The organism is Brevibacterium sp. CCUG 69071 (genome assembly GCF_021023135.1).
In the GTDB taxonomy this organism is placed as follows: Bacteria; Actinomycetota; Actinomycetes; order Actinomycetales; family Brevibacteriaceae; genus Brevibacterium.
Window position 1 is genome coordinate 401750 of sequence record NZ_PGFV01000002.1, and the last position, 57671, is coordinate 459420.

Genomic DNA, 57671 nt, shown 5'->3' on the forward strand with positions numbered 1-57671 from the left:
TCAAGGACATCGTCGGCGACCAGATCAAGGCCGAGGACATCTGCTCCGGCGACGTGCAGAAGCTCTGCGAAGAAGCAGGCGTGAAGTAAGAGCACGCAGCGTGTGTGCCGGAGTCCGATCGGGCTCCGGCACACATATCGACATCGACAAGTAGGAACAGATGACACCTGAGACATCCGAAACGGCCTCCGCCTCACCACGGTCGCCGAGAGGCGGTAGCGAGCCCGTGCTCGAGCTGCGCGGAATCAACAAACGGTTCGGCGCCGTGCAGGCGCTGACCGACATCAACCTGAGCATCGGCCGCGGCGAGGTCGTCGGACTCGTCGGCGACAACGGCGCCGGCAAATCGACGCTGATCAAGGTCATCGCCGGAGTCCACGGTGCCGATGAGGGCGAACTCATCATCGACGGGACCCAGCAGAAGTTCTCCTCCCCGAAGGACGCGCAGAAGGCCGGAGTCGCCACCGTCTTCCAGGACCTCTCGCTGTGCGAGAACCTCGACGTCGTGGCCAATCTGTTCCTCGGGCATGAGAACACCCGGGGAGGAGTCCTCGACGAGGTGTCCATGGAAGCGAAGTCCTGGGAGCTCCTGCGGTCACTGTCGGCGAAGATCCCGAGTGTGCGGGTGCCGATCGCGGCTCTGTCCGGCGGTCAGCGGCAGACGGTCGCGATCGCCCGCTCCCTACTCGGCAATCCCTCCATCGTCATGCTCGACGAACCGACCGCGGCCCTGGGCGTGGCCCAGACCGCCGAGGTGCTCAACCTCATCGAACGGCTCAAGGAACGTGACCTCGGGGTGCTGCTGGTCAGCCACAATATGGCCGATGTCCAAGCCGTCTGCGATCGGATCCACGTCCTGCGTCTGGGCAAGGATGCCGGCGACTTCGACGGGGATGAGCGCACCGACGTGCTCGTCGCCGCGATCACCGGTGCCAGCGACAACGTCGTCACGCAGCGGGCGACCCGGAGGGGTGAGCGCCGATGACCCGCAACGCATTCATCACCGACGAGCGGATCTCCCATGAGGGGTTCTTCGCGACCTTCGTCCGCCGCGTCAAGGAGGGCCAGCTCGGTTCGCTGCCGGTCATCCTCGCCCTCGTCGTCATCGTCATCGTCTTCCAATCGGCGAACAGCAGCTTCCTGTCACCGGCCAATCTCGTCAATCTGTCCTCGACGGTCGCCTATATTGCGATCCTCGCACTCGGCATCAACCTCATCCTGCTCCTCGGTGAGATCGACCTCTCGCTCGCCCAACTCGGTGGTCTGGCGGCCTCGCTGCTCGGCGTGCTCGTGGTCAGGCAGGGCGTTCCGCCGATCTTGGCGCTGATCATCATGCTGCTGCTCGGCCTGGTCGTCGGCGCCATCCAAGGCTGGTTCTTCGCCGTCATCGGCATTCCGGCCTTCGTCGTCACCCTGGCCGGTCTGCTCGCCTTCACCGGGCTGACGCTGACCACCCTGGGAACGCAGAAGAACCTGTCGATGTCGGACACCTTCGCCTTCGACTTCGCGAACTTCTACTTCCCCGCAGTCTGGGCCTATGTCTTCGGTGCGGTGGCGATCATCGGCTTCGGCGCCGGGATCATCTACTCGAAGCTGCGACGGCACAGTGAGGGCCTCGAAGCCCCGAGCTGGACCTCGGTGACGGTGCGGATCGTCCTGCTGTTCGCGATCGTCTTCGGCTTCCTCGTCCTCATAAATCAGGACTTCGGTCTGGCGATGCCGTTCCTGCTCATGATCGTCATCGCCATCGTCATCGATCTGGTGCTGCGCAAGACCCGCTACGGTCGGTCGATCTATGCCGTGGGCGGCAAGGTCGAGGCCGCCAGGCGTGCCGGCATCCGGGTGACCTGGGTGCGGATCAGCGTGTTCATGGCGGCCGGAACTCTTGCCGCGCTCTTCGGCTTCATCAAGGCCGGGGTGACGACGAACGCCGGATCGACGCTCGTGCCGACCCAGGACCTGCTCAATGCGATCGCCTCGGCGGTCATCGGCGGCACCTCGCTCTTCGGCGGTCGCGGAACGGCGTGGGCGGCCGTGCTCGGTGCCTTGGTCGTCGGGTCGATCAACAACGGTCTCTATCTCATCGGCTTCAACTCCGATGCGCAGCAGATCATCACCGCACTCGTGCTGTTGGCCGCCGTGGTCATCGACGCGCTCAGCCGTCGCGGCCAACGCTACGTGGGCAGGGGGTAGCCGAACGAGCGCGCACCTGAGCGTCGAGGGCAGACTTTCTGAAGTCTGCCCTCGACGCTCAGCTCTGCTTTCGACGAGTTCACTGCGAGAGGAATCGCCACGCTGGGAGCGACTGATAGAGTCGAGGGCAATGACATGGGGTGCCTCATGAGGATCCGCAGCCGCGGATTTCGATGAGGCTGAGAGAACACCCATCGAACCTGATCTGGGCCATACTAGCGAAGGAATCGTCATGGTTGACTTCGACCTGCGTTCTGAATTCGGGAGCCTCGGCGACCTGCCGGGAAGTCTCCGTTCCGCACACGAGCGACTGCGTGCCGGCAACCCGCTCATCCAATGCATCACGAACACCGTGGTGCAGCAGTTCAGTGCCAATGTGCTCCTGGCGATCGGCGCCTCCCCGGCGATGCTCGACCACGACGCCGATGCCGCACAGTTCACCCGCGTCTCCAGCGGACTCCTCGTCAACTTCGGCACGGCCACGAACCAGCAGTTCCTCGCCGCCGACGCCGCCACCGAAGCGGCTCTCGACGACGGCACACCGTGGGTGCTCGATCCCGTGAGCATCGGGGCCGTGGACTTCCGCACCACTCGCATCCACCGGGCTGCGAAGTCGGGCCCCACCGCGATCCGCGGCAACGCCTCGGAGATCGCGGCTCTGGCCGGCGCCGGAGCGGGCGGCCGGGGAGTCGAATCCACCGACGAGGTGGATGCGGTGGTCCCGGCCGCCGCGGAATTCGCGCGCTCGACCGGAGCCGTGGTCGCGGTCTCCGGGCCCAGGGATGCGGTCGTCGCCCATATCGACGGTGTCGACCATGTCGCCCGGATCGCCGGCGGACACGACTTCATGCCGCTGGTCATCGGCACCGGGTGTTCGCTCGGGGCGGTCACCGCGGCCTACCTCGCCGGTGTCGAGAAGGCCGGTGCCGGCCAGGCCGATGCCGCAGCGAAGTTCACTGCCGTGATCGCCGCCCATGCCCATTTCAAGGTCGCCGGGCAGGCCGCGGCGGTCGGGGCGAACGGGCCCGGCAGCTACTCGGTGAACTTCCTCGACGCTCTCTATGCGACGACGGCTGAGCAGATCGCCGAGGCTGCTGTCGAGATCGGGACCGTGGCCCCAGATTCCGCCGGAACCGCAGCCGAGTCCGAGGCCGCAGACGCTGCCGGAACCGCAGCCGACCGAGGACCGCAGTCATGAGCGTGACCTCGAGCAAGTCCGCGGCCACCGACCGTCTGACGGGCATCGACACCCGTCTCTACCTCGTCACCGACTCCGCCCAGTGCCGCGAGGCCGGTCGCAGCGTCGCCGAGACCGTGCGCGCCGCCGTCGCCGGGGGAGTCGGCATCGTCCAGGTCCGTGATAAGGACATCGACGACACCGCGTTCGAGTCCCTGACCCGGGAGGTCATCGGTGCCGTCGCCGAGGCGGTGGCCGGGACCGACCGGCAGGTACCCGTCTTCCTCAACGACCGAGTGGCCGTGGCCGAGCGTCTCATCGCCGAGGGCGAGGACGTCCACATCCACGTCGGCCAGTCCGACACTTCCGTGACCGAGGTCCGCAGACGACTCGGCCCCGCACCGCTCATCGGACTGTCCGCGGCGAACGCGGCCGAATTCGCCGCGGCCCGGGAGACGGGCGTCGTCGACCTCGTCGGCATCGGCCCGGTCTACGATACGACGACGAAATCCGACGCACCGGATGGGATCGGGCCCGACCGCCTCGGCGAATTGGCCGGACTGGCGGGTCTGCCGGCGGTCGCCATCGGCGGCATCAGCACCGAGCGTGCGGGTGAGCTGCGGGGACGGGGGCTGATCGGGATCTGCGTGGTCTCGGCGATCTGCCGGGCTGCGGATCCGGAGGCGGCGGCTGCGGCACTGCTGGGGGAATTCGGCGACGGTTCCGGCGCGCAGGAGGATCCGGTATGAGCACCCGGCCGCCCATCGCCCTGTCGATTGCGGGCACCGATCCCAGCGGGGGAGCGGGCATCCATGCAGACCTCAAGACCTTCACCGCGCGTGGGGTGCTCGGGACCACCGCGATCACCGCGCTCGTCGCGCAGAACACGCACGGGGTCTCCCGGGTCTATCCGATCGACGACGATTTCGTCTCCGATCAGCTCGACAGCGTGCTGGGTGATATGCCCGTCGACGCCACGAAATCCGGGATGCTCAGCACCCGTTCGCTCGTCGAGCTCGTCGCCGAACGCGCCGACCGCGGGGAGCTCGGCTTCTTCACCGTCGACCCGGTGATGGTCGCGACCTCCGGTCATCGGCTGCTCGACCTCGATGCCGTCGATGCCGTGCGCCATCGTCTTCTGCCCGTCGCCGATCTCATCACCCCGAACCTCCCCGAGGCGGCCCTGCTCCTCGGCGATGATGTGCCCGTGGCCGAGTCGCCGGCTCAGATGCTGAAGCAGGCCGAACAGCTCCTGGCTCGCGGCCCTCGGGCCGTGCTCCTCAAGGGCGGGCACGCCAGTGACGGGGACGTCGCCGATGTCCTCGTAAGTTCCGAGGGCGTGATCGCCGAGTTCTCCCACCCGCGGGTCGCGACGGCGAACACGCACGGCACCGGGTGCACGCTGTCCGCCGCGATCACCGCCGAGGTGGCCGTGCTCAGACGCGAACGCGCGGCCGACGAAGTCGGCGCCGAACTCCTGCGCGAGGCCGTGGAGAACGGGTTGGAGTACTTGGCCCGCGCCCTGCGTTCCGCCGCGGACTGGCAGGTCAGCCTCGACCCCGAGGGTGCGCATGGCCCCGTCGACCATCAGGTCGACATCGTCCGCAGATAGTTCGCCGACCCCGCCGGGCAGTTCACGCAGCCGGCGCGGCAAAACAGACTCGCCGACCCCAGACCGATCCATTTGAGGAGAGACATATGACCACGGATTTCGCCGCAGGCCCGCTGACGACTCAGCTCTGGAACCATGTCAGGCCCATCGTCGAGCAGATCGAAGCGCTGCCCTTCCTCGAGCAGCTCGCCGCCGGCAGCCTCGACCCGGTGGCATTCACGAACTACATCAATCAGGACTCCCTCTACTTGGGCGGCTACGCGAAGGCGATGTCCTTCCTGGCCGCGAAGACCACGGATCGGGACGAATCCCGGTTCTGGGCCACCTCGGCGGCGGAGGCGATCACCGTCGAAGAGCAGATGCACGAGGAGCTCCTCGCCGATTCGCGCCTGGCCGCCGCACATGAGGACCTCACTCAGCGTGGCAGCAGGTTCAAGGCCTCACCGACCACACTGGGGTATGTGTCCTACCTCGTGGCCACCTCGGCGAGCCGATCCTACGGTGAGGGCGTGGCCGCGGTGCTCCCATGTTTCTGGGTGTACGCGCACATGGGAAAGGTGCTGGTTGCGCGGGCCGGGCAGATGAGCGAGGACCACCCGTACCGCACCTGGGTGCAGACCTACGACTCACCGGAATTCGACGAATCGACGAGGCAGGCCGTCGGCGTCCTCGAACAGGAACTCGACCGTGCTCCCGCCGAGGAGGCGGCCCGGATGCGGGCGGCCTTCGAGCAGGCCTGCGTCTACGAACTCCACTTCTGGGCCTCGGCACATGCCATGCAGGATTGGGACCCGGCGGTGTTCACACCGCAGGGCTGAGCACCGGCAGACACTCAGGGCTGAGCACCTGCAGACAATTGAAGGTCGGCCGCGTCCTTCGGTCGCTCGTGGGGATCACGGCCCCGGGACAACGAGGGATATTAGGCCCTTGTCGTGCCCGACGGGTCCTCGGGATGTTGCGGAAGCGGGCCGAACGACCCCATCGCATGCCAGCCGCGACGCAGAGTGGTCCACAGCAGGACGTGATCGACTTCGCTGAGGGGCACCCGATCATGTCGTGGGCAGGCGAAACGCCCGATGAAGAACACAACCGTCGTGAAACACACTCCGATGATGAACAGAATCAGCAGATCCATGTCGGCCCCCTCACACCCGGCTCGAATGCTTGCTTCCAGTTTCTCCCGAATCGGCGGAGAAAGATAGAGGCAGATCCGCATTGCGAGCGATGCCCCGCGCTTACGCGTAGTGGAGGGCCAGACTGGTTGCCGCGTCGATGACCGCACGAGCGGCTGCGCGGCCCTCCGCCTCGGTGATGGATGCGGGGAAGGTGAAGCGCACACTCGTCGTCGCGACTTCGTCCTCGATGCCCAGCGCTGTGAGCACATGCGAGGGTTCGTCGGAGCCGACGGCGCAGGCGGATCCGCTCGAGGCGGTCACACCGCGCTCTTCGAGCTCGAGCAGCACGGCCTCCCCGGAGGTGTGGGAGAAGCAGAACGAGGCATGATTGGCCGTCCGCGACTCGGTGCTGCCGGTGAGCAGGACGCCGGGAACCGCACCGAGTACCTCGGCGATGAACTCATCCCTGATCCGCCTGACCCGGTCGGCTGCCTCGAGCCGCTCCGCCTCAGCGAGTTCGAGAGCGGTGGCGAACGCCACCGCCAAGGCCACGTTCTCCGTTCCCGAGCGGCGACCCGACTCCTGCCCGCCGCCGTGGATGAGCGGTTCGACGGGGATCCTGGCGCGGATCGCGGCCACACCGATGCCCTTCGGTGCCCCGACCTTGTGCCCGGCCAGGCTGAGCGCATCGACGCCGAGCCCGCTCAGAGGCAGCCAGCCGGCCGCCTGCACGGCATCCGTATGGAACAGTGCCCCGGCCGCATGGGCGACATCGGCCAGGGGCGGGATGTCGGCGACCGTGCCGATCTCGTTGTTCGCATAGTCGAGGCTGACGACCGCGGTGTCGTCCCGGATCGCCGCGGACAGGGCTTCCGGAGTGACCGTGCCCGCGCTGTCGACGTCAAGTTCTGTGACCTCGAAGTCATGGACCCGGTGCAGGAAATCCGCCGAGGCGAGCACCGCCTCATGCTCGATCGGTGACGTCACGAGGTGTCGCCGAGGCGGTCGCGAGGTGCTCTCGGTGGCCAGTCGGTCGGCCCGGGCGCCGAGTGCCATGCCGATGATCGCGAGGTTGGCTGCCTCGGTGCCGCCGCTGGTGAAAGTCACGTCCGTGGCGCGCATTCCGAGGACCGCAGCGACCCGCTGCCGGGCATCGTGGAGTGCCTCGGCGGAGATCCGGCCGATCTCGTGGTGGCTCGAAGGATTGCCGAATGCCCCGGCCAGGAACGGCCACGCGGCCTCGAGGGCCTCGCGGCGAACCGGTGCCGCCGAGGCGGTGTCGAGATACAGTGCGGCTCCGGACTTCTCAGGCCCTTCAGAACTCTCGGGCATCTCAGGACTCCAAGTCGAGGTCGAGGCCCAGGTCGATCGCGCGCACGCTGTGGGTCAGCGCCCCTGAGGAGATGACATCGACCCCAGTGGCGGCGATCTGCGCGAGGGTCTCTAGGGTGACATTGCCGCTGGCCTCGACGATCGCGCGTCCGGCGATGAGCTCGACCCCGGTGCGGAGATCGGCGAGCGAGAAGTTGTCGAGCATGATGATGTCCGCCCCGCCTTCGAGGACCGCGGGAATCTGCTCGAGGCGGTCGACTTCAACCTCGATCATTGTGGTGTGCGGCAACCGTTGCCGGGCCGAACGGAGCGCTGCGGCGATGTCGTGTCCCTGACCGGCCAAGACGGCCAGATGGTTGTCCTTGACCATGACGGCGTCGGAGAGGCCGAAGCGATGGTTGCTCCCGCCCCCGCAGACCACCGCATGCTTCTCGAAGGCCCGCAGGCCCGGGGTTGTTTTGCGGGTGTCGACGATCCGGACGCGGCGTTTCGTGGGGGAGTCGTCGGCGGAGGCGGTGTCGGAATCTGCGCCTCGGGCGGCATCGACGTACGCTCTCGTCTGGGTCGCGATGCCGCTCATCCGCTGGCAGAAGTTCAGGGCGATCCGCTCGGCTCGCAGCACCGCCCGCGCCGGACCGCTGACCTCGGCGAGTGTGTCACCGGAGGTGAAGGAAGCGCCGTCGGCGGCGAGCAGTCTCACCTCGACGTCAGGGTCGACGAGGGTGAAGGCGCGGGCGAAGACCTCGGCACCCGCGAGCACACCGTCCTCCCTGGCCCGGAGCTCGGCCCGCGCCGAGGCGGTGGCCGGGATGAAGGTCTCACCCGTGAGATCGCCCCAGGGAGCATCCTCATCGAGGGCGAGGCGCAGGGCGGAATCGATGGTCTGCGAAGTGAGCATCAGGAAGCCTCCTGGAGAAGGTCGGCAGGGAAGTCGGTACGGGTGTGCGCCCCGCGGCTCTCGCGACGGGCCAGGGCGTGCCGGGCGATTTCGGCGGCGATGAGCGCGAGATTCGCGGTTTCGATGCCTTCGGCGAGAGCGGTGTGCGGGGTGCGCTCGCCTCCGACTGCGGTAGCGAGTTTCGCAGCGCCGCCGGCTGCCGTACTGACTTCTCCGGCGCCGAGGCGGTCGAGCAGAGTCCGCAGGCCCGCTTCGCTGCGTTCCACGCCGAGGTGGGTCCACGCGAGGTCCTGCAGCTCGGTGCGGGGGAGCGTGGTCGCGGGCAGATCCCCGTCCACACCGTCGCGCAGGCGCTCGCCCACTGCAGAGTCGCTCAGCCCTGTGCCGATCGCCGCGGCGGCTCGGATCCCGAACACCGCCCCTTCGAGCAGCGAGTTCGAAGCCAGCCGGTTGGCACCGTGGACCCCGGTGCAGGCGACCTCGCCGATCGCGTACAGACCGTCGATGCTCGTCCGCCCGTCGAGGTCGGTCGCGATGCCGCCCATGAAATAGTGGGCGGCCGGAGTGACGGGAATGAGGTCGACCGCCGGGTCGAGACCGTGCTCGGCCAAGCCCTTCGTGATGGAGGGGAAGCGTTCGGCCACCTCGGGCACGGCTCGGACGTCGAGCAGGCAGGGCCGTCCGCCCTGGGCGGCCATCCTGCGGTGGACGCCCAAGGCCACGACATCGCGCGGCGCGAGCTCGGCCCTGGAATCGACCTCCGGCATGAACCGGTGGCCGGCGGCATCGAGGAGCTGGGCTCCGGCTCCGCGGACGGCCTCGGAGACGAGGAATCCGGCACCGGCCAGCGCGGTGGGATGGAACTGGAAGAACTCGAGATCACGCACTGCCGCCCCCGCCCGGATCGCGGCGGCCAGGCCGTCCCCGGTCGCCGAGGCGGGATTCGTCGTATGCGCGAAGAGTCGGCCGGCCCCGCCGGTGGCGAGCACGATCGCCTCGGCAGGCAGGTGCGTGACGGCACCCCGGTGCAGGAGGCTGACCCCGGTGGCAGCGCGGACGCCGTGTCCGCCGTGTCGGCCATCCGTGAGGACGTCGACGAGCATCGTCTCCTCGTGCAGGTTCACCCTCCCCGCAGCCACCTCGGCGAGCAGGGCCCGCGACAGGGCGTCGATGATCGCCCTCCCGGTCGCGTCCCCGCCGGAGTGGAAGATGCGCGCGGTCGAGTGCGCTCCCTCCATGCCGCGAGCCCAGGCACCGGAGGCATCCCGGTCGAAGGCGACCCCGGCGGCCGCGAGTTCGCGGATCCGGTCCGGTCCCTCCTCGCAGAGCACCCGGACGGCGTCCTCATCGCAGAGCCCGGCTCCGGCCGCCAGGGTGTCGGCGATGTGGGAAGCCACGGAATCCTCCGCGCTCGCAGGCGAGCCATCTTCCGCGCTCGCAACCGAACCTCCGGCCTCGGCGGCGCCGACGACCCCGGCGATCCCGCCCTGGGCGAAGGCGGTGTTCGACTCGCCGAGGCAGTCCTTCGTCACGAGGGTCACTTCGTGCCCAGCGGCCAGGCGGAGTGCGGCGCTCAGGCCCGCGATTCCGGACCCGATGATGACGATGCGGCTCATGACCGATCAGATCCGGGGCTTCGAGGCGAGCATCCGTGTCAGGGACACGCGAGCGGGCTCGGCCACCTCGGCGTCGACGCTGATCTGATTGATGACCTGGCCCTCCAACAGAGACTCGAGCACCCAGGCGATATAGCCGGGGTGGATGCGATACATCGTCGAGCACGGGCACACGACGGGATCGAGACAGAAGATCGTGTGTTCGGGGTGTTCGGCGGCGAGGCGCTGGACGAGGTTGATCTCGGTGCCGATCGCGAACGTGGTCGGCTTAACCGCCTCGGCGATGACCTTCGTGATGTAGGCGGTGGATCCGGACTCATTGGCCGCGGCCACGGTCTCGGCCGGGCATTCGGGGTGGACGATGACGCGGACATCCGGGTGTTCGGCCCGGGCCTTGTCGATCTGTGCGGGGGTGAAGCGCTTGTGCACGGAGCAGAAGCCCTGCCACAGGATGACCTTGGCCTCGCTCAGCTCCTCGGCCGAGTTGTTGCCCAGCGGACGGTGCGGGTTCCACAGCGGCATCTCTTCGAGGTCGATGCCCATGGTCAGCGCGGTGTTGCGGCCGAGGTGCTGATCGGGGAAGAACAGCACTCGGTGGCCGCGCTCGAATGCCCACTCGAGGACCACCTCGGCGTTGGATGAGGTGCACACGATGCCTCCGTTGCGACCGCAGAAGCCCTTGATCGCGGCCGAGGAATTCATGTACGTGACCGGGATGACGGGCACCTTGCCCTCGGCATCGGGCTCGGTGCCGAGCACCTCCGCCAGCTGTTCCCAGCAGTCCTCGACCTGGTCGATGTTGGCCATATCGGCCATCGAGCAGCCGGCGGCGAGGTTGGGCAGGATCACGGATTGTTCGGGTGTGGAGAGCAGGTCGGCGGTCTCGGCCATGAAGTGGACGCCGCAGAAGACGATCGCCTCGGCCTCCGGGTGGTTCTGCGCGGCCTTGGCCAGCATGAACGAGTCGCCGATGTAGTCGGCATGTTCGATGACCTCGACCCGCTGATAGTGGTGGCCGAGCATGACCACGCGATCGCCGAGAGCGGCCTTGGCCGCGACGATGCGCTCCCGCAGCTCCTCCGCCGAGGCGTCCCTGTACTCCCGCGGGATCTCTCCCTGGCGCGGGGAGCGGGCGGGGATCGGATCGGAGAGGGATGCGCCGGGGCCGTACCCGGGGTGCGCGTCGACGTCCCACGGGGCATCGAGGAGTTCGGTCGAGCACATGGAGTCCTTCGATCCCTTCGCCGAGATGTCCTTGAGGGTGAGTTCGATCGACGCTGTTGTGGTCATCATCGTCCTTCGCGGGTCGGTGCGACATCGCCTGACATCGCGGGTTGCACGCGGGTCGCCGTGGATCCGTCTGCTCGGTGCGAGCGGAGACGGCAACTCCGCGTATAATTTAACGCAAATTTGAGCTTAATGGTCTTCCGGGGCAATGTAAAACACGTACGCACCGGCATGACCTAGGGTGGAGTCAGGCTCGCGACCCGAGTCGACCCGAACGCGACCCGGCCCGATGCTGCGGAGATCACCACTCACCGCCGTCGATCGCCCGGGTGCCATGAAGCGCAGAATCGTCGGTTCCGACGGCGAGCAGCGCGCTGCGAATCGACGATGGCCGACCGAACAGGATGTCTGATGCCCCACCACGAAAACGCCCGGCCCGAAAGCTCTGCCGAGCCGGTGAATTCCGCCGAGCCGCTGAGTTCTGCCGAGCCTATGAGTTCCGCCCGCCACGAGAATCCTGCCGGGCAGGAATCGATCCCGCCCTACGGGGGAGGGGCGGGCAGTGCCGGCGGAACCGGCGGCGCAGTATCCGGAGGGGAGCGCGCACCCGCGGCCCCGCCTCGGCGAGTCCGCACGCTCGACCTCATCAAGGCGAAGTCCGAAGGCAGACGCTGGGCGATGCTGACCAGCTACGACCAGTACACGGCCGCCCTGTTCGAGCAGGCCGGGGTCGAGGCGCTGCTCATCGGCGACTCGGCGGCGAACAACGTCTACGGCCACGAGACGACCCTGCCGGTCACCGTCGACGAACTCATTCCCCTGGCCAGGGCCGTGACGAAGGCGACCTCGCGGGCGCTCATCGTCGCCGATCTGCCCTTCGGCAGCTACGAGATCTCCGATGAGCAGGCCGTCGCGACCGCCGTGCGGTTCATGAAGGAAGCCGAAGTCCACGCCGTCAAACTCGAAGGCGGGGCGCGGATGGCCTCACGGATCCGTGCGATCACGAACGCCGGCATCCCGGTCATGGCGCACATCGGCTTCACCCCGCAGGCCGAGCACAACCTCGGCGGGTACAAGGTCCAGGGCCGCGGTGATGCGGGAGATGCGCTGCTCACCGATGCCAGGGCCGTCACCGAGGCGGGGGCATTCTCCGTGGTCATGGAAATGGTCCCGACCGGGTTGGCCGGGCAGGTCACGGCCGAGCTGTCGATCCCGACCGTGGGCATCGGCGCCGGAGCCGAGACCGATGCGCAGGTGCTCGTGTGGCAGGACATGGCGGGCCTGCGCACCGGGCGGGCGCCACGCTTCGTCAAACGTTATGCCGATCTGCACTCGGTCCTCACCGAGGCGGTCGGCCGCTATGTCGATGAGGTCAGGAGCGGGGCGTTCCCCGAACCCGAGAGGAGCTTCGAGTGACCGAGGTCGGCGGCATCCAGGCGCTGCGGTGGTGGCGGGCGAAGCAGACCGGACACGTGTCTCTGGTCCCGACGATGGGGGCACTGCACCCCGGGCACCGGGCCCTGATGGATCGGGCGCGCGAGGCCGGGGACGCGGTGGTGACGAGCATCTTCGTCAACCCCCTGCAGTTCGGCGCCGATGAGGACTTCACGAAGTATCCGCGCCCCTTCGCCGCCGACATCGAGGTGTGCGAATCGGCCGGAGCCGACTTCGTCTTCGCCCCTGCGCTGGGGGAGATGTATCCGAGCGCGCCGGAGGTCACGGTGTCCTCCGGTCGGATGGGGTCGGTCTTCGAGGGCGCGGCCAGGCCGGGCCACTTCGACGGCGTGCTCACCGTCGTCGCGAAGCTCTTCACGCTGACGAAGCCGGATTCGGCGGTCTTCGGGCTCAAGGACATCCAACAGTTCTGCCTGGTCAAGCGCATGATCGCCGATCTCAACTTCGACATCGACCTGATCGGACTGCCCGTGGTCCGCGATGCCGACGGTCTCGCGATGTCGAGTCGGAACGAGTACCTGGCACCGGCGGACCGGCGGGCGGCGCTCGCCATTCCGAGAGCGCTGGAGGCCGCGGCTCGAGTCGCGCAGCCGGAGGCGGCGATCGACGCCGCCCACGAGATCCTCCTGCCTGCGGCGGAGCGGGGCGAGCTCGTGCTCGACTATCTCAGCCTCGTCGACGCCACCACTCTGCAGCCGTGTGAGCAGGGATTTCGGGGATCCGCGCTGCTGCTCGTGTCCGCGACCGTGGGCGGCACGCGGCTCATCGACAATGTGCCCTTGGAGTTCTGAGAGGAGCTCCCATCTCGAGCCCGTGAGGCGAGCTCGAGCGCTCAGACCGGGATGGCGATGACGGCGATGCCCATGATGACGAGGATGCCCGCCGAGCCGGCCTCGATGAAGAAGTCCGTGCTCCTCCGCTGGAGCGCCGCGGCGGCCAGGCCCGCGATGAGTGCAAGAACCACCTGGTAGGCGAGCATCACGCCGACGACGAGTGCGACGAGGAGAACGTAGTCGACCCCCGCGGCGGAGGCCGGCACAAGGGTCGGCATGACGGCGAGGAAGAACAGACCCGCCTTCGGATTGCTCAGCGAGGACAGCAGTCCGCGACGATACGAGATCAGGGACCGCAGATGACCCCAGTCGCGTTTTCCTGCGTTGCCCGCCCCCACCTCGGCGCGGGCGAGATCATCGGCGGCGGCGGCGATCTCGCTCACCGGCCCCTCGACGAACTCATCGGCCGGCGCCGCTGGGCCCTGTGCTGCGTTCGCACTTTCGGCCCGCTCAGGGGTTCCCAGTCCGCGCAGCTCCCGACGGATCCGCAGCGCCTGGCGGGCCGCGAGGATGCCGAGGAGACAGAGGTAGATGCCGCCGCAGATCTTGAGCAGCAGCAGCGCCGAGGGGTAGGCCTTGAGAAGTGCGGAGACTCCGGTCAGTGCCGCGACCATCCATACGGTCATGCCGGTGGCGGACCCGAGCGAATAGATCAGTCCGGCCTTCCTCCGCAGCGCCGAGAGGCGGACGGTCAGGATGGTCTCGGGGCCGGGGGTGACGGCGAGGACGGCGGCGGCGCCGGTGATGGCGACGAGTTCGGGTCCGGTCATCGGGATCCTCCAGTCGGAAGCGTGGGGTCGGCGCGCGGCCGGACGTGCAGAGCGAACCCCGTTGAAACGACACGTATCCAACGGGGCACAGATCAATGATGACGGAGAGAAAAGATCATGAAAAGCAATTGATCTCGAATGACCATCAGGTGGCGCCTAATGGTTTCCGGGTAGTCTGGACTCATGTGGGATCTCAATCGCCTTCGCGTCTGGCGAGCAGTCGTGGCCACCGGTTCTGTGGTCGCCGCGGCCCGCAGCCTCAACTACACGCCGGCCACCGTCAGCCAGCACATCACGACCCTGCAGAAGAGCGTCGGCGTGCCCCTCTATCGTCGTTCGGGCCGTGGCATCGAGATCACCGATCTCGGCCGACGCCTAGCCGAGGAATCCGCCGAGGTCTTCACCGGGCTGGCCAAGCTCGACAATCTCGTCGAGAGCTTCCGGACCATTTCCCGTCCGCGGATGCGAATCGCCGCCTTCACCTCATTCAACGCCCGGCTGCTGCCAGACATCATCGAACCGGTGGCGCGGGCTCATCCCGATCTGCGCTTCGACATCCAGCTCAACGAGCCTGCGAAGATCCGCCGCAGCCATTGCACGATCGAGATCCGAAGCGAAGTTCCGCAGGATGAGGAGGTCCACCTGCCCGAGATGAGTCGGACCGTGCTCTTCGACGACGACTATCAGGTCGTCGTCTCCGAGCGCCACGTATTCGCCGAGCGTGAGTCCGTGCCCTTCAAAGACCTCGCCGAACAGCGCTGGGTCGACTACGACCTGTGGTCCGGCCCGACGAGCAGAGTCGTCGATCTCGCCTGCGCGGCCGCCGGCTTCGAACCGCGGAACTTCGCGGCCTCGGAGGACGACTATGCGGCACTGGCGCTGGTGGCCGCGAACCTCGCCATCACCGTGCTGCCTCGCCTCTCGACCATGCAGCTGCCCGGCGGGCTCGTCGCCGTCGACCTCACCGACCCGGTGCCCAGCCGTCGGGTGGTCATGCACGTGCGTGAGCGCGAAGCTCATCTTCCGCACGTACGGGCCTTCGCCACCGCCGCCGAGGCGGTCGCTGCCGAACGCTTCGAACACCCCTGATCTCTCCCACTGCTACCTGGCGGGGGCCTAGCAACCTGGCGCGAGGTGTCTGGGACCCCGCCAGGTAGCAGTGGGAGGAGGGGAGGGGAGACTAGGAGAGACTGCCCGTTCCTCATAGTGGGCTGAGACCTCGGTGTCAGGGCGGTGGGATAGGCTGTCCGGGTGAGTTCTGAAATCGAAATCGGCATCGGCAAGCGCGGGCGTCGCGCCTATTCGCTCGACGACATCGCCATCATCCCCGACCGGCGCACCCGGGACCCCGAAGACGTGTCCCTGAACTGGCAGATCGACGCTTACCGGTTCGATCTGCCCTTCATCGGCGCCCCGATGGACTCGGCCATGTCACCCGAGACTGTCATCGCCCTCGGCCGCTTCGGCGGACTCGGCGTCCTCGATCTCGAAGGCCTGTGGACGCGCTACGAGGATCCCGCCCCGCTGCTGGCAGAGATCGCGCAGCTGCCCGACGAGATGGCCACAGCACGGATGCAGGAACTCTACTCCGCTCCGATCCAGGCCGAACTCATCACCGCCCGCCTCGAACAGATCCGCGAAGCCGGAGTCACCGTGGCCGGTGCCCTGACCCCGCAGCGGACCCAGCAGTTCTACAAGACCGTCGTCGACGCCGGGGTCGACATCTTCGTCATCCGCGGCACCACGGTCTCGGCCGAACACGTCTCCTCCCAGACCGAACCGCTCAACCTCAAGCAGTTCATCTACGAACTCGACGTCCCCGTCATCGTCGGCGGTGCCGCCACCTACACCGCGGCCCTGCACCTCATGCGCACCGGTGCCGCCGGAGTCCTCGTCGGCTTCGGCGGGGGAGCGGCCGCAACGACCCGTCGCACACTGGGCATCCACGCCCCCATGGCCACCGCGATCGCCGACATCCATGCGGCCCGCCGGGACTACATGGACGAATCCGGCGGACGCTACGTCCACGTCATCGCCGACGGCGGCCTCGGCTCCAGCGGTGAGATCATCAAGGCCTTCGGCGTCGGCGCCGACGCCGTCATGCTCGGCACCGCCCTGGCTCGCGCGACCGAAGCCCCCGGCCGCGGCATGCACTGGGGCGCCGAGGCGCACCACCCCGAACTGCCGCGCGGGCATCGCGTGGAGCTGGGCACCGTCGGCAGCCTCGAGCAGGTGCTCTTCGGTCCCGGGCGCACCGCGATCGGCGAACTCAACCTCGCCGGTGCCCTGCGCAGGGCGCTCGCGACGACCGGCTACCTCGACCTCAAGGAATTCCAGCGCGTCGACGTCACCGTCTCGCCCTATCGGCCTGGATCGGTGGTCTGATCTGTTCCGTCTGGCCCTGACCCCCAAGTGGCTGGGGTCTCTGCTCCTCGTGCTCGTGCTCGTCACCTGCTTCGTCGGTCTCTCGGCGTGGCAGGTCAACCGGGCCCAGCACAAGAATGATGCCGTCGAATCGGCCGACGTCAACGACGTCAAGGACTTCAACGATGTGATGGGCGCCCAGGCCCCGATGCCGGGCATCCTCGCCGATCAGCGGGTCAGCCTCTCCGGCCACTGGATCCCCGACGCCCAGGTCGTCGTCCCCGATCGGGTGCTCGACGGGGACAAGGGCTATTGGGTGGTGACGATGTTCGCCCCCGATGACGCCCACCTCGGCGACGGCGTCGAAGCCGCGGATGCGAACGAGAAGACGATCGCCATCCCCGTCCTCCGCGGATTCACCACCGACGAGGCCACCGCAATGTCCTCCCGCGCCGGCGAGGGCGAGGTCGAGCTGACCGCACGCATCGGACCCGTCGAAGGACCGATGCCCGGCAACGACCTGCCCGAGGGGCAGGTCCGCAGCGTCTCGACCTCGCAGATCATCAACCTCTACCCTGATCTGCTGACCTATTCGGGCTTCCTCATTCCCGAATCCACAGACGGGTCGGCCGCCTCGGTGGGCACCGACGGCCTGACCATCGTGCCGCCGACGACGACGCGCGACGAAGGCGGATTCGATCTCCAGTCCGCGGTCTACGCGATCGAATGGCTGATCTTCGCCGCCATGGCCCTCTACATGTGGTGGCAGCTGCTGCGCGACGACTTCATGCGCCGCCGCCTCGGCGACGACGGCTCCCAGGATCCTGGGAACGACGTCGAGTATGTTGTCGTCAAGGCCGCCGGCACATCACGGATCGACCCCGAGGTGATGTCGGGGCTGACCGGACTTCCCGCCCACCGGCACGGTGCGAAGAAACCGCGCCGGCACCGAGGCGGGACCACCTCGGCGAGCACCGCGACCTCGTCGAACACCGAGCACACAGATACCGACACCCCGAACACCGGAGGAAACCGAGCGTGAGCGAAGAACCCGAATCCCTGGATTCCCGCCCCGACGTCGACGAGTCGAATGTGTGGAGCGTCAAACGCTTCACCTCCGCGCGCAACGCCTTGAAGTTCTACCGGGTGATGGCGATCATCACCGGCACGATGCTGCTCATCCTGACCGTGGAGATGATCTACAAGTACCTCATCGCCGCGGACTCGGAGACGGCGCTGAACTTCGGCGGCTTCAACCTCGCCGCCGCCATCGCGATCTGCCACGGCTGGTGCTACGTCGTCTACCTCATCGGCTGCTTCTGGCTCAATCAGCAGATGCGCTGGACCCTGGGCCGCTACATCGTCCTCGCCCTGGCCGGCGTCGTCCCCGTGATGTCCTTCATCCTCGAACGTCGGATCCACCGTCAGGTCGAGGCCGAACTCGAAGCCGCGGTCGTCGTCGCACCCAAGAGCTGAGGCGAATTGGGCGCGGGGTGGCCGATGCTTAGAATTGGACCATGACGCAATCCCAGAGCACGCAGGTGCCTCCCGTCCTCGTAGTCGACTTCGGCGCCCAGTACGCCCAACTCATCGCCCGACGCATCCGCGAGGCCGGGCTGTACTCGGAGATCATCGCCCACGACGCCCCCGCCGCGGAGTTCGCAGCGAAGAACCCCGTCGCCATCGTGCTCTCCGGCGGACCCTCGAGCGTCAATGACGAAGGCGCCCCCGGCTTCGACACCGCGGTCTTCGACCTCGGAGTCCCGACCATGGGCATTTGCTACGGATTCCAGCTCATGTCGACCACCCTCGGCGGGCGGGTCGCAAAGACCGAGAAGCGCGAATACGGCTCGACCCCGGTCACCGTCTCGAGCACCGGCGCCCTGCTGGCCGGGACCCCGAACGATTACAAGGTGTGGATGTCCCACGGGGACTCCGTCGCCGAGGCGCCCGCGGACTTCGATGTCCTCGCCTCCACCCCCGACACCCCCGTCGCGGCCTTCGAATGCCCGGCGAAGAGATTCGCCGGCGTGCAGTGGCACCCCGAGGTCCTCCATTCCGAGCACGGCCAGCAGATCCTCGAGAACTTCCTGTTCAAGGTCGCCGGCCTCACCGCCGACTGGACGAACGCCTCGGTCATCGACGAACAGGTCGAACTCATCCGCGCCCGGGCCGGGCAGAAGAAGGTCATCTGCGCCCTCTCCGGCGGGGTCGACTCCTCGGTCGCCGCGGCATTGGTCCACAAGGCCATCGGCGACCAGCTCACCTGCGTCTTCGTCGACCACGGTCTGCTACGCCAGGACGAACGCGAACAGGTCGAGAACGACTACGTCAACTCGATCGGGGTCCGGCTCGTCACCGTCGACGCCCGCGAACAGTTCCTGTCCCAGCTCGCCGGGGTCACCGACCCGGAGGAGAAGCGCAAGATCATCGGGCGCGAATTCATCCGCACCTTCGAGAAGGCCGCCGCCGACCTCGTGCTCGAGGCCAAGGACGAAGGCGAGGAGATCGGCTTCCTCGTCCAGGGCACCCTCTACCCCGACGTCGTCGAATCCGGCGGCGGATCGGGGACCGCGAACATCAAGAGCCACCACAATGTCGGCGGCCTGCCCGATGACATCCAGTTCCAGCTCATCGAACCCCTGCGCGCCCTGTTCAAGGACGAGGTCCGGGCGATCGGTCGCGAACTCGGCGTCCCCGAGGCCATCGTGTCCCGCCAGCCCTTCCCCGGTCCGGGACTGGGCATCCGCATCATCGGTGAGGTCACCGAGGAGCGCCTGGCGATCCTGCGTCGGGCCGACGCCATCGCCCGCGAGGAGCTGACGAAGGCCGGACTCGACGGAGAGATCTGGCAGTGCCCGGTCGTCCTCCTCGCCGACGTCCGCTCCGTCGGAGTCCAAGGCGACGGACGCACCTACGGTCACCCGGTCGTGCTCCGCCCGGTCTCGAGTGAGGATGCGATGACGGCGGATTGGACCAGAGTTCCCTACGACGTGCTGTCCGTGATCTCGAACCGCATCACCAACGAGGTCGACGACATCAATCGCGTCGTCCTCGACGTCACCTCCAAGCCCCCGGGCACCATCGAATGGGAGTGAGCGGGAGCCTCCGGACGGTCTGAGACGGACCCCGGCATTCACTCCTGAACACCGTTCAGTTATGGTGGGATATGCTCGAGCCAGCCTCGGGGACGCCCGGGCCCGGCTCGGGCGCATCCTAACCAACGGAGAACTTATGACTCACGCGCACACCGACGGCCCCACCTCGGCGAGCATCGTCCGACCCCGATCGGCCAGCCGGGCCGGCGACGTCGCCCTCATCGCGGTCTTCGCCGCCCTGCTCGCGGCGTTCGCGATGCTGCCGCCGGTCCCGGTCGGCCCGGCCGGGGTGCCGATCACCCTGCAGACCTTCGCGATCGCCCTGTGCGGTCTCGTCCTCGGTCCCTGGCGCGGTGCCGCGGCGACGGGGCTCTACGTCGCACTTGGCCTCCTCGGCCTGCCGATCTTCTCCGGAATGAACGGCGGAATCGGGGTCCTCGCCGGGCCGAGCGCCGGCTACCTCGTCTCCTTCACCCTCTACTCCCTGGTCACCGGGCTCGTCGCCCGCTGGGCCCTGCGCCGGTTCCGCGGCGGCAAGCTGTGGGCGGCGCTGTTCGCCGGTGCGCTCGGCTCGAGCCTGCTGCTCAACCACCCCCTGGGCATCCTCGGAATGTCGATCAACGCCGACCTGCCCCTGCCCGTGGCCGCCGTCGCCGACCTCGCCTACTGGCCCGGCGACATCATCAAGAACGTGCTCGCGGTGTCCGTGGCGCTGCTCATCCACCGGGCGTTTCCCGATGTTCTCCGCCGCCGAGGCGGTGCCCCGGTGCGTGCGGACGCTGGCACCGTCGCGGACGCCGGAACCGCTGCGGACGCCGACCGGTGACCGAGCCAGCCTCGACCGCACGGTCGATCCGATTGCGCGACGTCGGCGTCGGGGTGCTCGACGAGACTCCGGACGGCGACGTCTGGAGACCCGTGCTCAACGAGGTCTCCGTCACCCTCACGGAGTCCGTGGTCGCGCTCATCGGCGCGAACGGATCCGGAAAGTCGACGCTGCTGCAGCTGCTCAACGGACTCGTCACCGCCAGCTCCGGTCGCGTCCTCATCGACGGGCTCGACCCGGCCGTCGACGGTGGGAAGGTGCGGTCCCGGGTGGGATTCGTCTTCACCGATCCTGCCGCGCAGCTCGTGATGCCGACTCCGCTCGAGGACATCGAACTGTCCCTGCGCCGACGCGTGCCGAAGAGGCAGCGACGGGCCGCGGCCTTCGAGGTCCTCGAGGAGCTCGGCATCGCCGATCTCGCCGATCGCAGCGTCTATGAGCTCTCCGGCGGCCAGCGGCAGCTCGTCGCCCTGGCCGCGGTGCTCGCCGTCGACCCGCAGATCCTCGTCCTCGACGAGCCCACCACCCTGCTCGACCTGCGCAATCGGGAGCGGCTGCGCCGAGTGCTCGCCGATCTCGTCGCTCGCCGCGGGGTGCGCATCATCCTCTCCACCCACGACCTCGAGTTCGCGAGCATCGCCGACCGCGCCCTCGTCGTCGAGGCCGGACGCATCGTCGAAGACGGTCCACCCGCCGAGGCGGTCGCCGCCTACCGGAAGCTCATCACGAGCGATACGCCGTGAGCCGCCGAGAGACCACCGGGATCCGCCGTCGAACGCAGCTCTTCGGCCGAGTCGCCCGCCCTGCGGGCTGGCTGCATCGCACGCCCACCGGCTGGAAGCTCGGGGTCATCGCGATCATCGGCCTGGTCGCCCTGATCTTCCGTGACCCCATCATCAACTGGTCGATGTTCGCCGTCCTCGTGGTCCTCGGCTTCACCGCACGGCTGCGGTGGCGACACATGTGGAAGACCTGGCTCTACGCCGGAGTGCTCGTGGGGATCATCATTGCGGTCCAGTTCTTCATCGGGACCCTCGCAGCCGGACTCACGGTCGGCGGCACCGTCTTCGCCTGTGTGCAGGCCGCGCTGCTGCTGACCCTGACGACGAGTGTGGCGCAGCTGCTCGAGGCCTTCGCGGTCATCGTCTCGCCGCTGCGCGTGTTCGGAATCGACACCGAGGTGATCGCACTGACCGCGAGCCTGATGATCCGAGCGATCTCGCATCTCTCCGGCCTCCTCGGCGAGTCCGATCGGGCCGCCCGGGCTCGTGGACTTGATACGAACCTGCGCGCCCGGGTGATCCCGGCGATCCTCCGCTCGGTCAAGTACGCTCAGGACACCGGCCGGGCGCTCGACGCCCGCGGCATCGTGGACTGAACGTCTCCCGCCCAGTTATGCCGGCTCATAGCCGCGCTCGGCCCGCACCCGTCCAGCTTTCCCTCCGTTCGTCTTCAGCCGGTCGTGAGATCGCGGGAGTATCGTCGGCAGCGAAGGCCACAGACCGCCTGCCGAACGACCTCTCGAAGGAGACGCCATGTCAGCACACGACCGTCCCGTTCTGCTCGCAATGGACTTCCAGAACGGCATCGCCGGGGACGAAGCATTCACGAAGACCGGCGTGCTGGAGCGAGCGCGCGACGCCGTCGCCGCCGCCCGGGACAGCGGCATTCCCGTGGTCTGGGTGCGCGTGGCCCTGCGTGAGGGCCAGCCCGAACTCGCCGAGACTGCCTCGTTCGCGCAGATCGCCGCCCACGGTGACCTCGATGAGGCCCACGCCTCGACGAGCATCCACGAGACGCTCGACCGTCACGAAGGCGAACCGATCGTGACGAAGCGTCGCATCAGCGCCTTCACCGGCAGCGACCTCGAGGTGCTGCTGCGCGGGTACGGAACGAGATCGCTCATCCTCACCGGCGTCGCCACCAGCGGGGTCGTGCTTTCGACGATCCGGCAGGCTGCCGATCTCGACTTCGAGCTGACCGTGCTCGCCGACGCCTGCGCCGATCGCGACGAGGAGGTCCACCGGGTCCTGACCGAGAAGGTCTTCCCCAAGCAGGCCACCGTGCTCACCGTCGCCGACTGGGCGAAGGGGCTGTGACCAGGCAGCCGTGACAGGTCAGCCGTGACCCGTCAGACGTGACAGGTCAGTCGTGACCCGCCACCTGTGACCCGGCAGCCGTGATTCAGCGGGCCGAGATGCCCTGGGCCTCGGTGCGGTAGATGCTCGCGAATCCGCGCCCCATGACCTGCGGAGCCGGGCTCTCGATCGCCCGCGAGTAATGGCCGACGAGCTGGGAGCACACGCTCTTCCAACTCCGCGAGAGCACCTGCTCGCGACCGGCGATCCCGAAGGCGCGGCGTTTGGCCTCATCGCCGAGGAGGTCGGCGACATGGGCGCGCATCGCACCCAGATCCTTCGGAGTGTAGAGCCACCCGGTCCGGGAGGAGTCGACGAGATCGAGGGGACCGCCGCGGGCCGGGGCGACGACGGGAACCTCGGAGGCCATGGCCTCCTGAATCGTCTGACAGAAGGTCTCGAGTTCGCCGGGGGCGACCATGATGTCGAAGCTGGCCACGGCCTGGGCCAGAGCGTCCCCGCCCAGGAAACCCGTGAAATGGGCACCGGCCAGGGCTCGTTCGAGCTTCGTCCGCCACGGTCCGTCACCGACGATGACGAGCTTCGAATCGGGCACATCGGAGAGCACGGCGAGATCGTCGACCTGCTTCTCCGCGGCGAGGCGGCCGACGAAGCCGATGATCTTCTCCCCGTTCGGGGCAACGGTTCGACGCCACACCTGTGATCGGTGACTCGGGTCGAAGCGGGTGGAATCGACCCCACGGGCCCACAGATCCACCTCGGCGACCCCGAGCCCACGCAGCTGATCGATCGTGTACGACGACGGCGCCAGCGTCAGCGAGGCGTGCTGGTGGATATTGCGCACATGCGACCACAGCATCGCCTCGATCCCGTGCATTCCGTACCGGGCGGCATAGGCGGGGACCTCGGTCTGATAGATCGCGACCGTCGGCAGGTCGAGGGCCTGCGCGGCCAGAACCCCGCGCCAGCCGAGGACGAAGGGACTGGCGAGGTGGACGACATCGGGGGCGAAGCGCTCGAGCAGGCGGCGGATCCGGGCGACCCCGCCGGGGGCGACGCGGATGCGCCGATACTTCGGCAGAGCGATGGAGGGCACACGCACGATGCGCGCTCCGGCGACCTCTTTGGGACCGTCCCGGCGAGTGCCGGGGGCGATGATGAGAACCTCATCGCCGCGATCGGCCAGATGGTCGAGGACTCTCAGGAGTGAGTGGGTGACCCCATTCATGTTGGGGAGGAAGGATTCTGCAATGATCGCTACTCTCACACCACCCAGTTGAGTCTCCGCGGGTGAAGACCCTGCGACGGTGAGGAGTCCAGTCGGCGACGAATGCCCGAAATCACCCACCCCATCTGGACATTCGGTGACCGGCACATGGCGCGTTCGCCAGCAGTCTGAACCCTGCGTAAACTGAAGTGTCGGAAACGCGGGGACAGTGTCGGTATCACGGCACCATGACACGGACGGAGGGGTGGCCATGCTCTGGCTCATCGTCGTCGCCTGTGTGCTTGTCGCTCTCGTGGTCATCGCGCTCGTCCTGACGATTCTGCGCTTCAACCAGCTGTCGATGGCCAGGTCCCTGTGCGATGAGGCCAAACGGCAGCTCATCGTCGAACTCCGGGCCCGGCACGCCCTCGTCCCCGCGTTCATCGGCACCCTGGGGCAGATCACCGGCAGCGATCTCAGTCGGGTCGAACTCGCCCTCGCCTCCGCCGAGCGGGCCCCTTTCGACCGTCGCGGGGCTGCGGCGGAGAACGCCCTGACCGAGGCGATCAACGCGGCCGCGCGCATCCCGGGCACCCGCGCGGACAAGACCCTGCCTCCCGAATCGACTCTGGCCCTGGGCGGTGACCTGCGCGAAGAGCTCGACACCACCGTCGCGCTGCTCCACGGTCAGCTGACCGTGCTCACCGAACGCATCCTCGCCGGCAGCCGCCTCTACAACACGAACGTCGAACGCTATCACCGGCAGCGTCGCCGCTTCCTGTCCCGACTGTTCCAAGGCGTATTCCGGGCCCGCGAACTCTTCACCGAAGCCCGCGAACCCGGCACCGAAGCTCGCGAACCCGGCACCGAGGCGGGCGAACCCCGCAGCGAGGCAGGCGAATCCCGCAGTGAGGCGGGAGAGGCGTGACCCGCTTCCGCATCGATCTCGGCTACCAGGGCACACACTTCCACGGGTGGGCCAAGCAGCCCGGCCTGCGCACCGTCCAGGCCGGACTCGAATCGGGCCTGGCCCGCATCACCGGCACCGAGGTGAGCACGGTCGTCGCCGGCCGCACCGATGCGGGTGTCCACGCCCGACGTCAGGTCGTCCACATCGACCTCGCCGAGGCGGCACTTGAGAAGCTCATCGGCAGATCTTCAAGGTCCGCCGAGGCGGCTCTGGTGTCGCGTCTGCGTGGGGCCCTGAGCGCGGACGGGCACGAGGACATCATCATCCACGCGGTCACCGAGGTGCCCGAGGACTTCGATGCCCGCTTCTCCGCACTGTGGCGGGCCTACCGGTACCGGCTGGCCGACCACCGCTCCTTCATCGACCCGCTGCTGGTCGCCGTCACACCCCGACATAAGGGAGAGCTCGACGCCGAGGCGATGGCGGAGGCCGCCGCAGAGGTCAAAGGCCTCCACGACTTCCTTCCCTTCTGCAAACCCCGCGAAGGGGCGACGACCATCCGCACCATGCACGAACTCCTCGTCACCCGGGACGAGGATGCGGTGATCACCATCGACCTGCGCGCCGATGCCTTCTGCCACCACATGGTCCGGGCGCTGGTGGGCGGTCTGATCAAGGTCGGCTCCGGCACCTGGCCGGTGACCCGGCCGGCCGAACTCATCGCCGAGGCGGAGGCCGGGCTGAGCCCGTCCGCGCCCATGTTCGTGTCCCCGGCCCACGGTCTCGTTCTCACCGAGGTGGGCTACCCGGAGCCGGGCGAGTATGCCCTCCGTGCGGCCCAGACCATGGCCCGCCGCGACCTCGAATAGAGCCTCGCCGGCTGGCGGTCTGCCGCGCTTCCGCAAAGCTTCACGCCGTCTTGATGGGAAAAGTCCCCTTCCCAGATGTGAGAATCCTGTGTACATTCACTAACAGGTAACTCTTCGTTCGCCTTGGCCCGGCAGGATGGCCGTGCATGACAATCCCCTCGATCCACGGCGGCAGTGCGGCGGATGACACGATCAAAGGAACCGAATACATGTCGAAACTTGTGACCAAGCTGATCGCGACGGGGGCTGTGGCGTCAATGCTGACGCTGCCGGGCCTCGCCCCGGTCGTCGCAGCACCCTCCTTGGGAAGCGGAAACTCAGCCGAAGACAGTGCCACGGCGCCAAGCGAATCCGCTCCCGCCGACCCCGACGAGTCGTCGAACGCCTCATCTGCCGACGGCGGGTCCGCGACATCGGGCGATGCCGCCTCCGACTCCCAGGACGACTCCGGCGACGAGACCTCCACGCAGTTCGCACCGGAGGGCACGTCGGTTCAGCTGCTCAATATCACCGACTTCCACGGACGCATCTCCGAAGCGGGCACTCAGGTCGCCTCGGTGGTCGAGGAGGAGCGGGCGAAGTTCGGCACCGGCGGCGACAACGCCGGAACCGCGCTGCTCTCGACCGGTGACAACATCGGTGCCTCGACCTACGTCTCTTCGTCCCAAAACGATTCGCCGACGATCGATGTCCTCAACGCCATGGGCGTGCAGGCCTCTGCCGTGGGCAACCACGAATTCGACAAAGGCATCGATGACCTCACGGGCCGAGTCACCTCGGAGGCGGACTTCCCCTACCTCGCGGCCAACGTCTACGACAAAGGCACCGAGAACGTCGTCGACGGACTCGACGAATATTCTGTCGTCGACGTCGCGGGAGTGAAGATCGCCGTCATCGGCGTGGTCACCAAGGACACCACCTCGCTGGTCTCGCCCGACGGCATCTCCGGACTCGACTTCGGCGACCCGACGGACGCCGTCAACCGCGTCGCAGGAGAGCTCGAAGAGCTGCCCGAGGACGAACAGCCGGACATGACCGTCGTCGAGGCCCACCTCGGCGCGTCCACGACCGAAAGCCTCGAAGACGCGAAAGCCTCGAACGCGGAGTTCAAGAAGCTCGTCACCGAGGCCGACGCCTCCGTCGACGTTCTGTTCACCGGTCACACGCACCTGCCGTACAAGTTCGAGGCTCCGGTTCCCGGTGAGCCCGACCGTACCCGCCCTGTCCTCGAGGCGGCCAATTACGGCGACATCGTCGGTCAGGTCGAGCTCAGGGCCGATGGTGACGGCAACTGGGACGCCGGAGCGGTCAATCTCCTCGAAACCGCGGACAAGAGCTACGACTCACCGGTCGTCGACGAGGTCGCCGACATCGTCTCCGCCGCCGATGAGAAGGCCAAGGAGCTCGGCTCCGAAGTCTCGGGAACGATCAGTGAGGACATAACCCGAGCGAAGAAGGACGGCGAAGAGGACCGCGGTGCCGAATCGACGCTGGGCAACCTCGTCGCCGATGCGCTCAAGGAAGGCGTCAAGGAGACGCAGCTCGACGAGGCCGACTTCGGCATCACGAACCCGGGCGGACTGCGCACCGATCTGCTCTGCGACGACATCTACAACGATGAGGAGAAGTGCGAGGTCACGGTCGCCGAACTCAACGGCGTGCTGCCGTTCGCCAATGACCACGGCGTGGTGACGATGAAGGGCTCGGACGTCATCGGACTCTTCGAAGAGCAGTGGCAGCCCGACGGGTCCTCCCGGCCCTTCCTTCACCTCGGCATCTCCGATGACCTCGATGTCGTCTACGATTCGAAGGCCGATCGCGGCGAGCACGTGAAGTCGGTCATGGTCGATGGCGAGAAGATCGACGAGAACAAGGAGTACCGGGTTGCCACACTGAGCTTCCTCGCTGCCGGTGGTGACAACTTCACCTCCTTTGCCAACGGCGACTTCGAGCAGTCGGGTCTCACCGACTTCGAGACCTGGGAGAACTACTTCAACAAGAAGCAGGACGCCAAGGAGCCGGTGGCCCCGGACAAGACGGAACGCCAGGCCGATTCGGCCCAGGACGTCATCGAGAACGGCGACCTCAAGGTCGAATTCGACGGCCCCGAGGGCCTCAAGCCAGGTGAGAGCAAGGACTTCGTGCTCAAGACCGATGCGAAGAACGAGGTCGCAGGACCCGTGGGTGTGACCGTCGATCTGCCCGAGGGCTACACCGCCGAGGCGGCCGCCGGCGCCCAGCAGAAGTCAGCGACGGCCGAAGCCCCCGAGGTCAAGGCCGATGCTGCGGCGAAGACGATCACCCTCGAGTCGATCCCGGCCGGGCAGAGTGAGACTCCGATCTCCGTCACCGCTCCTGCGGATGCCTCCGGCGACGTCACCGTCACGGTCAGCCTCCAGGCCGGCGAGGCCGAGTGGTGGGATGACAACCCGCTGCCGCTCAGCCACGAGTTCGAAGCCACGGCCACGGTCGGCGACGATGCGAGCGCCGATGGCGGAGACAACGGCTCGGCCGACGGTGCGGACTCGAACGGCACGGCCGACGGCTCCGACGCCGATGCCTCCGGTGCGCATGCGAACGCCGACGGCGGGGACTCGGATTCCTCCGGCTCCGCCTCGGTGAGTGCCGACGGCGGATCGAACGCCGGCGGATCCGATGGCAGCGATGCGAACGCGAACGGGTCGACGGACGGCGGGGATCTGCCCCGGACCGGATTCGAAGCACTGAACATCGTGGCCGCGGCACTGGCACTCATCGTCGGAGGCGGCGCGGCCATCACGGTGGTCCGCCGCAGGAAGATCAACAGCTGAGTCCGTCACACGACGGAACGACGGCAGGGCCGGAACGATCGGAATGATCGTTCCGGCCCTGCCGTATTCACAGGCGCCGTGTCCTCACTAGTCGCTGCCGCCGTCGATCGATTCTGCCGTCGCGTTCTGCTCCCGCTCGGTGCCGTCGTCCCGGCGGCCGAAGCCGAGCCGCGAATGTCTGGTCTCGAAGGTCTCGAGATGGACGAAGACGGGGACGAGGAAGAGGATGCCGACGGCGGGCACGACGATGCCGGAGTCGTTGATGATCGTGCCGACTCCCAACAGGATCGCAAGACTGATGACGGTGGCCCGGAGCAGGGGGATCTTCGCGTAGGCCTCGCGCAGGCCTTGGAGAGAGAATCGCTGCGGTGCCAGGGCCAGCCAGAACACGCCGACGATGATGAGCGGCAGGATCAGGGTCATCCACGACTGGGTGAGGATGTCGATGTTCATGCCGATCTTGCGGGCGAGGACGCCTAGGGCCTCCCCGCTGATGATGGAGTCGAAGAATCGCCCGAAGTGCGTGCGCTGATCCGCCGGACGCAGCCAGTCGAGGAACAGCACGGTGAGCATGACGAACCCGGCGATGCCCACGGTCAACCCGAGCCGTTTGAACGAGAAGCGGATGCCGGCTGCGGCAAGGGCGATATAGGCGACGCCGATGATGAGCGTCGGCACGGACCCGAACTTCGTCCCCAGGCCGGGGGCGGCAAGGATCACGCAGGAGATGAACACCGGCACGAGGACGATGAGCAGGCGAGTCAGCGGCTTCTTCGCCAGTGATGCGAACCCGGCGACCGAGAGGAGCAGTGCGCAGCAGTAGAGCGCAAGCGCCGAGTTGCCGATGCCGTAGAAGCGCGAGCCGATGAGCAGAGGCTCGCCGAGCAGGGTCGACATCTGCAGCTGGGAGCCCGTGACGACGTCGTAGGCGAGCACGCACACGGTGACCACGGAGACGAAGAGCACAGGCCCCAGAGTGTGTCTGCGCCAAGGACCGAGGAGCGCGACCGACCCGAGCACCAGCGACCAGCCGGCCACGGCGCCGAGCATCGCGATGTCCGGGTTCGTCGCCCGCTCCCAGGGCAGAGTGTTGACCAGATAGGTCGACACCGGCATCGCCGCGAAGACGATGCCCAGCCGGTAGGCCCCGGAGTGCACGAGATCCCGATGGTTCTTCCGCAGGAACCAGGCAAGGACGAGCAGACCCACCATCAGGGTGGCGACGACCGGGAAGAACCAGGTGGACAGGTCGTTCTGAGTCTTCACGGCCACCTGCCGGTCGAGCACCGCCTGGTACCGCGACTCCCAGTTCGAGCCGCCGGAATCGGAGGTCATCGGCGCCCCGGCGACATTGTCCATGGTCTCGCCGCCGGAGAGCTGCACGAGTGTCGGTGCGATGTCGGGGACCTGAATCAGACCCGGCTGCCGGGTCGACGAGGACGTCAGCAGTCCCGGTTCCTGGCCGGGCCGCAGCATCATCGTCGCCTGCATCGAGGAGCCGTCGTCGGCGCCGTCGGCGATTGAGGTGAAGAGGATCGGGGACCGGCCGGTTTCGATGGTGGTCCCGTCCGCACTCAGCCAGCCGCTCGAACGCAGAATCGTGCCCACCCGGCGGTCGAGGTCCTTGAGGGAATAACCGTCCGAGGCGGTGTTGCCGAGGTCGACGAGAGTGAGCTTGCCTGCGGCCGAGTCCGCTGCCGCCTCCTCGCCGAGGTCCCGGCCCACCGGGGACCAGTTCTCGACGTGGCCCGCCGGGTCGGCCGCGGCGATCGCGGCCCCAGAGCCGATCGCCGAGATCTCGGGCACCGCCTCGGCGAGTCCGCCCAGCGTGGCATCGTAGTTGTCCCCGCGGGCGACCTGGGCGTAGACGTCCCAGTCGGCGACCCAGCCGTCCAGGGGCGGCTGCGGATCGCGGCACTGATCGCGCGGTTCGTCGGCGGCCCGACGCCCCGAGCCCACGCCCAGCCAGCCGTCGACCGGGCAGCTGGTCGATCGTACGCTGCGCGGCGTGATGGTCCCGATCTCGGAGGACTTCATCATCTTCCACAGGTTCGGCGTGGTGCGCGGGTCCAGGTCCTCGAAGCGGAAGCCCGAGACGCCGATGCCGATCGTCCCATTGCCCGCCGAGGCGGTTCCGGCCTGCGTGTCCTCCGCTGAGTCTGTGGGCCCGGTCGTCGAGTCCTCCGTCGACTGCGTGGTGTCGGAGGCTGCGGTGCCGGACGCTGCGGTGTCCTTGGCAGTGTCCGCGGCCTGCGCCGTCTGCGGCAGTCCGAGGACGAGCATGAGTGCTGCGAGCGCGCCGAGGAGGACGCGCGTGAGCAGCGGGAGAGCAGCGGTTCTCATGTCCGCCCCGAGCCTTTCGCCTCGGTTGGGGTGGCCGCATCCTTCGCCTCGGTTGGGGTGGCCGCATCCTTCGCCTCGGTGGGGGTGTTCGTTTCCTTCGCCTCGGCAAGCAGGTGCGTGACCTGTACGCGACCGGTGGTGGGAGAGTCCCCGTCAGAGCTCGGCCGGGCCACGGTGTCCTTCGCGTGCTCGGCGCTGAGCGCGAGCAGATACGGCAGCAGCACCATCGCCCCGGTCGAGGGCACCGCGATGCCCGAGTCGGTGAGGACGAGACCGACGCCGAGGGCGGTGACAGCAGCGAGGAAGCCGTAGTGCAGATCCTGGTCGACGAAGACCTGGGGCAGCTTGCCGCGCCACTTGTTCGCCAGCCTCGCCGTTCTGCTCTTCGGCGCCACCCGGGGGAAGTGGACCAGGTAGCGTAGGAACAGCAGGATCGCGATGGCCGCCAGGGGCGTGACGATCGCCAGCGCCGGATTGACTTGGATGATGTGAAGGTTCGCGCCGAGTTTGCGGCCGATGACCTGCAGGGCCTCACCGCTGACGAGCTGGTCGAAGAAGTTGCCGAAATGAGAGCGGGAACCCGGTTCGCGCAGCCAGTCGAGGAAGGCGATGCCGATGAGCACGGCCAGGGAGACGACTCCGATGAGCGCGAGACGGAAGAGGGAGAGTCGGATCCGGCTGATCAGCGCCAGGAGCACGAGCAGACCGGCCAGGGTCGCAATGGTGCCTCCGAACTTCGCACCCCAGGAAGGATTGCCGGAGACGAACACCGCCGCCAGTCCGAGGACGAGCGGGAGCACGATGACCGCCCGACGGTGGCCGCGAGCCCGCAGCCAGGAGATCGCGATGCCGAGGAAGATGAAGAGTCCGACGATGAAGATCGCCGCCCCCTGGTTGCCCAGGCCGTAGTAGCGACCGCCGACGATCGGGTTGTAGCCGAGCAGCGAATTGCTCTGCAGACGCGAACCGGTGGCCAGATCGACAGAGATGATGAGGACGCTGAGCAGCGACAGCGCCGCCACGCGCCCCCGCCAGGTTCGACCCCAAGGTGGGAGGACGGAGATCACGAAGACCGCCGCGGCCGTGCCGATGACCGACAGGGTCAGCCCCAGCCCCGGCTGGGCCATGCGGGACCAGGGAACGAGGCCGGCGAGGAAGGCCCCCATCGGCACCGAGGCGATCGCCAGGGACGCCCAGCCGAGGAACCTGTGCACGAACGCCCCCAGGGTCGCTCCGCCTCGGCGACCGAGGACCGATCTGCTCAGCAGCAGCCCGCAGACGATGAAGAGGACGTAGAAGGTGATGTCGAGGGTCAGCGAGAAGGTCGAGAGGTGCTGGTAGATCGAGGTCGCCTTCTGGGAGTCGGCGACGAGGTCGTCGATGCGCTGCTGCGGATCATCGTCGGTTGGTGTGACTTCGAAGCTCACCCCGCTGGGGGAGGGCACGTCGAGCCGGTCGAGGATGCCGGGGGCGAGGTCGGTGAGTTGGAGCAGACCGGGTGTGCGCGTCGTCGCCGAGGACAGGGAGCCGGGTTCGAAGCCCGGCCCGGAGGCGATGAACGCGCGCAACTGGGGGAGTCCGGAGCTGTCGCCGAGGCCTGCGACGATGATCGTCGGTTCCGCGGCCCCGGGTTTGGCCGAAGCGCGCACCTCCTCGAGTTTCTCTCCCAGGCGTTTGTCCGCCTCGGCGACGCGGAGCTCACGGTCGAAGTTGACCGGCACCGTGTAGGAGAAGTTCGGGATCGGATCGAACAGCCACGAGCGGGAGCCGATCGCGCCGAGGTCGACGAGGTCGAGGCGGCAGTCGGTGGCGTTCGCGTCCTCGGTGTAGTTGCGCACGACGCCGTTCTCGTCCGCGGCCGCGTAGGCGGCACCCGGACCTTCGGCGGCGACGCAGGGTTCGAGCTGGGATTGCCGACCCTGGGCGTCGGTGCCGGCGGGGACGACCTTCCCGTGCTCATCGACGAGGCGAGAGAGCATTCCGTAGTCGACGGTGTAGCCGGAGCCGACGTTGGGCTCCTTGATGGCCTCGAAGTCCTCGATCTGGGCTGTCGTCGCCCCGGCCACCGAATCCGTGGGGAGATCTTCATCACCCTGGGCGGCGTCCTCACCGTCCGCGACCGCCTCGGCGGGCCCGTCATCGGAGTCCAGGGGATCGTTCTCGAGGTCGGTCGAGGGGGCGCTCAGCGAGGGGCAGCGGGCCGTGTTGTCCTCGTCGGCCTCCTCCGCTTCAGGGGAGGGGCCGGCCTGGGCGCGGGCTCCAGAACCCAGGGACAGCCATCCCGATCCGGGGCAGGTGGCGGAGCCGATGGTGCGCACGTTGAGGTTGGCGGCGGCTCCCTCGGAGAGCAGCGCGTAGAGGTTCGGAGTGCGCACGGAGTCGATGTCGTTGATGGTCAGGCCCGGTATGCCGTAGAGAATGGTCTTCCCGTCGGCCGGCCGGGAGGCGTCGTCATCGTCTGCGGACTGCCTGTCGGTCGGGGCCGGAGTCTCGGCTGCTGCCTGGGCCGCCGTCTGGGTCGGAGGCTGCTCCTGTGTCGGAGTCTGTGCGCGCGTATGTGCCTGTACGGAACTCTGCAGGGGACCGAGTCCCAGCAGCAGGAGCCCGAGGATGACACCCAGCACCATGATTCGGAATGCGGGAAGTCGTGAGGGCAAGCTGGAGAGAGGCGGCACAGAACAATAGTATCGGCTCAGGTTCTCACCCGCTCTGAGGCCGCTCTGAGCGTTTGCTCCGCAGGCGAAGGTGCATGTATATTTGATTGTCGTTGTGTGTGTCCGTCGTGTTCCCTTACATAGCCTCACGCGTTGCAGGCCCGTAGGTGAGGGGAAGCCCCGCGACAGACAGACCCGATCGAAGACAATCAGTGTCACGACCCATCTACCTCACGACTCGGTGAGCCGATGACACTGCACCAGAAGATACGAAAAGAAGGCTACTTTTGCGTACGTACACACCCAAGCCCGGTGACATCGAGCGCCAGTGGCACGTCGTTGACGCCACTGACCAGGTGCTCGGTCGCCTTGCCTCGCAGGTTGCACGCCTCCTGCGCGGCAAGCACAAGACCACCTTTGCTCCTCATGTCGACACCGGTGACTTCGTCATCATCATCAACGCCGACAAGGTTGCGTTGACCGGTGCGAAGCTCGAACAGAAGCGCGCTTACCGTCACTCGGGTTACCCGGGCGGCCTCAAAAGCGTCAACTACGCCGAGCTTCTCGCCACCAACCCCGAGCGCGCAGTCGAGAAGGCTGTCGCCGGTATGGTTCCGAAGACCCGTCTCGGACGTGCCCAGATGCAGAAGCTGAAGGTCTACACGGGTGGAGAGCACCCGCACGCCGCTCAGAATCCGCAGCCGTACGAACTCAGCCAGGTCGCGCAGTAAGCGCTTCCCTAGCTCAAGACATACCGAGGAGAACCGTGGCTGAAGAAACCACCACCGCGACAGAGACTGTCGACGAACCCATCGCAACCGAATACACCTCAGAGACTCCCGCCTCCGCCGGCCTCGGCGAAGCCACCGCTGGTGGACGCGGACAGTCGCTGACCGCTCCCGGCAACGGAGTCGGCCGTCGCAAGCAGGCAATTGCTCGCGTCCGCCTGATCCCGGGCTCCGGCGAGTGGACCATCAACGGACGCACTCTCGAAGAGTACTTCCCGAACAAGCTGCACCAGCAGCTCGTCAACGAGCCCTTCACCCTGCTGGACCTCGAAGGACGTTTCGACGTCGTCGTGCGCATCTCCGGCGGCGGACCCTCCGGCCAGGCCGGTGCCGTCCGACTGGGCATCGCTCGCTCGCTCAATCAGATCGATGCGGAATCCAACCGCGCCGAGCTGAAGAAGGCAGGCTACCTACGCCGCGACGCCCGCGTCCCCGAGCGCAAGAAGGCCGGTCTCAAGAAGGCCCGCAAGGCACCTCAGTTCTCGAAGCGCTGATTTCGCTGCCCGACCGACTGCGGCTGGTCTGCCGCTGAGTCGCAGTCATCGACAGCTGCGCCCGATGAACACCGCAGTGCGGCCCCGATACGATTTCGGGGCCGCATTTCGCGCATTCATCCTCAATCTCCACGGCCTCGGCGTCGGCATCGACTAACATCGACCCGAGATCGACGAAAGGACTCCCATGTCTCGACTCTTCGGCACTGACGGCGTGCGCGGACTGGCTAACCGCGACATCTCCGCGAAACTCGCCCTCCAGCTCTCGGTAGCGGGCTCTCGGGTGCTCAGCCGCAATTGGTCCGGCGAGAAGCGGCCCTTCGCCGTCGTCGGTCGTGACACCCGAGTCTCCGGCGAGTTCCTCTCGGCCGCGATCAGTGCAGGGATCGCCTCGGCGGGTGTCGATGTCCTCGATGCGGGAATGCTCCCGACCCCCGGCATCGCCAGCGTCGTCAAGGACACCGGCGCGGCCTTCGGCGTCGTCATCTCCGCCTCCCACAACCCGATGCCGGACAACGGCATCAAGTTCTTCGCAGCCGGGGGCACCAAGCTCGACGATGCCGTTGAGGATGAGATCCTGGCCGTCCTCGATGAGGACTGGGAACGACCCACCGGCGCCGCTGTCGGTCGGATCGCCCGCTACCCGGCGGCCGCCGACGAATACACCGAGCAGCTTGTGCGCTCCCTCGATGCTGAGGGAACCCGTCCGCTCTCGGGCCTCAAGGTCGTCGTCGATTGCGCCCACGGCGCGGCCTCGATCGTCGGCCCGGCCGCACTGCGTCAGGCCGGAGCCGAAGTCATCGTCTCCGCCGCCGAACCCGATGGCTTCAACATCAACGACGGGGTCGGATCGACCCACCTCGAACCCCTGCAGCGCCTCGTCGTCGAGACGCAGTCCGACCTGGGTGTGGCCTTCGACGGAGATGCCGACCGCTGCCTGGCCGTGGACTCCCTGGGGCGTGTGATCAACGGCGACCAGCTGATGGGGATTCTCGCGATCGGGCTCAAGGAGCTCGGCGAGCTCAAAGGCAACACCCTTGTGACCACGGTGATGTCGAACATCGGGCTCAAGCAGGCCATGGACCGGTACTCGATCGAGACCGTGCAGACCTCGGTCGGTGACCGGTACGTGCTCGAGCGGATGCTCGCCGACGGCTATGTCCTCGGTGGGGAGCAGTCGGGGCATGTGCTCATGCTCGACCATGGGAGCACCGGCGACGGAGTGCAGACCGCGCTGCACCTGATGAAGCGGATGGCCGATGCGAAGCGGACCCTGGCCGATCTCGCCGCCGAGATCCCGCAGCTGCCGCAGGCCCTGGTCAACGTCAAAGGCGTCGACAAGAACAACGTCTCCCACCCCGAGGTGGCCGCCGAGGTCACCGCGGTCGAGACCGAGCTCGCCGGCTCCGGTCGCGTGCTGCTGCGGGCCTCGGGAACCGAACCGCTCATCCGCGTGATGGTCGAGGCCGAGACCGAGGACGCCGCCCAGGCCCAGGCCGAACGCCTCGCCGCCACCGTCAAGGAGCACCTCGCGCTGTAGGGTCCGCGGGGTGGTCCGCCGTTCGGGTTCGTAGACCCGGCGCGGTTGCCCGTTCCCACTCGAGACGGCCACAGCGCTCGGCTCTGCAACCCTTGCGAGGCGCCCGCAGCGCTCGATCAATGCGAAGCTCGAAAAAGTCGTCACCAGTGACGACTTTTTCGAGATTTGTGCTGACTGAGCGACGAACTCTTCGACGGCGTGTTGATTCTCAACTTTTGCGTTGCTTCTCGGCTAGGTTCGGCGCCTTCGCGGCTCGACACGAAGCGCATCCGCGCGGCCTGTGACCTGAAGTGGCCACTTTTCCACAGCCCCGTTTCTCACCCTTGCCGAGGGTCGCCTCCAACGAGCATGCTTGGCGCATGTTCACATGCCTGACTTCCGCCGAACTCAGGGCCGCCGGACTGAGTTCGTAACAGGTGAATCTGGCCGGGCGGTGCTGTCTGCGCAGAGTCCGCCGAGGTGTCTACGTCGTCACGAAAGTCTGTGAGGATCCAGCGCATCGCTTCGTGTCGAGGGTCGCCGCGGCACCGACGACAGACCTTCCGAGAGAATCGTCTGGAATGCGCAAGCGAGGCGAAGACCTACGGATTCTCGTGAGGTCGTATGTCGGCGATCTGCCGCCCGGCGCTACGTTCTCCCACCGCAGTGCGCTGATCGTCCACGGTCTGCCGATTCCCTACTTCGAGAACGGCGAAGCCCTTCGCGTCGAGGTGATGCATCCGGGATGTGGCGTGCGACGGCGAGCCATCCACATCAGAAAAAGGTCGCTTGGTGACGACGAAGTGACCGAGGTCGAGAGCATCCGCGTCACCTCGCTGCTGAGGACTCTCTTCGACCTCGCGCGCGACAGTCCGCTGGCATTCGCCGTTGCCGTCGTGGACACGGCGATTCGTCGATCTCTCATAACGGTAGACGAATTGGAGGAGTTCTGTTCCGGTCGTGCGATCAGGACACGCGGCGCACGGGTTCGAAGAGTGCTCGACACTGTCGACGGGCGGCGCGAATCCGTGGCCGAGTCGATCAGCGCCGTGTGCTTCCTCGAGTACTCCGTTCCAGGATTCGAACCGCAGGTCGAGATACGTGACGAGAACGGCAACTTCGTCGCACGGACCGATTTCGCGAATGAGGGAGCTCGGGTGATCGCGGAATTCGACGGCGCAGGAAAGTACTATCTGGAGGGAACCGATCCGAAGGAGGCGTTCGAGCTCGAACGGAAGCGCGAATACCTTCTCCGCAATCTGGGCTATATGGTCTTCCGCCTCACCTGGGCGGACCTTTTTCGGGCCGATCTCTCTCTGCGCATCAGGGCAGCTGTCGCGCAACGGGCGAAGCGGTGAGTCTGAGCGCAGATCGCCGGCACGCAGGAACACGAGCTCGCACGAACGTCATCACCGTCACCGAGGCGGAGGAAATAGAAACGCCAGCCAAACAGTTGCACTGAGTGCACAGTTTGAATCTCCCACAGGAGGCGATGCGCCTTCGCCCGGCACCCCGCAACAGTGATCCCTGCGCGGCAGAGGTGGACCGGGCAGCAGAAAGAGGCCGACCATGAGTCTGCAAGCAGCCCATAGAGTGATGCGCACCTCGGTGACCAGTCAGAAGACTCCACAGACAGCGATCCAGCCGGGAACCTACCGCCGGATCGCCTCATACGCATCCAGACACAAGAAGAAGCTCGCTGTCTTCCTCACCCTCTCGGTCGGCTCGGCCGGAATCGGTGTGCTCAACCCGGTGCTCGCCGGTGACGTGGTCAACGCCATCACCGGCGGCGGACCTGTCGCCACCGTCGTGTGGCTGGCCGTGGCGATCGGGGCGCTGGCGATCGCCGATGCCGGGATCAGCATCTCCAACCGGTACCTGTCCTCTCAGATCGGGGAGGGCCTCATCTTCGACCTGCGCACCGCGGTCTACGACCACGTGCAGTCGATGCCGATCGCCTTCTTCAACCGAACCCGCACCGGTGCGCTGGTCTCTCGTCTCAACACGGATGTTATCGGCGCCCAGCGGGCCTTCTCCAACACGCTCTCGGGCATCGTGTCGAACTTCGTCTCCCTGGTCCTGACCGTAGGAGTGATGGTCACCATCTCCTGGCAGGTCACCGTCATGTCGATCCTGCTGCTGCCGCTGTTCATCATCCCCACGAAGATGCTCAGCGGCAAGCTCGCCTCCCTCCAGTTCCAAGCCGCCGACAACAGTGCAAACATGTCGACGCGGATGACGGAGAGGTTCTCCGCAGGAGGCGCGACGCTGGTCAAACTCTTCGGCAACCCGAAGACGGAGAACGATGAGTTCTCGGATCGGGCGGCCCAGGTCCGCGACATCGGCGTCAAGGTTGCGATGCTGCAGTCGACCTTCGTCTCCTCACTGACACTGGTGTCGGCCCTGGCCCTCGCGCTGGTCTACGGTATCGGCGGTGCCCAAGCGGTGCTCGGCCACCTCAACGCCGGACAGGTCGTCACTTTGGCTCTGCTGCTCACCCGTCTCTACACCCCGCTGACGATGCTGGCCAATGCGCGCCTGGACATCATGAGTGCCGTCGTCAGCTTCCAGCGCGTGTTCGAGATACTCGACCTCGTGCCCCTGATCAAGGAGCCGAAGACGCCGAAGGCCCTGCCCCGAGGCGGACTCGACGTGAAGTTCACAGGTGTCGACTTCGCGTACCCGAGCGCCGAGCAGGTCAGCCTCGCGAGCCTCGAGGACGTCTCGGTCCTCGATTCGAGGGGAGGGGACGAGGTCCTGCATTCGCTCGACTTCACGATTCCCGCTGGGCAGACGGTCGCCCTCGTCGGGTCATCCGGAGCCGGCAAATCGACGATCGCCTCGCTGCTGCCCAGACTCTATGACGTCACCTCGGGGTCGATCACGATCGGCGGAGTCGACGTCCGGGACCTCAGCTTCGAGACTCTCCGGAAGAACGTCGGAGTAGTCACTCAGGACGGGCACGTCTTCCACGAGTCCATCCGCGCGAACCTGGCTCTGGCGAAGCCTGAGGCCACCGATGCGCAGATGATCGATGCGCTCGAGCGGGCCCGGCTGCATGATGTCATCGCGGGCCTTCCCGATGGACTCGACACCGTCGTCGGTGAGCGCGGTTACCGCCTCTCCGGGGGAGAGCGCCAGCGACTGACGATCGCCAGGATGCTGTTGGCCGCCCCGGAGATCGTGGTTCTCGACGAGGCCACCTCGGCGCTGGATTCGACGAACGAAGCCGCCATCCAACAGGCATTGGCGCAGGCGATGAGCGGGCGCACGGCACTGGTCATCGCGCACCGACTCTCGACGATCCGGCAGGCCGATGCGATCCTCGTCGTCGAGGCCGGCCGCATCGTCGAATCGGGCACCCATGAGGAGCTCGTCGCACGGGGCGGGCGCTACGCCGAGCTCTACGCCACTCAGTTCTCAGCGAGCTGAGGCCCCGGGGCTCACGTGCGGAGCGGCCCGGCAGCTCGCAGCCGGGTCGGGTTGGGCCGCTCCGGCTGGGGCGCGACGGGGCGCTCCGGGCTGAACGGTGTCGGTGATCTCGCTGCGGCGTTGCCCCGAGGGTGCTCGATCAACGCGAAAGCGCAACATCAACGCTGCGGCGACTTTTCTCGGCCGTCCTGCAACGCGAAGCTCAGCTCAGCTCATCGCCGAACCAGACCCGGAAGCCCCCAGGCGCCGAGGCGGTCGGACCACTCCGAAGACGAGCATTCCGATCAGGGGCAGCAGGGGCCAGATCCAGGTGACGCCGTTCGCGCCGACCATGCCGACATCGGCCATCACTGCCAGGCCCGCGCAGATCGTCGCCGAGGCGGCGATCGGCATCCACACCGGAGGTGCCGCACGCTCATCGGCGGCGGGGGATTCGAACCGTCCGAAGATGAGCACGAGCACCCCGGTGATCGCCAGCAGCACGAGCGCCCACAGCGGCCGGGTCAGCCACCACACTCCGCTCAGCGGAGTCGGCAGGAGCGCATCGGCTCCGAGATCGATGAGCACATGGGCGAGCAGTGTCAGGGCGGTGAGATGCCAGAGGAACCAGGTCATGATCCGCTGGTTGACCATGACGGTGAGCAGCCACAGGGCCGGCCACCGCAGCAGTCGGGCGAGCGGCCGCTGCAGCATAAGCACGATGCCGGCCTGCGTCATCCCGAGGAACGCCATGGTCACCCGAGTCGGACTCGAATTCGAGATCGCATCCGTGCCCGCGGTGATCATCGAGACCGGATAGGGCCCGAAGCCGACGAGCAGCCCCAGTCCGAGCGCCCCGATGGCGAAGAGCAGCAGGCAGCGTCGCAAACTCGTCAGGCGTCCGTCGAGCCAGGCGTAGCCGAACTGGTGGAAGCTCGCCCACACGAGCAGGTAGTTCGGATAGCCCAGCAGCGGACTCTCGGTGAGAATGCTCAGGGCATCGATGGCACCGGCCGCTCCGATGCCGACCACGATCGACCACCAGCCCCACTTCTCCCACAGCACGAGGCAGCCGGGAGCGACGATGACGACGAGCAGATAGGCGGCGAGGAACCAGGTCGGGACCAGGGCCATCTGCGAGGCCAGCTGCACCGCGGACGGCGCGGCACCGGCGGCCAGGGCGATGACGCAGGTGACCAGCCAGGTCAGAAGCAACGGGATGAGCGGCAGGCCCAGCCGACGCAGACGCGTGCGCAGCCACTGAGCATAGCCGAGCTGCTTGCGTCTGGCCGAGCGCCAGGACAGGGCATTCGAGTAGCCGCCGACGAGGAAGAAGATCGGCATCACCTGGAACACCCAGGTCAGCGGGTGCGTCCACCGGGCCTCATCGAGGAGCCCGTGAGGTTCGATGCCGCCGGCGGCGCTGACGGCGATGATCGTCCAATGTCCGAGCACGACGACGGTGATCGCGGCGGCTCGGAGGAAGTCGACCTCACGGCTGCGGAACTCGGGGGTGGCCTCATCGACCTTGCGGGCCTGGGCGAGGAAGGACTGGGGCATCGGCAGGCTCACAGCTTCCGCAGCTGGACCTTGCGGATTGTGTGATCCGCAGACTTGTGGAGCACGAGGTCCGCGCGACCCCGGCTGGGTTGGACGTTCTCCCGCAGGTTCGGGAAGTTGATCGAGTCCCAGATCTCCGTGGACAGGGTCACCGCCTCCTCGTCGCTGAGCTTCGAATACCGGTGGAAGTACGAGTCGGGGTCCTGGAAGGCCCCTTCTTTGAGTTTGAGGAAGCGGGAGATGTACCACTCGCGGATGTCCTTCGACCTCGCATCGACATAGACGGAGAAGTCGAAGTAGTCGCTGATCGACAGCCCCAGGGTGCCGTCGCTGCGCGGTCGGGCGGGCTGGAGGACGTTGAGCCCTTCGACGATGAGGACATCGGGGGACCGGACGACCACCTCGGCGCCGGGCACGATGTCATAGGTGTGGTGGGAGTACACGGGGGCGCGCACCTCGGGGGCACCGGCCTTGATCGCGGAGATGAACTTCAGCAGCTTCCGCCGATCGTAGGATTCGGGGAATCCCTTCCGCCCGACGAGGCGGCGCCGTTCGAGTTCGGCATTGGGGTAGAGGAAGCCGTCGGTGGTGATCAGCTCGACCCGCGGGGTATCGGGCCAGCGGGCGAGGAGCTCGCGGAGCACTCGCGCGGTCGTCGATTTGCCCACGGCCACGGACCCGGCCACACCGATGACGAAGGGCGTGCGCTTGGCCTCCTGCGGTTCGAGCCCACGTTCGTGGAGGGGGGAGAAGAACTCCCGGGTCAGGTCGTGCTTGGCCCGGCGGGCGGAGACGTAGAGGTTGAGCAGGCGGGACAGGGGCAGGTACACCTGGGCCACCTCGTCGAGGTTGATCCGGTCGCCGAGACCGCGCAGACGTTCGATATCGCGCTGCTTCAGCGGCAGGGGAGTGGCCTGGGCGAGCGTTCCCCAGACCTCACGATCGAACTCCCAGAACGGGGAGGTCGGTTCGGACTCGGCGCGACGTCCGGTGTTGAGTCCGGCGAGGCGGCGCGCACGATCAAGTTGGGGGTCGACATGACTCATGGGCTCAATTGTGTCATGCGTCATGGTCCCGGATTCGCCGAGGTGGGGCCGGGCAGTGGGCGGATGTCGAGCCGGTGACCCGCCGAGGTGGTGCCTCGGGCGCGTACGGGTGGGCCCGCGGGCGCGCGCTCGCGCGTGGCTTCGGTCACGGTGGGACTACCGCGGTCGTGGCGATGCGGTCGGAATTGACTCGATTGCGTAGAATTCGACTCATGTGTGGAATCGTTGGCTATGTATCCAAGGCACCCGTCGCCGGTGCCGATCACACGGCGCTCGACGTCGTGCTCGGCGGGCTCAAGAGGCTCGAATATCGCGGCTATGACTCGGCCGGGGTCGCGCTCGTCACCGATGACGGTGAACTCTCCTCGGCGAAGAAAGCCGGAAAGTTCTCGGCCCTGACCGAGGAGATCGAGGCGAACCCGCTGCCCGCCGCGCAGACCGGCATCGGCCACACCCGGTGGGCCACCCACGGCGGACCCACCGACGTCAATGCGCACCCGCACCTGGCCGACGGCGGCAGGCTGGCGCTGATCCACAACGGCATCATCGAGAACTTCGCGCACCTGAAGAAGGACCTCGTCGCCGAGGGCGTCGAATTCCTCTCCGAAACCGACACCGAGGTGGCCGCCGCCCAGCTGGCCAAGAACTACCGGGCCACCGGTGACCTGACCGCGGCGATGCGCGCCACCGCCGCCCAGCTCGAAGGCGCCTTCACCCTGCTCGCCGTCCACGCCGACGCTCCCGGACAGGTTGTGGCCGCACGCCGCAACTCCCCGCTGGTCATCGGCCTCGGCGAGGGCGAGAACTTCCTCGGCTCCGACGTCGCCGCCTTCATCGACTACACTCGCACCGCCGTCGAAATCGGTCAGGACGAAGTCGTCACCATCACCCCCGATTCCGTGGTCATCACGGATCTCGAGGGCACTGAGGTCGAGGGCGAGAGGTTCGAGGTCGATTGGGACACCGCCGCCGCGGAGAAGGGCGGCTTCGCCTCCTTCATGGACAAGGAGATCCACGACCAGCCGCAGGCCGTCGCCGACACCCTGCTCGGCCGCCTCGACACCGAGGGCCGACTGACCCTTGACGAGATGCACATCGACGAGGCCGTGCTCAAGTCCATCGACAAGATCGTCGTCATCGCCTGCGGCACCGCCGCCTACGCCGGTCAGGTCGCGAAGTACGCGATCGAGCACTGGTGCCGGATCCCCACCGAGGTCGAACTCGCCCACGAGTTCCGCTATCGGGATCCGGTCGTGAACGAGAAGACCCTCGTCGTCGCGATCTCCCAGTCGGGGGAGACCATGGACACGATCATGGCCGTGCGTCACGCCCGCCAGCAGGGGGCGAAGGTCATCGCCATCTGCAACACCTTCGGTTCGACGATTCCCCGCGAATCCGATGCCGCCCTCTACACCCACGCCGGTCCGGAGATCGCCGTGGCCTCGACCAAGGCGTTCCTGTCCCAGGTCGTCGCCTGCTATCTCCTCGGGCTCTACCTCGCGCAGCTGCGCGGGAACAAGTTCCGTGACGAGATCGGCGTGATCCTCTCCGAGCTCCAGTCGATTCCGGAGAAGATCCAGCGCGTCCTCGACGAAGGCAAGGAGCAGGTCCTGGCTCTGGCCCGCCGCAGCCAGGACGTCGACTCGGTGCTGTTCCTCGGCCGCCACGTCGGCTACCCGGTGGCGATGGAGGGTGCGCTCAAGCTCAAGGAGCTCGCCTACATCCACGCCGAGGGCTTCGCCGCCGGTGAACTCAAGCACGGTCCGATCGCGCTCATCGACGACGGCCAGCTCGTCATCATCGTCGTGCCCTCCAAGCGCGGCCGTGATTCCCTGCACGCCAAGGTCATCTCCAACATCCAGGAGGTCCGGGCCCGCGGTGCGAACACCGTGGTCATCGCCGAGGAGGGGGATGAGGAAGTCCGCGAGTTCGCCTCGGAGGTCATCTACGTTCCCGAGACCACGACGCTCATGGCGCCGCTGTTGACGACGGTTCCGCTGCAGATCTTCGCCATGGAACTCGCCACGGCCAAAGGCCTCGACGTCGATCAGCCGCGCAACCTCGCGAAGTCCGTCACCGTCGAGTAGGGGTCGCAATGGCCATTCTGGGGATCGGCACCGACATCGCCGATGTGCCGCGCTTCGCCGAGCACATCGAGCGGGTGCCGGAACTCCTCGACCGTCTGCTCACCCCTGCCGAGCAGCTCAAACGCAACGGGAAGCGCCGTACGGACGCCTCCTTGGCGGCGCGGTTCTCCGCCAAGGAGGCGCTGAAGAAGGCGATCGGCTTCCCCGGCTGGCTGCCCTGGCAGTCCGCCGAGGTGGTTCCCGCTCGATCGGGTGCGCCGAGCTTCCGGCTGCGTGGGCTCGTGCTCGAGCATTTCCACCGCATCGGGGGGACCAACATCCACCTCTCGATCACCCATGATGCGAACCTGACGATGACCTTCGTCATCGTCGAAGGCGAAGGCCCGTCGCTGAGCCCCGGGGTCGAGGGCGATACGGAGCACTTCGGGCACACGCTCTACCCGAGGTGAAAGCCGAATCCAGGGCGCCGCGGGAGGTCCCGGTGTCCGGACCCGGGCACCACCTCGGCGAGGTCGGTCTTAGACTCTGACCATGAGCTCTCTTTCCACGACCGGCACGACTGACGCCACCGACACGACCGACACTGACACGGCCGCCACCGACACTGCCGCGACCGCAGCCACCGCCACATCGCCGGGTATCCACCTGCCGACCGCCGAGGACGCCGCGGACATCGCCCCCGGACTGGTCACCCTGCGCCGTACCCTGCATGAGAACGTCGAGGTCGGCCTCGACCTGCCGACCACGCAGAAGCTCGTCCTCGAGGCCATCGAAGGACTCGACATCGAGGTGACGAAGGGCAACGGACTCTCCTCTCTCACCGTCGTCCTCCGCGGGGGTCAGCGTGCCGAAGACTCGTCCGGGGTCGTACCCGCCGTGTTGCTGCGTGGGGACATGGACGGACTGCCCGTCACCGAGGCGACCGGCTTCGACTTCGCGGCCACCTCGGGACGGATGCACGCCTGCGGCCACGACCTGCACACGGCCGGTCTGGTCGGAGCGCTTAAGCTCCTCCACCGTGACCGGGACTCCCTTCCCGGGGACGTGGTGTTCATGTTCCAGCCCGGCGAAGAAGGCTACGACGGGGCCGGGAAGATGATCGCCGAGGGCATCCTCGACGCCGCCGGACCCCGGGTCAAGGCAGCCTACGGTCTCCATGTCTCCGCCGATCAGGACCTCGGCGTGGCCACCAGCCGCAGGGGCTCCTATATGGCCGCCTTCGCCAAGATGACCATCATCGTCCGCGGCAAGGGCACTCACGCCTCCCGCCCGGCCACCGGGCGGGACCCGATCCAGGTCGGTGCCATGCTCGTCGGGCAGCTGCAGGAGTATGTGACCAGGCGATTCGACATCTTCGACCCGCTGGTCATCACCGTCGGTCAGTTCAACGGCGGCACCGCCTCGAACGTCATCCCCGACTTCGCAGAGCTGGTCGTCTCGGTCCGCACCTTCTCCGAGACCGTCACCGCCCGCGCCGAGGCGGAATTGCCGCAGTTGGTCACAGAACTCGTCGCCGCGCACGGGCTCGACGCCGAGGTCGACTATGAGGCCATCCTGCCGCCGACGATCAACGACGCCGCGGAGGCGGACTTCTTCCTCGACACCTTCGCCGAGCTCTTCGGTCCCGAACGTGCACAGGTGCGACCCAACCCGCTGCCCGGCTCCGAAGACTTCTCCCGAGTCCTTGACGAGGTGCCCGGCGCCTACGGCCACTTCGGTGTGGCCCTGCCCAATCTGCCCGTCGAGGAACGCGAAGCCAACCATTCCCCGCGCGCCCGCCACAGCGACGAAGGCCTGGCCGACCATGCCCTCTTCCTCGCCCATCTCGCCGGACGCAAGCTCGCACAGCTGGCCGAACAGTAGGCCGGCAGGGTTGAGCCGGTGTGAGTGACGAGCAGTGAGAAGGACCAGCCGATGACAGTATTCGCCTACCCCAGCACCATCATCCGTGATGCCGAAGGCCCCCTCCTTGAGCAGGGCATCCCGCTCATGGCCCGTGCGGCTCGAGCGCTCGCGAACGTCTGCCTCGAGCAGCTTCGCCACAGGCGCGGGCTCATCACCGGGGCCAGGGTGTGCGTGCTCGCCGGTCCCGGCAACAACGCCGGGGGCGCTCTCTTCGCCGCCGCCGCGCTGCGACGACGCGGGGTGCGGGTCACCGTCGTCACCCTGTTCGACCGCACCCACGACGACGGACTTGCCGCGGCACGCAGAGCCGGCGCCGAGGTGATCGACCACACCGCAGATGCCCCTTCCGTCCGTGCCGAGATCCTCCGCGAACTGGCTCGTGCCGATCTCGTCCTCGACGGGATTCTGGGCACCGGAGGTCGGCGCGGACTGCCCGACCACCTCGCCGCCCTGATCCGCGAATGGCGTGAGGCCGAGACAGTGTCGGAGTCCCAGCCCGGGGCCGAGACAGTGGCCCAGACCCGGGCCGAATCGCGGGCCCTCGTCATCTCCGTCGACACCCCCTCCGATCTCGACCCGGAACCCGAAGGAGCGGACCGGCGAATCCACGCCGATCACACCGTGACCTTCGGCGGCCTCAAGGCCGAACTCATCGATCCGCGGGTCGCCGAGTTCACCGGTTCGATCCATGTCATCGACATCGGCCTCGACCTCGACCCGGACCTCGCCGCCGCGGAGGTGCTCGACGTCGCTGATCTCCGGGCCGAATATCCCCGCCCTGAGCAGGACGGATACAAATACTCCCGCGGTGTCGCCGGGGTCCTCGCCGGCTCCGAGTACTACCCCGGGGCGGGGGTGCTCACGACCACCTCGGCGGTGAATTCCGGGGTCGGGATGGTCCGATACCTCGGTTCCGAACTGGTCGCGGAGCCGATCATCGGCATCCACGCCGAGGTGGTCAACGCCTCGGGTCGGGTCGACTCGATCGTCATGGGCCCGGGCGACCCGGAATCCGAATACGTCCAGGCCGCCGTCGATGCCCTGGCGGAGACGACGATCCCGGTCGTTCTCGACGCCGGAGCCCTCGACATGGTCGCCCGCGTCGAATCCATGCAGGGCACCTGGCTGGCGGGGCGTCCGGTCATCCTCACCCCGCACGCCGGCGAGCTGGCCAGACTGCTCAGCCGCCTCCTCGGCGAGATCATCACCTCGACCCGAATCACCGCCGATCCCGTCGGCTGGGCGCGGGAGGCGGCCCGGGTGACCGGAATGATCGTGCTCCTCAAAGGCCACCGTACGGTGATCGCCGCCCCCGACGGCTACTGCGTCCTCCCCGCACCCGGTCCGGCGAGCCTCGCCACCGCCGGGTCCGGGGATGTGCTCGCCGGCATCCTCGGGGGACTCGCGGCCGTCATCGGTGCGCAGGGACGGCAGTCCGCCGACGAACAGGTCCTTTCGGCCAGGGACTGGGCGCACATCGCGGGACTGGGTGTGCTCATCCACAACTGCGCAGGGCGCCGGGCGATCAACGCCGGGCAGCTCGCCGATGCCGTCGCCGAGGTGGTCACCGAGCTCATCCACGGAGGTGACCGGCGCGACCGGCCGGGACCCGCGAACGGTATTCTGGACCGGTGACATCTACCCAGACACCCGCGGCGCTCGTCCGTGCCGAGATCGACGTGGCAGCGCTGCAGGCCAATGCCGCGCTGCTGGCCGAACGTCTCGCGCCGGCCCGCCTCAAATGCGTGGTCAAAGCCAACGCCTACGGCCACGGCGTCGACATCATCGCCCCCGCGCTCTTCGCCGCCGGCCACCGCGAGTTCTGCGTGGCCACCATCGCCGAAGCCCTCGAGCTGCGGGAGATCCTGGGGGCAGAGGCGACCATCCTCGCCTGGCTCTACGGACCCACCACTGATCTCGGCGCGGCTCTGCTGGCCGGTATCGAGCTGGGCGTCTCGACGATCGACGCCCTCGACCGGCTGCAGGCCGCGGCCGAACGCACCGGCGCCACGGCCCGCATCCACTTCAAGATCGACACCGGGCTGGGGCGTAACGGCCTCATTCCCACCGATTTCGCTCTCGCTCTCACCCGCTTGCAGGCGTTGGCGGATAAGACCGGGGACGTGAACCCGCCGCCCCTGACCGTCGTGGGCATCATGAGCCATTTCGCCGTCGCCGATGAACCCGAACGCCCGGAGACCGCCGCCCAGACTGCGGTCTTCGACACCGCCCACCGGGAGCTCACCGCCGTTCTCGACGCTGCGGAGGGTCGCCTCGGCGAGTCTTCCGGACTCGATGTGCACATCGCGAACTCACCGGCGGCCCTGACCTTGGGACCCTGCCCCGGGACTTCTGCCAGGGTGGGGCTCTCGCTGTACGGACTCTCGCCACTCGACGATGGGGATGCGGAGACGCTCGGCCTCCGGCCGGTCATGCGGCTGGTCTCCTCCGTCATCAATCTCAAGGACATCCCTCCAGGTCACGGGGCCTCTTACGGGCTGACGTTCACCGCCGAGGCGGATACCCGGTTCGCGCTCGTGCCCGGGGGATACGGTGACGGCATTCCCCGTTCGGCGTCGAACCGCGCCGAGGTGGCCATCCGCGGCCGCAGGCATCCCGTCGTCGGTCGGGTGGCCATGGACCAGATGATCGTCGACATCGGAGGCGCCGAGGCGGCGATCGGCGATGAAGTCGTGATCTTCGGCCCCGACGGTCCCAGCGCCGCCGAATGGGGTGCGTGGGCGGACACCATTAACTACGAGATCGTCACTCGCATCAGCGCTCGGGTCGACCGGGTCGAAGCTGGCCGGGTCGAGGTCGGTCGCGTCGGGGACGAGGTCGGCCGATGAGACTCCACGTCGGATCCCTGAGACAGATGCGCACCTTCGCCGAGGCGCTCGCCGGGCATCTGCAGGCCGGTGACCTGCTCATCCTCACCGGCAACCTCGGTGCCGGGAAGACGACGTTCACCCAGTCGTTGGGTCGGGCGCTGGGCGTGGCCGGGCGGATCACCTCGCCGACTTTCATCATCGCCCGTGAGCATCCCTCTTTCAGCGGTGGACCGGCGCTCGTCCATGTCGACGCCTACCGGCTCTCCGATGCGGAGGAGCTCGGCGACCTCGATCTCGATTCGGAGCTCGAGGAGTCGATCACCGTCGTCGAATGGGGTGCCGGTTTCGCCGAACAGCTGAGCACGGACTATCTGCAGCTGACGATCACTCCGGCCTGGGCGGAGGTCGCGGTGGACTTCGCGAACGATGCAGACCTCGCGGACGATCCGGAACTCGAGGACGAACGGCGGAGCATCGACATCCTCGGTCACGGATCCGGTTGGGACGAACGGCTGGACCGATTGGGTGCGAGTCTCGCGGAGCTCTTCGAGCTCGAGGCGAACGCCGACCGGACCGGCGGCACGGACACTGGCCCAGACCCTGACAAGGACACTGACACTGACAAGGACAGAGCATGATCATCCTCGGCATCGACACTTCGCAGTCGGCTTCGGTGGCCCTCGTCGACTCCGAATCGGGCGAGGTGCTGGCCGCCGAGCATGCCGATGACCAGCGCCGACACCTCGAGTTCATCGGCCCCGCTTTGGCATCCGTGCTCTCCGCGGGCTCGAGTCCCGAACTCGTCGTCACCGGAATCGGTCCCGGCCCCTTCACCGGACTGCGCGTCGGCATCGCCGCGGGCATCGCGGTCGGGCAGGCTCGCCGGATCCCGGTGTCTGGTCTCCTCTCCCAGGCCGCGATCGTCGAGGAGCTGCGGCGGAGGGAGACCGCGGAAGCCGCCGATCCGATCGCCACTGTTCGGGGCGCGGCCCCGGCACGGCCGGTGCTCATCGCCTGCGACGCCAGGCGCAAAGAGGTCTACTTCAGCGTCTACGAGGCGTCTGATGCATCCCTGGTCGCGGGTCCCTTCGTCGCCAAACCCGCCGAGGTCCCCACAGTGCTCGCCGACCACGGATACTCACCGACCGCCATTACCGACCGCTTCGGGCGGGGCATTCTGCTCTATCCGGACGAGCTCGGCACCGGAATTGAGCCGGCGATTCTCGACCCCCGAGCCGAACATCTCGCCTTCGCGGCTGCCCGAGAGCTCGCGGCCGGGCGTGAACTGCCCGATCCGGTCCCCGAATACCTGCGTGAGCCCGATGCGAAGGCGAGTCCGACCCGACAGAGCTCGCTGAGATGACCCGGACGCGCTCATGAATACGACCATGACGATCGACGAACTCCACTGGTGGGATCTGACGGAGATCGCCGAGCACGACGCGCGGATCTTCGGCCCCACCGCCTGGACCCTCGGCTACTACTGGGCGGTCATGGCGCAGAACGGAACGGCCATGTTCAAGGCCGGAACCTCCTCGGAGGGTTCAGGCTCGACGGAGTCAGGTTCGACGGGTTCGGACTCGACTGCAGATGAGGCCCTGGCCGGGTGGGTCGTGATGTCGTGCGCCGGGGGAGAGGCCGACCTGATGACGATCGCCACCACCGAGGCGGCGCGGGGGCAGGGCGTCGGCCGCGCCCTCCTGGACACCGGCCTCGACTGGGCGAGGATCCAGGGTGCCGAGGTGGTCCACCTCGAGGTCGACGAACGCAACGCATCCGCCAGGGCGCTCTATACCTCGCACGGTTTCGAAGAGTGGGGGAGACGTCCCGACTACTATCCGGGTGCCGATGCCGTTCTCATGAGGGCGCGGCTGTAGCCGAGGACCGCGCTCGCGCACGGACGAAGACGCAGGAACGGAAGACAGAGAAGCGGCATACAGAGAAGCGGCCGAGATGCATTTAGCATCTCGGCCGCTGAAGTTCTCTTCGCCGGCGCTGCGGGTCGGGCTGCGCCGAGGGTCAGGGGTCGCTGCGGTTCAGGCGTCAGGGACGACCGGGGATCAGGGCGTCAGGGACGACCAGGGGGCGGAGCCAGTTAGGCGACGGTTGCCGTCGGCCGTTCCGTGGTCGCGGTCAGCTCGGCGAGGAGTTCGCCGTTGAGCTTGAACGCAGTCATCGTCTCGTCGATGACGATCTGCTCGTCACCGCCGGTGCCGGCGATCTCATTGAGACGGAGACGGTAGTCGTCCTTGTACGGCTTGGTCTTGCCGATCTCGGTGAAATCCCAGATGGTCAGGGTCGAAGCGGGCAGACCGTAGTGGCGACCCATGAGGGCACCGATGGCCTGACCGCCGGAGAGATCCCCGAGGTAGCGGGTGTAATGGTGGGCGATGACCTGTTCGGGTTGTGTGAGGCTGGACAAATGCGCCGCATAGGCCTCGGCGCTGCGGGTCACGGGCAGGGCGCCGCCGCCGAGCTCGCGCAGATCGGCGAGAATGCGGTCGTAACGGCACAGGCCCGCATTGTGGAAGGGTACGAAGATCGGATCGGCGGCGAATTCGCGCGACTTCTGCTCGAGAGCGTCGTAGATGACTTCGTACTGCTTGAGCAGAAGCGCATAGGCGTCAGCATTCAGCCGACCTTCCATGAGGTCGACCATGAAATTGGTGTGCTCAACCTCGTCGTGGATCGTGGCGGTGCTGCTCTTGAGGCGAGCGGAGAATGGTTCAGTCATGATGTTTCCTCGTTGAGAGATCGGCGATCCGAATCTCGGTTCGCGAAATGATGGCTGGTGTGGGTCCGTCCCGGTGCGATGCCGAGGCACCGCACCGGGACGGACCCTGACTCACTACATGACTCGTTGCGCGTCCAGTTTAGCGCTTGCGCATCCGGGTGAACATGACGGACGCTGCACCCAGCGCGATCAGTCCCGCTGCGATCGGCAGGGTGATCAGGTCGGTACCGGTGCGGGGGAGGTTCCCGCCGCCGGAGCCGCCGCTGGTCGAACCGCCGGAGCCGCCCGAGGACGAGCCCTCGGCGCCCGAACCGGCACCGTTGTCGGAACCGGAGGCGTCAGCCTCAGCGCCGTTGTCGGAGCCTGAAGCGTCAGCCTCGGCGCCGTCCTCGGATCCGTCAGCTGCACCGGCGGAATCAGAGCCGCCTTCTGCACCGTCGGACGAGCCGTTGGCGTCGTCATCGGCGGCCTCATCCTCGTTCACCGTGACGGTGAACTCGGCGGGGTCCGAAGGAACCCCCTCGACCGTGGCGATGGCCGAGTAGGCGTAGGTGCCCTTGGCGCTCGGAGCCTTGGTCGAGAAGTTGCCCTCATCATCGGCGGTCACCGTGACATTGTCCTCAGCCGGGACACTGTCATCAGCCTCAGCCGAGGCTGCGAACGTGCTGAGCTGAGTACCGGCGTTTTCGTCGGTTTCATTCTCGACGACCGGAGTCCAGGCCAGATTCACCTCGGAGTTCGGGGTGGCCTTGCCCTTGACGAGGCGGTCCGCGCCGACGGTCTGGTCAGCGACCTCAGGAGCGGCGGGCCGCTCCTCGTCACCATCGGACGAACCGTCGGAGTCGTCACCGTCGGCTGCGCCCTTGTCGTCGGCCTCGGCGGCATCCGCCGCGCCCTTGTCATCAGCTTCGCCTTCGGCGGCATCGGCTGCACCGTTGTCGCTGCCTTCGGCAGCGTCGGCCGCACCCTTGTCGTCGGCTTCACCTTCGCTGGCGTCGGCTGCACCGGTTTCGTCAGCTTCGGCCGCACCCTTGTCATCGGCTTCGGCACCGTCGGCTTCGCCTTCGGCAGCATCCGCCGCGCCCTTGTTGTCGGACTCTCCTTCAGCTGCATCGGCTGCGCCTTCGTCGGTACCTTCGGCACCGTCGTTGTCGCCTTCAGCAACATCGGCAGCACCGTCGTCACCGGCCTCTGCACCATCCGCCGCACCGTTGGCCTCAGCTTCTGCCTCGTCCTCGTCGCTCGGGAAGAGCGCTTCCTTCTGCTCGTCGGTGAGTTCGATGGCCGAGCGGTAGAGCTCGGCATCACCGGTGGGGAGACCATGAGCGACCCAGGTGAGGACGTCATAATCCTTGTCCTCAGAGAGTCCGGCAGTCTTCGCCGTCACGTCGACGTCGATCTTGCCGTCCTTGATCTGGAACGGAAGCACATACTGAGCAGCGGTCGCATTGTCCGCGGTGACGTCTGCGCTGGCGAGATCGCGATCGACGATCGCCGCATAGGCTCCCGCCGAGGGCTTTCCGGTGCTGGAATCGGGCAGGTTGTCGTAGCCTTCGCCCTTGACGTTGACGGTCAGCCCGTCCTCAGCGGTGGCTGTCTTCACCGAGTGCGAGGTCGAGACGTTCGGAGCAGGAGCCTGCGCGGTGTAGCCGACGGTGACCGGGTTCGTCTTCTTCCGGGGCTGGATCGACGTCTCGGCTCCGGCGGTCGTGTACCAGTACGAGTCCTGCCCGGTCTCGACGTTGTAGTCGATCCAGTCCTGAGGCATGGCGCCCCACCAGGATTCGTTGTCAGCGGTCTTCGGAGTCTGCGGATTGCGACCCGCGGTGTCCGTCTCTACGCCGAGGAAGTCCGGTGTGAACTCGAAGCCCTCGTCCGTGACGTCGACGGATCCCTTCTGGATCTCGACAACATCGCCTTCGACCGTTCCGAGCTTCTTCCAGATGCTCGGATCGTCCATGTCTGCACCGAAGCCGGAGTAGGTGCCGGTGATCGTGCCTTTGCCGTCCTTGACCTCGAGCTTCGGGTCGCTGATGCTCCAGTAGGTCATGCCGCCGTAGTAGGAGAAGGTCCATGACCCTTCCCACTGGATCGAAGCGTTGTCACTCTCTGGGTCGACGGTGCCGGAGCCATTGGAGATCTCCACGTGGTCACCGGTGTGGTTGTTCGCGGCCTGGGCGTTGACCTTGCCGTTGACCTTCTCCCCATCGCCGTCGACGCACCGGTTCTCGAAGTTCGACAAGTCCCCGGTGGTCTTCTTGATGGAGGTGTTGCCATCGACGAAGTTGCCATCGCCATCGACCGGATAGACCTTTCCGGCGTCCGCGGCGGTCCAGATTCGCGAGCTGCCCGCGTCTCCGGCGGTGCCGGCGACGAGGAAGTTGCACCCACCGAAGTAGGCACCGCCGGTGGATTCGTCGTTGACCGACCAGCTGAACACAGCGTCGTCGACGGTCTTGTCGACTGCGCCGAATGCCGGGGCCGTCATGCCCATCGCCAGCAGACCGGTGGTTGCCGCAACAGCGGCCCCGGCCGCCAGCGGCGATGTGATGCGCCGTGCTCGGGAAGCACTCGCGCGCGCACTCCTGTGCGTCATAGATTCTCCTCAGTTTTTGCGTGTTACACGGCGATGAGCTCGTGTGCCCAGGCACCTGAACCGATCCTGGATTCATCATCAGCAGAAGTTGTGGATTTGCTGAACATTAAATAGACTACACAGTCATAACCTAAAAAGACAAGGCGAGCCTCACTTATTAATGGGTAGCCTTGCCTTAATCACGTGACTTTCTAAGATTCTCGAGTAACTCATGCCGAAGTGGAAGATGCGGAAGACGGTGCGCAGCCGTTCCTTCCGCAGAACCGCCTGGATCTCAGGCGGTCTGGTACTGGCGGTCCTGCTGTGGAACAACGGGATCCACAACATCGGATCGATCAACGCCCAAGGTGAGGCCGACTGCCAACAGCCGCCTGCACGGTCGACGCCGAATATGCCCGACGTCTCCGACGTCGATACATCGAAACTGCCGGACCCGACCGAGATCAAAGGGCAGACCACGGCATACACCCAGGCCGGAGAGATTCCGCCGGTCTCCGACACCGCGGCTCACGAAGCAAATCTGCCGGTCACCGTCAAGAGCAACGACGGGCCCGGGCAGACCGTGGAGAAGACCGACCGCATCCTCGCGATGAACCAGAACGGCGGAATCGCCGCCGCGGTGGTCGGCCTCGGGCTCGGTTGCAACCTCGTCGGCCGCGACATCGCCACCGACTTCACCCAGCTCGTCCCCGGTGCCGAACAGCTTCCGCTGATCACGCAGGGCGGTCATGAAATCAACGCCGAGGCGGTGCTTGCGCTCTCGCCCGATGTGATCCTCACCGACACGACGATCGGCCCCTATGACGCTCAGCTGCAGCTGCGCAATGCCGGAATCCCCGTGATCTTCATCTCCTCGTCCTATTCCGAGGGAGTCCGCTCGGCCGGCCCGCAGATCCGAGAGGTCGCCGATGCCCTCGGCGTCCCCGATCTCGGCAACAAGCTCGCCGAGCGCACCGTGATGGAGATCGACGAGACGAAGAAGGCCGTGGAGAAGCTGGCCCCGGAGGACCCGTCGGACCGACCGCGCACGGTGTTCCTCTACCTGCGCGGCAGCATCTACTACTGGTTCGGTGTCGGCTCGGGAGCTGACTCGCTCATCCAATCCGTCTCCGCCCGCGACGTCGCCGCCGAAGTCGGATTCGAAGGCATGTCCCCGACGAACTCCGAAGCCCTGATCAAGGCCGCACCCGACGTCATCATCGTGATGACGCTCGGACTCGCCTCGGTGGGCGGAATCGACAAGGCCCTCGAACTGCCTGGCATCAAACAGACTCCGGCGGGCAAGAACCGACGGCTCGTCGACATGAGCGACTACGAGGTGATGAGCTTCGGACCCCGTTCGGCCCAGGTACTCGCGGCACTGGGCACCGCGATCTACGCACCCGAGCTCGCCTACCATCCGGACCATCCTCCGGCATCCATCGACAAGCGTCTGAAAGAGATCAATGAAGAACTGGAAGAGGACGAGGCATGAGTGAGTCCACCGAGACCCGGGACCTGCCTCTGCGCCGCTCCGGGCGACACCTCGACCAGACTTCGGGCGGCGACGGACGTTCCCCGGCAGACCCGACAGCGCAGCTCGATGCCGCACCGGATGCCCGGGATCTCGACCTCGGTCAGATCCGAGGTCGACGCACCGCACGGGCGGGAACCGTGTTCCTCGTCCTGTTCATCGCACTCATCGCGGCCTGCGTGCTCTCGGCGGCGATCGGCCAGCTCTTCATCCCTCCGCAGGAGGTGATCGGCTCCCTCCTGAACAAGGTCGGCATCGACTGGCTGCCCGGTCCGAGCCATGACTTCGGCGAAGAGGCCCTCTGGCAGGTCCGCTTCCCCCGAGTGATCATGACCATCCTCGTCGGCGCCGCTCTGGCGGTGGCCGGGTCGATGATGCAGGGTGTCTTCGGCAACCCCCTGGCCGAGCCCGGCGTCGTCGGAGTCTCCTCCGGCGCCGCAGTCGGTGCCAGCGCCTCGATCCTCTTCGGCTGGTCCTTCCTCGGCGCCTTCACCACCCCGGCCTTCGCCTTCGCCAGCGGTCTGATTACGACGTTCATCGTCTACACGGTCTCTCGTTCGCAGGGGCGCACCGAGGTGATCACCCTCGTGCTCACCGGTGTCGCCGTCAACGCCATCGCCGGCGCTGCGATCGCCTACATCACCTTCGCCGCCCCCACCTCGGCGCGGGAGCAGATCGTGTTCTGGCAGATGGGCAGCTTCAACGGCAGCCTGTGGTCCCAGGTCGGACTCATCCTGCCGCTCATCGTCTTCGGCATCATCATCGCCCAGACCCTGGCCCCGGGCCTCGACATCCTCTCCCTCGGTGAGAAGAGCGCCCGTCACGTCGGCATCAACGTCGAACGGCTGCGGATCATCGTCATGGCCGTCGTCGCCCTGCTAGTCTCCGCCGCGGTCGCGTTCTGCGGGATCATCGCCTTCGTCGGTCTCGTCGTCCCGCACATCATCCGCATGATCATCGGCCCGGGCCACCGACTCCTGCTGCCCGCCAGCGTGCTCGGCGGTGCGGTGCTGCTGGCGATCGCGGACCTCGCGGCAAGGACCCTCGTCGAATTCGCCGACCTGCCCATCGGCATGCTCACCTCCCTGGTGGGCGGGCCGTTCTTCTTCTACCTGATCAGACGCAGCCGCAAAGAATCCGGAGGTTGGGCATGAGCGTCATCTCTCTCACCCGTTCACAGGCCCGCCGACCGAACTATCCCGTTCCGGGCCAGGCCATCATCTCCGTGCGCGGAGCCGCGGTCAGCTTCGGTGACAGGCAGATCCTCAAGGGAATCGACCTCGACATCAACTGCGGTGAGGTCCTCGCCGTCGTCGGTCCCAACGGCGCCGGCAAATCGACTCTGGTCAACGTCGTCACCGCCGATGTCGAACTCGATGCGGGCAAGGTCTTCATCGACGACGAGGTGGAGTACTCCTGGTCGACTCGGGAGCTGGCGATGCGTCGGGCCGTCCTGCTCCAGGACATCGGACTGGCCTTCCCCTTCACCGTCCTCGAGGTCGTCGAGATGGGCCGCTCCCCGTGGGCGGGCATGCGCGAATCCCGACACGATGACCTCATCGTCTCCGGAGCCATGTCCCGCACCGAGACGGTGCAGTTCGCGGCCCGCAAGTTCACCTCTCTGTCCGGCGGTGAGAAGGCCCTTGTGGCTCTGGCCCGTGTGCTTGCTCAGGCGACCCCGGCGCTGCTGCTCGACGAACCGACAGCGCCGATGGACATCCGCCATCAGGAGCTCGTCCTCCAGCAGGCCCGCGACTACGCCGCGACCGGCGGAGCCGT

The 57671-nt window shown here is 67.1% G+C and carries 50 protein-coding genes and 1 riboswitch (2 of these 51 running past the window's edge); of the genes, 37 read left to right on the plus strand and 13 right to left on the minus strand.

Annotated elements, in window-relative coordinates:
• The 7 genes from CV023_RS07075 to CV023_RS07105 all read left to right on the plus strand — a co-directional run.
• Window positions 1-89 carry the 3' portion of a substrate-binding domain-containing protein gene (locus CV023_RS07075; protein WP_230744768.1) on the plus strand. Its footprint begins 1006 nt before the window's first position, so the window shows 89 of its 1095 coding nt (coding positions 1007-1095); the start codon falls outside the window, past its left edge; its stop codon occupies window positions 87-89.
• Between the two features lie 71 nt (window positions 90-160).
• On the plus strand, window positions 161-985 hold the full coding sequence (locus tag CV023_RS07080; protein ID WP_230744769.1) for an ATP-binding cassette domain-containing protein: 825 nt from the start codon (window positions 161-163) through the stop codon (window positions 983-985).
• A complete protein-coding gene (locus CV023_RS07085) occupies window positions 982-2193 on the plus strand; it encodes a sugar ABC transporter permease (protein ID WP_230744770.1) in 1212 nt (403 codons plus the stop codon). Before CV023_RS07080 ends, CV023_RS07085 begins: the two co-directional genes overlap by 4 nt.
• Before the next feature lie 126 nt (window positions 2194-2319).
• Window positions 2320-2438: riboswitch (TPP riboswitch) on the plus strand.
• Window positions 2426-3391, plus strand: a complete 966-nt coding sequence (thiM, locus tag CV023_RS07090; protein ID WP_230744771.1) for a hydroxyethylthiazole kinase — start codon at window positions 2426-2428, stop codon at window positions 3389-3391. Its footprint overlaps the riboswitch before it by 13 nt.
• The gene (gene thiE, locus CV023_RS07095) at window positions 3388-4119 is read left to right on the plus strand and encodes a thiamine phosphate synthase (protein ID WP_230744772.1); all 732 of its coding nucleotides are present in this window, start codon (window positions 3388-3390) and stop codon (window positions 4117-4119) included. The genes thiM and thiE overlap by 4 nt, the downstream gene beginning before the upstream one ends.
• Window positions 4116-4982 (plus strand): bifunctional hydroxymethylpyrimidine kinase/phosphomethylpyrimidine kinase, encoded by an 867-nt coding sequence (thiD, locus tag CV023_RS07100; protein ID WP_230744773.1) that lies wholly within the window; start codon window positions 4116-4118, stop codon window positions 4980-4982. The genes thiE and thiD overlap by 4 nt, the downstream gene beginning before the upstream one ends.
• 86 nt (window positions 4983-5068) lie before the next feature.
• Entirely contained in the window at window positions 5069-5800 is a 732-nt protein-coding gene (locus tag CV023_RS07105) for a TenA family protein (protein WP_230744774.1), read from the plus strand.
• Between the two features lie 101 nt (window positions 5801-5901).
• On the opposite strand, the gene CV023_RS07110 is transcribed toward CV023_RS07105, so the two are convergent.
• The 5 genes from CV023_RS07110 to nadA form a co-directional block, all read right to left on the minus strand.
• A complete protein-coding gene (locus tag CV023_RS07110; RefSeq protein ID WP_230744775.1) occupies window positions 5902-6117 on the minus strand; it encodes a hypothetical protein in 216 nt (71 codons plus the stop codon).
• A 100-nt stretch (window positions 6118-6217) separates the two neighbouring features.
• Window positions 6218-7429 carry a cysteine desulfurase family protein gene (locus tag CV023_RS07115; RefSeq protein WP_230744776.1) on the minus strand — a complete coding sequence of 404 codons (1212 nt, stop codon included), beginning with the start codon at window positions 7427-7429 and terminating at the stop codon, window positions 6218-6220.
• Window position 7430: 1 nt separating this feature from the next.
• Window positions 7431-8327: a carboxylating nicotinate-nucleotide diphosphorylase gene (gene nadC / locus CV023_RS07120; RefSeq protein WP_230744777.1), complete on the minus strand. Its 897-nt coding sequence runs from the start codon at window positions 8325-8327 to the stop codon at window positions 7431-7433.
• Complete coding sequence (gene nadB / locus CV023_RS07125) at window positions 8327-9943, minus strand: L-aspartate oxidase (RefSeq protein WP_230744778.1); 1617 nt, start codon at window positions 9941-9943, stop codon at window positions 8327-8329. Before nadB ends, nadC begins: the two co-directional genes overlap by 1 nt.
• A 6-nt stretch (window positions 9944-9949) precedes the next feature.
• Window positions 9950-11233 carry a quinolinate synthase NadA gene (gene nadA / locus CV023_RS07130; RefSeq protein ID WP_230744779.1) on the minus strand — a complete coding sequence of 428 codons (1284 nt, stop codon included), beginning with the start codon at window positions 11231-11233 and terminating at the stop codon, window positions 9950-9952.
• Window positions 11234-11662: 429 nt separating this feature from the next.
• On the opposite strand from nadA, the gene panB reads away from it, so the two are divergent.
• Together panB and panC are read left to right on the plus strand one after the other, a co-directional pair.
• Window positions 11663-12586: a 3-methyl-2-oxobutanoate hydroxymethyltransferase gene (gene panB, locus CV023_RS07135; protein WP_442859931.1), complete on the plus strand. Its 924-nt coding sequence runs from the start codon at window positions 11663-11665 to the stop codon at window positions 12584-12586.
• Window positions 12583-13416, plus strand: a complete 834-nt coding sequence (gene panC, locus CV023_RS07140; RefSeq protein WP_230744781.1) for a pantoate--beta-alanine ligase — start codon at window positions 12583-12585, stop codon at window positions 13414-13416. The genes panB and panC overlap by 4 nt, the downstream gene beginning before the upstream one ends.
• Before the next feature lie 41 nt (window positions 13417-13457).
• Here the strand turns inward: panC and CV023_RS07145 are convergent, their stop codons facing one another.
• Window positions 13458-14228, minus strand: coding sequence for a LysE family translocator (locus CV023_RS07145; protein ID WP_230744782.1), 771 nt, complete (start codon window positions 14226-14228; stop codon window positions 13458-13460).
• Window positions 14229-14411: 183 nt separating this feature from the next.
• Between CV023_RS07145 and CV023_RS07150 the strand changes: the two genes are divergently transcribed.
• The 9 genes from CV023_RS07150 to CV023_RS07190 all read left to right on the plus strand — a co-directional run bounded on the left by CV023_RS07150 (window position 14412) and on the right by CV023_RS07190 (window position 22615).
• Window positions 14412-15317 carry a LysR family transcriptional regulator gene (locus tag CV023_RS07150; RefSeq protein WP_230744783.1) on the plus strand — a complete coding sequence of 302 codons (906 nt, stop codon included), beginning with the start codon at window positions 14412-14414 and terminating at the stop codon, window positions 15315-15317.
• A gap of 162 nt (window positions 15318-15479) precedes the next feature.
• On the plus strand, window positions 15480-16613 hold the full coding sequence (locus tag CV023_RS07155) for a GuaB3 family IMP dehydrogenase-related protein (RefSeq protein ID WP_230744784.1): 1134 nt from the start codon (window positions 15480-15482) through the stop codon (window positions 16611-16613).
• Between the two features lie 55 nt (window positions 16614-16668).
• Window positions 16669-17634 (plus strand): SURF1 family protein, encoded by a 966-nt coding sequence (locus tag CV023_RS07160; protein WP_230744785.1) that lies wholly within the window; start codon window positions 16669-16671, stop codon window positions 17632-17634.
• Window positions 17631-18068 (plus strand): DUF3817 domain-containing protein, encoded by a 438-nt coding sequence (locus CV023_RS07165; RefSeq protein WP_230744786.1) that lies wholly within the window; start codon window positions 17631-17633, stop codon window positions 18066-18068. The genes CV023_RS07160 and CV023_RS07165 overlap by 4 nt, the downstream gene beginning before the upstream one ends.
• Window positions 18069-18109: 41 nt before the next feature.
• Entirely contained in the window at window positions 18110-19690 is a 1581-nt protein-coding gene (guaA, locus tag CV023_RS07170; RefSeq protein WP_230744787.1) for a glutamine-hydrolyzing GMP synthase, read from the plus strand.
• Window positions 19691-19826: 136 nt separating this feature from the next.
• A complete protein-coding gene (locus CV023_RS07175; protein WP_230744788.1) occupies window positions 19827-20516 on the plus strand; it encodes a biotin transporter BioY in 690 nt (229 codons plus the stop codon).
• Window positions 20513-21259: an energy-coupling factor ABC transporter ATP-binding protein gene (locus tag CV023_RS07180; protein WP_442859926.1), complete on the plus strand. Its 747-nt coding sequence runs from the start codon at window positions 20513-20515 to the stop codon at window positions 21257-21259. Before CV023_RS07175 ends, CV023_RS07180 begins: the two co-directional genes overlap by 4 nt.
• Window positions 21256-21894 carry an energy-coupling factor transporter transmembrane component T family protein gene (locus CV023_RS07185; protein WP_230744789.1) on the plus strand — a complete coding sequence of 213 codons (639 nt, stop codon included), beginning with the start codon at window positions 21256-21258 and terminating at the stop codon, window positions 21892-21894. The genes CV023_RS07180 and CV023_RS07185 overlap by 4 nt, the downstream gene beginning before the upstream one ends.
• A 157-nt stretch (window positions 21895-22051) precedes the next feature.
• Window positions 22052-22615 (plus strand): cysteine hydrolase family protein, encoded by a 564-nt coding sequence (locus CV023_RS07190; protein WP_230744790.1) that lies wholly within the window; start codon window positions 22052-22054, stop codon window positions 22613-22615.
• A gap of 85 nt (window positions 22616-22700) precedes the next feature.
• On the opposite strand, the gene CV023_RS07195 is transcribed toward CV023_RS07190, so the two are convergent.
• Entirely contained in the window at window positions 22701-23882 is a 1182-nt protein-coding gene (locus CV023_RS07195; protein ID WP_230744791.1) for a glycosyltransferase family 4 protein, read from the minus strand.
• A 211-nt stretch (window positions 23883-24093) separates the two neighbouring features.
• Here CV023_RS07195 and CV023_RS07200 point away from each other — a divergent pair, with 211 nt between their 5' ends.
• The 3 genes from CV023_RS07200 to CV023_RS07210 all read left to right on the plus strand — a co-directional run bounded on the left by CV023_RS07200 (window position 24094) and on the right by CV023_RS07210 (window position 28411).
• Complete coding sequence (locus CV023_RS07200; protein ID WP_230744792.1) at window positions 24094-24750, plus strand: LemA family protein; 657 nt, start codon at window positions 24094-24096, stop codon at window positions 24748-24750.
• Window positions 24747-25601: a tRNA pseudouridine(38-40) synthase TruA gene (truA, locus tag CV023_RS07205; protein ID WP_230744793.1), complete on the plus strand. Its 855-nt coding sequence runs from the start codon at window positions 24747-24749 to the stop codon at window positions 25599-25601. Before CV023_RS07200 ends, truA begins: the two co-directional genes overlap by 4 nt.
• 146 nt (window positions 25602-25747) lie before the next feature.
• On the plus strand, window positions 25748-28411 hold the full coding sequence (locus tag CV023_RS07210; RefSeq protein ID WP_230744794.1) for a 5'-nucleotidase C-terminal domain-containing protein: 2664 nt from the start codon (window positions 25748-25750) through the stop codon (window positions 28409-28411).
• An 87-nt stretch (window positions 28412-28498) separates the two neighbouring features.
• On the opposite strand, the gene CV023_RS07215 is transcribed toward CV023_RS07210, so the two are convergent.
• Together CV023_RS07215 and CV023_RS07220 are read right to left on the minus strand one after the other, a co-directional pair.
• Window positions 28499-30754 (minus strand): hypothetical protein, encoded by a 2256-nt coding sequence (locus CV023_RS07215; RefSeq protein WP_230744795.1) that lies wholly within the window; start codon window positions 30752-30754, stop codon window positions 28499-28501.
• On the minus strand, window positions 30751-33381 hold the full coding sequence (locus CV023_RS07220) for a hypothetical protein (protein ID WP_230744796.1): 2631 nt from the start codon (window positions 33379-33381) through the stop codon (window positions 30751-30753). The genes CV023_RS07215 and CV023_RS07220 overlap by 4 nt, the downstream gene beginning before the upstream one ends.
• Before the next feature lie 314 nt (window positions 33382-33695).
• Here CV023_RS07220 and rplM point away from each other — a divergent pair, with 314 nt between their 5' ends.
• From rplM to CV023_RS07245, 5 genes are all read left to right on the plus strand, one after another.
• Window positions 33696-34139: a 50S ribosomal protein L13 gene (rplM, locus tag CV023_RS07225; protein WP_230744797.1), complete on the plus strand. Its 444-nt coding sequence runs from the start codon at window positions 33696-33698 to the stop codon at window positions 34137-34139.
• 35 nt (window positions 34140-34174) lie between these two features.
• Entirely contained in the window at window positions 34175-34690 is a 516-nt protein-coding gene (gene rpsI, locus CV023_RS07230) for a 30S ribosomal protein S9 (protein WP_230744798.1), read from the plus strand.
• Window positions 34691-34877: 187 nt separating this feature from the next.
• A complete protein-coding gene (glmM, locus tag CV023_RS07235) occupies window positions 34878-36230 on the plus strand; it encodes a phosphoglucosamine mutase (protein ID WP_230744799.1) in 1353 nt (450 codons plus the stop codon).
• Between the two features lie 593 nt (window positions 36231-36823).
• Window positions 36824-37567, plus strand: a complete 744-nt coding sequence (locus CV023_RS07240; RefSeq protein WP_230744800.1) for a hypothetical protein — start codon at window positions 36824-36826, stop codon at window positions 37565-37567.
• Window positions 37568-37778: 211 nt separating this feature from the next.
• Window positions 37779-39641, plus strand: a complete 1863-nt coding sequence (locus tag CV023_RS07245) for an ABC transporter ATP-binding protein (RefSeq protein WP_230744801.1) — start codon at window positions 37779-37781, stop codon at window positions 39639-39641.
• Window positions 39642-39848: 207 nt separating this feature from the next.
• Here the strand turns inward: CV023_RS07245 and CV023_RS07250 are convergent, their stop codons facing one another.
• Both CV023_RS07250 and coaA read right to left on the minus strand, forming a co-directional pair.
• A complete protein-coding gene (locus tag CV023_RS07250; protein WP_230744802.1) occupies window positions 39849-41180 on the minus strand; it encodes an acyltransferase family protein in 1332 nt (443 codons plus the stop codon).
• Between the two features lie 8 nt (window positions 41181-41188).
• Window positions 41189-42226, minus strand: a complete 1038-nt coding sequence (gene coaA / locus CV023_RS07255) for a type I pantothenate kinase (protein WP_230744803.1) — start codon at window positions 42224-42226, stop codon at window positions 41189-41191.
• 212 nt (window positions 42227-42438) lie between these two features.
• Between coaA and glmS the strand changes: the two genes are divergently transcribed.
• The 8 genes from glmS to CV023_RS07295 all read left to right on the plus strand — a co-directional run bounded on the left by glmS (window position 42439) and on the right by CV023_RS07295 (window position 50926).
• Window positions 42439-44313: a glutamine--fructose-6-phosphate transaminase (isomerizing) gene (glmS, locus tag CV023_RS07260; protein WP_230744804.1), complete on the plus strand. Its 1875-nt coding sequence runs from the start codon at window positions 42439-42441 to the stop codon at window positions 44311-44313.
• Window positions 44314-44321: 8 nt separating this feature from the next.
• Window positions 44322-44762 (plus strand): holo-ACP synthase, encoded by a 441-nt coding sequence (locus CV023_RS07265; RefSeq protein ID WP_230744805.1) that lies wholly within the window; start codon window positions 44322-44324, stop codon window positions 44760-44762.
• An 82-nt stretch (window positions 44763-44844) separates the two neighbouring features.
• On the plus strand, window positions 44845-46176 hold the full coding sequence (locus CV023_RS07270; RefSeq protein ID WP_230744806.1) for a M20 metallopeptidase family protein: 1332 nt from the start codon (window positions 44845-44847) through the stop codon (window positions 46174-46176).
• A gap of 51 nt (window positions 46177-46227) precedes the next feature.
• The gene (locus CV023_RS07275; RefSeq protein WP_230744807.1) at window positions 46228-47853 is read left to right on the plus strand and encodes a bifunctional ADP-dependent NAD(P)H-hydrate dehydratase/NAD(P)H-hydrate epimerase; all 1626 of its coding nucleotides are present in this window, start codon (window positions 46228-46230) and stop codon (window positions 47851-47853) included.
• Window positions 47850-49067, plus strand: a complete 1218-nt coding sequence (gene alr, locus CV023_RS07280) for an alanine racemase (protein ID WP_230744808.1) — start codon at window positions 47850-47852, stop codon at window positions 49065-49067. The genes CV023_RS07275 and alr overlap by 4 nt, the downstream gene beginning before the upstream one ends.
• Window positions 49064-49687 (plus strand): tRNA (adenosine(37)-N6)-threonylcarbamoyltransferase complex ATPase subunit type 1 TsaE, encoded by a 624-nt coding sequence (tsaE, locus tag CV023_RS07285; protein ID WP_230744809.1) that lies wholly within the window; start codon window positions 49064-49066, stop codon window positions 49685-49687. Before alr ends, tsaE begins: the two co-directional genes overlap by 4 nt.
• The gene (gene tsaB, locus CV023_RS07290) at window positions 49684-50412 is read left to right on the plus strand and encodes a tRNA (adenosine(37)-N6)-threonylcarbamoyltransferase complex dimerization subunit type 1 TsaB (protein ID WP_230744810.1); all 729 of its coding nucleotides are present in this window, start codon (window positions 49684-49686) and stop codon (window positions 50410-50412) included. The genes tsaE and tsaB overlap by 4 nt, the downstream gene beginning before the upstream one ends.
• Before the next feature lie 13 nt (window positions 50413-50425).
• A complete protein-coding gene (locus CV023_RS07295; RefSeq protein WP_230744811.1) occupies window positions 50426-50926 on the plus strand; it encodes a GNAT family N-acetyltransferase in 501 nt (166 codons plus the stop codon).
• Window positions 50927-51144: 218 nt separating this feature from the next.
• Here the strand turns inward: CV023_RS07295 and CV023_RS07300 are convergent, their stop codons facing one another.
• Window positions 51145-51783 (minus strand): biliverdin-producing heme oxygenase, encoded by a 639-nt coding sequence (locus tag CV023_RS07300; RefSeq protein ID WP_230744812.1) that lies wholly within the window; start codon window positions 51781-51783, stop codon window positions 51145-51147.
• A 139-nt stretch (window positions 51784-51922) separates the two neighbouring features.
• The gene (locus tag CV023_RS07305) at window positions 51923-54379 is read right to left on the minus strand and encodes an HtaA domain-containing protein (RefSeq protein ID WP_230744813.1); all 2457 of its coding nucleotides are present in this window, start codon (window positions 54377-54379) and stop codon (window positions 51923-51925) included.
• A 211-nt stretch (window positions 54380-54590) separates the two neighbouring features.
• Between CV023_RS07305 and CV023_RS07310 the strand changes: the two genes are divergently transcribed.
• The 3 genes in view from CV023_RS07310 to CV023_RS07320 are tightly spaced (each overlapping or abutting the next) and all read left to right on the plus strand, a layout consistent with a single transcriptional unit that may run on beyond the window.
• Window positions 54591-55853 carry a heme/hemin ABC transporter substrate-binding protein gene (locus CV023_RS07310; protein WP_230744814.1) on the plus strand — a complete coding sequence of 421 codons (1263 nt, stop codon included), beginning with the start codon at window positions 54591-54593 and terminating at the stop codon, window positions 55851-55853.
• A complete protein-coding gene (locus CV023_RS07315; RefSeq protein WP_230744815.1) occupies window positions 55850-57046 on the plus strand; it encodes a FecCD family ABC transporter permease in 1197 nt (398 codons plus the stop codon). Before CV023_RS07310 ends, CV023_RS07315 begins: the two co-directional genes overlap by 4 nt.
• Window positions 57043-57671 carry the 5' portion of a heme ABC transporter ATP-binding protein gene (locus CV023_RS07320; protein ID WP_230744816.1) on the plus strand. It continues 217 nt past the right edge of the window, so 629 of the gene's 846 nt are visible here — the first part of the coding sequence; its start codon is at window positions 57043-57045; its stop codon lies off the right edge, out of view. The genes CV023_RS07315 and CV023_RS07320 overlap by 4 nt, the downstream gene beginning before the upstream one ends.

Bases quoted from the DNA above. Each gene is read 5' to 3' on its own strand.
- CV023_RS07080 (WP_230744769.1), top strand. From the start codon at position 161: ATGACACCTGAGACATCCGAAACGGCCTCCGCCTCACCACGGTCGCCG.
- CV023_RS07085 (WP_230744770.1), top strand. From the start codon at position 982: ATGACCCGCAACGCATTCATCACCGACGAGCGGATCTCCCATGAGGGG.
- thiM (WP_230744771.1), top strand. From the start codon at position 2,426: ATGGTTGACTTCGACCTGCGTTCTGAATTCGGGAGCCTCGGCGACCTG.
- thiE (WP_230744772.1), top strand. From the start codon at position 3,388: ATGAGCGTGACCTCGAGCAAGTCCGCGGCCACCGACCGTCTGACGGGC.
- thiD (WP_230744773.1), top strand. From the start codon at position 4,116: ATGAGCACCCGGCCGCCCATCGCCCTGTCGATTGCGGGCACCGATCCC.
- CV023_RS07105 (WP_230744774.1), top strand. From the start codon at position 5,069: ATGACCACGGATTTCGCCGCAGGCCCGCTGACGACTCAGCTCTGGAAC.
- CV023_RS07110 (WP_230744775.1), bottom strand. From the start codon at position 6,117: ATGGATCTGCTGATTCTGTTCATCATCGGAGTGTGTTTCACGACGGTT.
- CV023_RS07115 (WP_230744776.1), bottom strand. From the start codon at position 7,429: ATGCCCGAGAGTTCTGAAGGGCCTGAGAAGTCCGGAGCCGCACTGTAT.
- nadC (WP_230744777.1), bottom strand. From the start codon at position 8,327: ATGCTCACTTCGCAGACCATCGATTCCGCCCTGCGCCTCGCCCTCGAT.
- nadB (WP_230744778.1), bottom strand. From the start codon at position 9,943: ATGAGCCGCATCGTCATCATCGGGTCCGGAATCGCGGGCCTGAGCGCC.
- nadA (WP_230744779.1), bottom strand. From the start codon at position 11,233: ATGACCACAACAGCGTCGATCGAACTCACCCTCAAGGACATCTCGGCG.
- panB (WP_442859931.1), top strand. From the start codon at position 11,663: ATGAGTTCCGCCCGCCACGAGAATCCTGCCGGGCAGGAATCGATCCCG.
- CV023_RS07145 (WP_230744782.1), bottom strand. From the start codon at position 14,228: ATGACCGGACCCGAACTCGTCGCCATCACCGGCGCCGCCGCCGTCCTC.
- CV023_RS07150 (WP_230744783.1), top strand. From the start codon at position 14,412: ATGTGGGATCTCAATCGCCTTCGCGTCTGGCGAGCAGTCGTGGCCACC.
- guaA (WP_230744787.1), top strand. From the start codon at position 18,110: ATGACGCAATCCCAGAGCACGCAGGTGCCTCCCGTCCTCGTAGTCGAC.
- CV023_RS07175 (WP_230744788.1), top strand. From the start codon at position 19,827: ATGACTCACGCGCACACCGACGGCCCCACCTCGGCGAGCATCGTCCGA.
- CV023_RS07190 (WP_230744790.1), top strand. From the start codon at position 22,052: ATGTCAGCACACGACCGTCCCGTTCTGCTCGCAATGGACTTCCAGAAC.
- CV023_RS07200 (WP_230744792.1), top strand. From the start codon at position 24,094: ATGCTCTGGCTCATCGTCGTCGCCTGTGTGCTTGTCGCTCTCGTGGTC.
- CV023_RS07210 (WP_230744794.1), top strand. From the start codon at position 25,748: ATGACAATCCCCTCGATCCACGGCGGCAGTGCGGCGGATGACACGATC.
- CV023_RS07215 (WP_230744795.1), bottom strand. From the start codon at position 30,754: ATGAGAACCGCTGCTCTCCCGCTGCTCACGCGCGTCCTCCTCGGCGCG.
- CV023_RS07220 (WP_230744796.1), bottom strand. From the start codon at position 33,381: ATGGTGCTGGGTGTCATCCTCGGGCTCCTGCTGCTGGGACTCGGTCCC.
- glmM (WP_230744799.1), top strand. From the start codon at position 34,878: ATGTCTCGACTCTTCGGCACTGACGGCGTGCGCGGACTGGCTAACCGC.
- CV023_RS07245 (WP_230744801.1), top strand. From the start codon at position 37,779: ATGAGTCTGCAAGCAGCCCATAGAGTGATGCGCACCTCGGTGACCAGT.
- CV023_RS07250 (WP_230744802.1), bottom strand. From the start codon at position 41,180: ATGCCCCAGTCCTTCCTCGCCCAGGCCCGCAAGGTCGATGAGGCCACC.
- coaA (WP_230744803.1), bottom strand. From the start codon at position 42,226: ATGAGTCATGTCGACCCCCAACTTGATCGTGCGCGCCGCCTCGCCGGA.
- glmS (WP_230744804.1), top strand. From the start codon at position 42,439: ATGTGTGGAATCGTTGGCTATGTATCCAAGGCACCCGTCGCCGGTGCC.
- CV023_RS07265 (WP_230744805.1), top strand. From the start codon at position 44,322: ATGGCCATTCTGGGGATCGGCACCGACATCGCCGATGTGCCGCGCTTC.
- CV023_RS07270 (WP_230744806.1), top strand. From the start codon at position 44,845: ATGAGCTCTCTTTCCACGACCGGCACGACTGACGCCACCGACACGACC.
- CV023_RS07275 (WP_230744807.1), top strand. From the start codon at position 46,228: ATGACAGTATTCGCCTACCCCAGCACCATCATCCGTGATGCCGAAGGC.
- tsaE (WP_230744809.1), top strand. From the start codon at position 49,064: ATGAGACTCCACGTCGGATCCCTGAGACAGATGCGCACCTTCGCCGAG.
- tsaB (WP_230744810.1), top strand. From the start codon at position 49,684: ATGATCATCCTCGGCATCGACACTTCGCAGTCGGCTTCGGTGGCCCTC.
- CV023_RS07295 (WP_230744811.1), top strand. From the start codon at position 50,426: ATGAATACGACCATGACGATCGACGAACTCCACTGGTGGGATCTGACG.
- CV023_RS07300 (WP_230744812.1), bottom strand. From the start codon at position 51,783: ATGACTGAACCATTCTCCGCTCGCCTCAAGAGCAGCACCGCCACGATC.
- CV023_RS07305 (WP_230744813.1), bottom strand. From the start codon at position 54,379: ATGACGCACAGGAGTGCGCGCGCGAGTGCTTCCCGAGCACGGCGCATC.
- CV023_RS07310 (WP_230744814.1), top strand. From the start codon at position 54,591: ATGCCGAAGTGGAAGATGCGGAAGACGGTGCGCAGCCGTTCCTTCCGC.
- CV023_RS07315 (WP_230744815.1), top strand. From the start codon at position 55,850: ATGAGTGAGTCCACCGAGACCCGGGACCTGCCTCTGCGCCGCTCCGGG.